This is a genomic window from Streptomyces sp. NPDC000404 (assembly GCF_040300365.1).
GTDB lineage: Bacteria > Actinomycetota > Actinomycetes > Streptomycetales > Streptomycetaceae > Streptomyces > Streptomyces ramulosus.
Genome location: NZ_JBEPDN010000010.1, coordinates 1 through 56,882, shown reverse-complemented (window position 1 = coordinate 56,882; position 56,882 = coordinate 1). Strand labels below are relative to the sequence as shown.

The window sequence follows — 56,882 nt, the reverse complement described above, 5'->3', positions numbered from 1 at the left end:
ATGCGGCTGGCCGAGCGCGACCGGCGCTTCGTCGCGATCAACCTCGTCCAGCCGGAGGACGGGGAGCGGGCGCTGCGCGACTACCGTCTGCAGATGCGCATGCTGAAGTATCTGCGCGGGGTCTACCCCAAGGCCCATGTGACGCTGCACGCCGGTGAGTTGTGGCCCGGGCTGGTGAAGCCGCAGGAGCTGAAGTTCCACATCCAGGAGGCGGTGGACGTCGCCGGCGCCGAGCGGATCGGGCACGGTGTGGACCTCGTCCACGAGGACCGCTGGCAGCGCACCGCCCGCACCATGGCGGACCGGGAGATCCCCGTGGAGGTGCCGCTGACCAGCAACGCCCAGATCCTCGGGGTCCGCGGCGCCGCCCATCCCTTCGCGACCTACCGCGCGTTCGGCGTGCCCGTCGTGCTGTCCACCGACGATCCGGGCATCAGCCGGACCGACATCAGTCACGAGTACGCGTACGCCGCCCGGACCTACGGCCTGTCGTACGCGGAGCTGAAGGACCTCGCCCGCGCGTCCCTGAAGTACGGCTTCCTGCCGGGGGCCGATCTGTGGCGGGGCAACCCCACCCGTGACGGCTACCGCACCGTCGACGCCTGCGGCGGGGTGCGCCCCGGCAGTCCGGCGCCGGGCGCGGAGTGCCGCCGACTGCTCGACGCCAGCCCGAAGGCGGCCGCGGAGTGGCGCCAGGAGGGCGCCTTCCAGCGTTTCGAGCGGAGCTTCCGCCGCTGATCCCCGCACCCGGTACCTGTCGCCACGCTCCCGTCCGCCGCGCGACGACAGGAGTTTGACGACAACCCCGAGGCGGCCGCCGGTTCCGGACCGGCGGCCGCCTTCGCGTTGCCGGCCCGGGGGCGGCGGCGGGGCGTGCTTACGCGGAGGTCCGGGAATCGGGGGTGATGTCCGATGTGCCGGTGAGACGGCCGCGGGGCAGAAGCGGACGTTTCCCCGGATCCCCGGCTCCCCACTTGCGTCTTTAGGTTTGCCTAACCTAATGTCACGACGCGTGTTGACGACCAAACCCCCTGCGACGGGGGCCCGTTCGGGGCCCGCGCGGGCCCTTCCGCCGCTGCTGCGGCGCCTGGCCCTGGTGGCCGCCGGGCTCGCCGCGCTGGCGCTCTGCGCCGCCCTCAGCCTCGCCTGGGGCACCCGTTCCGTGCCGCTGTCCACCGTGCTGGACGCCCTGACCGGCACCGCCCACGGCCGCGACGCGCTGGTGATCACCGGACTGCGGCTGCCACGCACCCTGGTGGGGCTCGCGGTCGGCGCGGCGCTCGGCGTCGCCGGGGCCGTCGTTCAGGGCATCACCCGCAATCCGCTGGCCTCCCCCACCACCCTCGGCATCAACGCCGGTGCGGGCTTCGCCGTCGTCACCGCCATCTACGCGCTCCATCTGACCCGGCCGGGCCAGTACGTCTGGTTCGCGTTCGCGGGCGCCGCGGCCGCCGCGCTCTTCGCCCAGGCGCTGGCGCGGCGGGCCGGGGACCTCGATCCCGTCCGGCTCGCGCTGGGCGGCACGGTGCTCCAACTGGTGCTGCTGTCCTGGACGTCGACGGTGATGCTGGCGAGCCGCCGCACCCTGGACGAGGCGCGGTTCTGGCTGGCCGGATCGCTCGCCGAACGGCCGCTGTCGGTGCTGCTGCCGGTGCTGCCCACGCTGGTGATCGGCCTGGTCGTGGCGCTCGCGATCACCCCGGCGCTCAACGCGCTGGCGCTGGGCGACGATTCCGCTCAGGCGCTGGGCGTGCCGGTGGCGAAGATCCGGCTGGCCGGCGGGCTCGCGGTGGTGCTGCTGGCGGGCTCCGCCGTCGCCGTCGTCGGGCCGATCGCGTTCATCGGGCTGGCCGCGCCGCATCTGGTGCGGCAACTGTTCGGCTCCGACCACCGGATGCTGGTGCCCGCCTGTCTGGTCGCCGGTCCGCTGCTGCTGCTCACCGCGGACATCCTCGGGCGTGTGGTGATCCGCCCCTCCGAACTCCAGGTCGGCATCGTCAGCGCCTTCCTCGGCGCGCCGCTGCTCGCCCTGCTGGCCCGGAAGGCGGCGCGGTGAGCGACGTACGAGAACGTCCCCAGGCGCCGGAGCGTCCGGCGGCCCGGCGGGTGCACGGGCCGCGGCGCACCCTGCTGCTGCTCGTGGTCGCCGCGGTGGCGCTGCTCGCGCTGGCCACCGCGTCCGTGGCGGTCGGTGAGATCCCGCTCGGTCCGGTGGTGGCGCTCAAGGGGCTGCTCGGTCTGGGCGAGCGGGCCGATGTGGTCGTGGTGCAGCAGTTCCGGGCGCCGCGGATGGCCGCGGCGGTCGTCGCCGGGATCGGTCTGGCGGTCGCCGGGGCGCTGCTCCAGCGGCTGTTCCGCAACCCGCTGGCCTCGCCGGATGTGATGGGCGTGACCGGCGGGGCGTCCTTCGGGGCGGTCGCGATGCTGGCCGCCGGGGCGCCGCAGGCCCTGATCCCGCCCGCCGCGCTCGGCGGCGGGCTGCTGGCCGCCGTGCTGCTGGGCGCGTTCGCCTGGCGGTCGGGCGCCGGGGTGACCCGGCTGGTGCTGGTCGGCCTCGCCGTCCAGGCGGGGCTGTCGGCCGCGGTGAACTTCATGGTCGTCCGCTTCCCCACCGAACTGGCCGGCTCCGCCCTCCAGTGGACCACCGGCTCGGTCTACGGCCGGACCTGGGCCGAGGTCGGCGCCGCCGGAGGCGCGGTGGCCCTCGCGCTGGCCGTGGCGTTCGCGCAGCACCGGCGGCTGGCCGTGCTGGACCTCGGCGACGACTCGGCCGGTGCGCTGGGCCTCAAAACCTCCGCCGCCCGCCTGCAGATCCTGGTCACCGCCATCGCGCTGGCGTCGCTGGCGGCGGCGCTGACCGGCCCGGTCGCCTTCGTCGCGCTGGCCGTGCCGCATCTGGTGCGGTTCCTGGCCGGGCCGCCGACCGCGGCCACCCTCGCCCTCACCGGTCTGGCCGGTGCCGTTCTGCTGCTCGCCGCCGATCTGGTGGCGCAGTACCTGCTGCCGGTCAGCGGGCTGCCGGTCGGGGTGGTCACCGCCACCCTGGGGGCGCCCTGGCTGCTGGTGTTGATGATCCGTCAGAGCAGTTCCGTCCACAGGAGTGCCCGATGACCGCCGACCGGCTCGCCACCCACGGCCTCGATCTGCGCTACGGCGACCGGCTGATCGTCGGCGGCCTCGACCTGGAGCTGCCGGGCGGCGCCGTCACCGCCGTCGTCGGGCCCAACGCCTGCGGCAAGTCCACCCTGCTACGGGGTCTTACGCGGCTGCTCGCACCGGCCGCCGGAACCGTCACCCTCGACGGCTCCGACATCCACCGGATGTCCGCGAAGGCGCTGGCGCTGCGCATGGGGCTGCTGCCGCAGCAGCCCGTCACGCCCGAGGCGATCACCGTCGAGGCGCTGGTCCGGCTCGGCCGCTACCCGCACCAGAAGCTGCTCAGCCCCTGGTCGGCGAAGGACCAGGCGGCGGTGGACGCGGCGCTGGCCCGCACCGGCACCGACGTGCTGCGCGACCAGAGCGTCGACCAGCTCTCCGGCGGGCAGCGGCAGCGGGCCTGGATCGCGCTGGCGCTCGCCCAGGACACCGATCTGCTGCTGCTCGACGAGCCGACCACCTTCCTGGACCTGCGCCATCAGCTCGACGTCCTCGATCTCGTCGCCGAACTGCACGCCGAGGCCGGCCGGACCGTCGTGATGGTCCTGCACGACCTCGGCCAGGCCGCCCGCTACGCCGATCACCTCGTCGTCCTCAAGGACGGACGCCTCGCCGCGTCCGGCGCGCCCGCCGACGTGCTGGACGCGGAGCTGGTCCGGTCCGTGTTCGGCGTGGAGTGCCGGGTGATCCCGGACCCGGAGACCGGCACCCCGCTGGTCGTCCCGCTGGGCCGGGCCGCCCGGCGCGGCGCCGTGCACGCCTGACCCGCCCCCCGTATCCCGTACACCGCCGACCGAGGAAGACACACTCATGGTCAACAGATCCCTGCCGCGCGGCCGTCGCCGGTTCGCCGCCGCGCTGCTCGCCACCGTCCTGGGCACCGTCTCGCTCGCCGCATGCGGCGGCTCCGGCGACGCCGGGGCGAAGGACACCGCGGGCGGTGCCTTCCCCCGTACCGTCAAGACCGCGATGGGGGACGTGACCGTCCCGTCGAAGCCGAAGCGGGTCGTGGTGCTGGACACCGGTGAGCTGGACGACGTCACGATGCTCGGCGTCGACCCGGTCGGCGCGGTCTCGCCGCACATGAAGACCGAGGGCGGCTTCCCGAACTACCTGAAGTCGGAGATCGGCGGCGTCACCGACGTCGGGCCGCTGCTCGAACCCAACCTGGAGAAGATCGCGAGCCTGCGGCCCGATCTGATCCTGTCGTCGAAGGTCCGCCACGAGAAGGTCTACGACAAGCTCAAGGCGCTCGCGCCGACCGTCTTCACCGAGACGACCGGCGGCCCCTGGAAGGCCAACCTCAAGGTCCACGCCCGCGCGCTGGGCCTGGAGAAGAAGGCCGACGCGGCGATGGCGAGCTACCAGGAGCGCGCCCGCCACCTGGGCGAGGCCATCCGCAAGAAGAACCACGGCACCATGCCGACCGCCTCGGTGGTCCGCTTCATCGCCGGACCGACCCGCCTCTACCAGCGGTCGTCGTTCAGCGGTGTGGTCCTCGACGACATCGGGCTGAAGCGGCCCGCCTCGCAAGCCTCCACCGACCCGGACAAGACGATGGCCGACGTCGGTCCGGAGGAGATCGACCGCGCCGACGCGGACCTGGTGTTCGTCACCGTCGCGGACGTGCCGGAGAAGACCCAGCGCAAGGAGGTCACCTCCAACCCGGTCTGGAAGAGCCTGTCCGCCGTGAAGAACGACAAGGTCTTCGAGGTCCCGGACGAGACGTGGATGTCCGGCATCGGCATCCAGGCGGCCGAGCACATGCTCGCCGACGTCGCCAAGGCCGCGGGCGTTCCGCTGCCGCCGAAGTGACCTGACGGGGCGGGCGGTTCACGTCCCCGGACCGCCCGCCCCGCTCCCCTCCCCCCCTGCACCGCCCCCGACCCCGAAGGGGTTCCCGCTCATGCGGATGTACCTGCTCGCCCGCAACCCCACCGACTCGGTCACCGACGGCTTCCTCCCCGCCGCCGCCGGGCTCGGTCTGGACGTCACCGTCCTGACCGACCACCCGGACGACACCCGGGCCGCCTGTCCGGACACCGAGGTCCTGGCGTGCGAGGTCACCGATGTCGCCGCCGTCATCGGCCGGATCGCCACCCACCACCCGGCCGACGCCGTCTTCACCAACAGCGACCACCTCCAGACGCAGACCGCGCTGGCCGCCGCCTACTTCGGGCTGCCCGGCAAGGACTGGCGCGTCACGCTGCGCGCCAAGAACAAGGCCGAGCTGCGCCGCCACCTCGCCGCCCGCGGCGCCGACACCGTCCGCGCCGTCGAACTCCCCGCCGGCGCCGACCCGTCCGTCCTCGCCGGCGCCGCGCTGCCCTTCCCCTGCGTCGTCAAGCCGCGCGAGGGCGTGGCCAGCGAGGACGTGCTGCTGGCCCGGGACGCGGCCGAGCTGGTGGCGCACGCCACCGCGATCCGCGGCCGCCGCCCGGACGCCGCGCTGCTCGTCGAGGAGTTCCTGCTCGGGCAGCTGCGCACGCTGGAGACGCTGGGCGACGGCCACCGCCGCCACGTCCTGGGCGGCTTCCGTACCACCGTCTCCGCGCCGCCGACCTTCATCGAGGAGCGGCACGACTTCGTGGCGGCCCATCCGGAGCCGGTCACCGCGCAGGTGCTGGCGCAACTCGACGCGCTGGGCGTCGGGTTCGGCGCCTGCCACACCGAGTTCGTGGTGCACGAGGGCCGGGCGCGGCTCATCGAGGTGAACTACCGCGCCATCGGCGACCAGTGCGACCAGGCGCTCGCCGACGTGCTGGGCATCCCGCTCTTCGCCCGCATCCTCCGCACCCACCTCGGCGAACCGCTCCCCGCCGACCTCGGCGCCCGCACCGGCGGCGCCGCCCGCGTCGCGTACGCCCTCGCCGACCGCGCCGGGACGCTGACCGCCGCGCCCGCCACCACCGACCGCACCACGGGCGGCGTCCGCCTGGCCTACCGCCCGCTGCGCGCCGTCGGCACCACCCGGCCGCACCACCGCACCAACCGCGACTACCTGGGCGTGGTCCGGGCAACCGGCGACGACCGGGACGCCGTCGAACGGGCCGCGGACGCCTTTCTCGCCGACGGACGCTGGGAGATCACCGCGTGAGCACCGCCACCGAGACCACCCCGGAGACCACCGGGGACGACGAGGGCGCGCTGCTGCTGCGGGTGCTGAGCGCGCTGCTGCGCGAGGACGTCGCCGGGCTGCGCACCCGCACCACGCCGCTGGAGCGGCCCGACGGCCGCTGGCTGCGGCTGCCCGCCGACGGCGCGGCCGGGGCGCTGCTGCTGCCGGTGACCGGCGACGGCTACCAGAGCGCGGCCGCCGCCCGGCTGCCGCTGCTGGTCCGGGAGGCCGACGGCGCCCGCCTCGACACCCTCGGCGCGGTGCTCGGCGCGCTGCGCGCCCACGCCGATGAGGCCGACCGCGGCGGCCACGACGCCTTCGCCGAGGAGTGCCGCCAGACCCTGGCCACGATGCGGCTGCACACCCGCACCCGGGACGAGGTGGCGGCGGCGCTCACCGCGCGGTACGGCGCCGGCCCGGCGCAGTGGACGGGCCCCGTCGCGAGCCTGGCGTACGACGCCCTCGCCGCCCGCCTGGACCACCCCGTCTACCCCACCTCCCGTGGCCGCTCCGGCCTCACCGAGGACCAGCTGCGCGCCTTTGCACCGGAGTTCCACCCGTCCTTCGCGCTGCGCTGGCTGGCGCTGCCACTGGAGGCGGTGGACGTCGCGGGCGGCCCGGACGCGCTGCCCGCGCTGCTGCCGACGCCCGGCGCGCTCGGCCTGGACGGTCTGGACGCCACGCATGTCGCGCTGCCCGTCCACCCGCTGAGCACCGGCGCCCCGCTGGCCCAGGCGCTGCGCGAGAGCGGCCTTGCGGAGCGGGCGGTGCTCGCGGACCGGCCGCTGCTGGACGTCGTCCCGACGCTGTCGATGCGGACGGTGGCGGTGGCCGCCGACCCGCTGCTCCATCTGAAGCTCCCGCTGGCCACCGCCACCCTGGGCCTGCGCAACCGGCGCACCATCAAGCCCCGCACCCTCGTCGACGGCGCCGCCGGACAGCGCCTCCTCGACCAGGTCATCGCCCGCGAGCCGCGCTTCGCCGGGCGCGTCCTCCAGGCCGACGAGACGGTGTACGCGCACGCCGGGCACGAGATGCTGGCGGTGCTGTGCCGCCGCTTGCCGGCAGGGCTCGACGACAGCTGTGTGGTGCCGCTGGCCGCGCTGCTCGCCCCGGCGCCCGCCGGCGGGCTCGTCCTCGACCACCTCGCCGACCGCTTCCACGACGGCGACCCGCTCGCCCTCCTCGACGCGCTGTTCGCGCTGCTCCTGGACTGGCAGGCCACCCTCTTCGGGTACGGCATCGCGCTGGAGTCGCACCAGCAGAACGTCTCCGTGGTGCTGGACCGTCCCGGCGGCGGGCCGACCCGGCTGCGGCTGCTGTTCAAGGACAACGACGCGCCGCGGCTGCACCCGGCCCGGATGCGGGAGCGGCTGGGCGCCGACGCGCCGGGCCGCGCGGACTTCGACGACCCGCGGATCTTCACCGACGACGACTCCGCCCTCGCCGCCGTCTTCGCCACCATCACCGTCCATCTCTGCGCCGCCTCCTACGCGTTCGCGCTGGCCCGCGCCGGCCGCGCCCCGCTGCCGCGCCTGCTGGACCTGATACGCGACCGGCTGGCCGAGGCCGCGGCCCGGCAGGGCACCGCGCCCGGCACGCCCGGCGCGGTGCTGCGGGCCCGGGTGCTGGACGCGCCGACGCTGCCGGTGAAGGCGATGGTCAGCGCCGGGACGCTGCTCTCCAAGGAGCGCTCGGGCGCCGCCGACATCAACAAGCACTACACCGACGGGCCCAACTACCTGCTGCCCGGCGGTGGTTCCCGGTGACGCTCTCCGCGCCGGCACCCGCCACCGAGGCGCCCGCGCCCGCCCGGCCGGGCCGCCGCCAGGTGCACGCCGTGGCCGGGTGCTACTTCGTGGCGTCCTTCGCGGCGCTGGGCCTGCCGCCGTACCTCACCGCGATCCTGCCCGAGCTGGGCGAGGGCGCCGCCCGCTGGGCCGGGCTGCTCTACGTCGTGCCCACCGTCTTCGGCGCGCTGGGCGCCCCGCTGTGGGGCCGGCTCGCCGACCGCTACGGCCGCAAACGGCTGCTGCTGCGGGCGCAGTTGGGGCTGGCCGCGGCGTTCTTGCTGGCCGGGTTCGCCGACTCGCTGGAGCTGTTCGCCGCGGCGCTGGTCCTCCAGGGCGTGCTGGGCGGCACCTTCGCCGCGTCCAACGGCTATCTCGGCGCGACGCTCGAGGGCGCGGAGCTGTCCCGGGCGCTGACGCTGATGCAGGGCAGCGCCCGCGCCGCGCTGGTCTGCGCGCCCATCGTCGTCGGCGCGCTCACCCCGTGGCTCTCCCCGCACCGGCAGTACGCGCTGCTGGCCGCGTTGCCGCTGGCCGCCGCCGCGATGCTGGCGGCGCTGCCGGAGCCGCCGCGCCGCACCGCCCCGGCCGAGGCTCCCGACGAGGCCGACGGGCGCGCCACCGGAGAGACCGCCGCCCCCGCGGTCGCCTCCCCCGCCGCCCTCCGCTCCCTCTACGCCCTCGAATTCGTCTTCGTCCTCTCGACGGTGATCTCCTTCCCCTATCTGATCTCGCTCGTCGAGGAGCGGCTGCCGGGCACCGGGCCGGTGACCTCGGGGGTGCTGTTCGCGCTGCCGCACATGGTCTACCTGGCCGGCGCGATGGCCGCGCACCGCTTCTGCCGGCGCCGCCCCCGCCTCGGCCTGATACTCGGCTTCGCCTGCATAGCCGCCGGGTCCGCCGGGCACGCCGCCGCCGACTCGCTCGCCGCCTTCGCCGCCGTACGGCTGGTGCTGGGCGCCGGGCTCACGCTGGGCCTGGTCGGGCTGTCGGTGCTGGCCGCCGACTGCGCCGCGGGCCGGGCGCCCGGCGGGCTCTTCGGCTCCATCGAATTCTTCTCCAAGGCCGGCGCGGTCGCCGCCGGTCTGGCCGCCGCGGCCGGCAACGCCTGGTTCGGGCCGTCCGCGCCGCTGCTGATCGGCACCGCCCTCGCCCTGGCCACGGTGTTCGCCTGCGCCCTCCCCCTCATCCGCCGTCCCCGCCTCCGCAGGAGCCTGTGATGCCCCCGCTCACCAACCCCGCCGGTCCCACGACCGCGCCCGGCGCCACCCCCGGCGCCCTGCCCACCGCGGATCACGCCGCGGCCCACACCCTCCTCAACTGCCTGCTGCGCGAGGTCTCCGGGCCCGAGCACCAGACCGCCGTCGACCGCGGCCATCTGCTGCTGCGCCTGCCGCGCCGCGGGGTGCTGCTGCGGGTCGCGCTGCGCCGCACCTCGCTGCTGGGCGCGCACCGCTTCACCGGCCCGGTCACCGCCCAGGACGGCGACGGCTGGCGCGAGATCGGCCCGCGGCGCCTGGCCGAGTACGTCCACACCGAGCTGGCGCTGCGCACCGGCGTCCACAACGACGAGTTCCTCGACCAGTTCGCCTCCGGCCACCGGGCGCTGGCCGCCGCCCTCACCACCCGGCCGCTGCCGCACCCGCCGGTGCCCGCCGGCGCCCCGGAGTGGACCGACGCCTACCTCGCCTCCGAACAGGCCCTCCTCTTCGGCCACCGCTTCCACCCCACCCCCAAGGCCCGCACCGGCGACCCGGCGGCCTGGCGGATGTACGCACCGGAGACCGGCGGCCGCTTCGGGCTGCTGCACCTCGCCGTCCGCGAGGAGCTGATCGCCCAGGAGACCGCCGCCGACGGCGCCGCCGCCCCGCTGGACGCGCTCGCCACCGACGTCCCCGACGGCTACCGCCTGCTCCCCGCCCACCCCTGGCAGTACGCCCTGCTCCGCGACCATCCGGTGCTGCGCGCCGCCGTCGACCGCGGCGACCTCCGCGTCCTGGGCACCGGCCCCACCCCGTTCACCGCGACCGCCTCGGTGCGCACCCTGCACGCCCCCGACACGTTCTTGAAGTTCAGCCTGAACGTGCGGATCACCAACTGCCTGCGGAAGAACTCCGCGTACGAACTCTCCGGCGCCATCGCCCTCACCCGGCTGCTGGCCCCCGCCCTCGACGATCTGGCGGCCCGCTTCCCCGGCAGCGCCGTGCTGCGCGAGCCGGCCTACCGCAGCGTGGCGCTGCCCGGTCCGGACGGCACACGGGACACCGCGCTCTTCGAGGGGTTCGGCGTGATCGTCCGCGAGGGGCTCTCCCGCCGCCTGCTGCCGGGCACCACCCCGCTGCTGGCCGGCGCCGTCGCCGACGAGTACCCGACCAGCCCCGCGCACATCTCCCAGCTGCCCGCCGGACGCGGCCCCGAGGAGGCGCTGGCCTGGTGGGGCGCCTATCTCGACCTGCTGATCCCGCCGGTCCTCGCCGCCTACTTCGACCACGGGCTCGTCCTCGAACCGCATCTGCAGAACGTGCTGATCTGCGTGGACGGCGACGGCATGCCCGCCCAGGTCGTCTTCCGCGACCTGGAGGGCACCAAGCTCGTCCCCGAACACCACACCGCCACCCTCGCCGCGCTCCCGCCGGACGTCGCGGGCCCCATGACGTACGACGCGCAACGCGGCTGGGACCGCGTCGTGTACTGCCTGCTCGTCAACCACGTCGCCGAACTCCTCGCCGCCCTCGCCGATCTGCACCCCGGCACCGAGGCGGCGCTGTGGGCACGGGTCCGCGCCACGCTGGCGTCGCACGCCGAGCGGCACGGCTGCCCGCCGCGGCTGGCCGCGCTGCTGGCCGGGGTGCCGCTGCCCGCCAAGGCCAATCTGCTCACCCGCTGGGAGCGCAAGGCCGACCGGGACGCCGGATACGTCCGGCTGCCCTCCCCGCTCGCCGAGTCCGTCCTCACCGGCGCCGGCACCACCCCCCGGAGCACCGCATGACCGACCCCACCCCCGCCGTCCGCGCCCGCATCGCCGCGCTGGCGCCGGAGGAACTGCCCGCGTACGTCTACGACCTGACGGCGCTGGCCGCCCACGCCGCCCGGGTACGGGCCGCGCTGCCGCCGCGCGTCGAGCTGTACTACGCGGCGAAGGCCAACCCCGAGCCGCGGCTGCTGGCGGCGCTGCGCCCGCATGTCGACGGCTACGAGGTGTCGTCCGGCGGCGAACTCGCCCATGTGCACGGGGCGGTGCCGCACGCGCCGCTGGCGTTCGGCGGCCCCGGCAAGACGCCCGCGGAGATCGTCCGGGCGCTGGAGCTGGGCGTGGCGCGGTTCCATGTGGAGAGCGGCCACGAGCTGCGGATGCTCGGCGCGCTCGCCGCCCGGCACGCCCCGGGGCGGCGGATCGCGGTGCTGCTGCGGTTCAACCTGCCGGTGGAGGGCGACGCCCTGGACGGGGTGTCGCTGGCGATGGGCGGCCGCCCCACCCCGTTCGGCGCGGACCCCGCCGAGGCCGACGCCCTGGTCCGGGCGCTGACCGGCGGCGAGCTGCCGCAGCTGGAGCTGCGCGGCGTCCACGCCCATCTGGCGAGCGGTCTGCGGGCACCCGAGCAGCTGGCGGTGGCCACCGCGATCGTGACGTGGTCGGCGGCGCTCGCCGCCCGGCACGGCGTCCCGCTCGCCGAGGTCGTCGTCGGCGGCGGCATGGCCGTCGACTACGCCGCGCCCGAGGAGCGCTTCGACTGGGCCGCCTACGGCGCCGGTCTGGCCCGGCTGGCGGCCGACCACCCCGGCCTGACGCTCCGTATCGAACCGGGCCGGGCGCTGACCGCGTACTGCGGCTGGTACGCGACGGAGGTCCTGGACGTGAAGACCAGCCACGGCGAGGAGTTCGCGGTGGTGCGCGGCGGCACCCACCATCTGCGGACCCCCGCGACGAAGGGCCACGACCAGCCCTGCACCGCGCTGCCGTCCGACGCACCGTGGCCGCACCCGTGGCCGCGCCCCGCCGCCACGGGCGAACGGATCACCCTCACCGGCCAGTTGTGCACCCCGAAGGACCTGCTGGCCCGGGGCGTTACGGCGCCGGGGCTGCGGGCCGGTGACCGGGTGGCGTTCGGCCTGGCCGGGGCGTACGCCTGGAACATCTCGCACCACGACTTCCTGATGCATCCGCGCCCCGGCTTCCACTTCGTCGGCGCCGGCGGGGAGGCGTGAGGTGCTGCGCCCCAACGAGGTCAAGCGGAAGCTCGCTGCGGGCGAGGAGGTGCACGGGCTGTTCGGGGTGATCCCCGACCCCGCGGTGACGGAGATGATCGGGCACACCGGATACGACTTCGTCATCCTCGACACCGAGCACACCCTCGTCGGCGCCGAGCGGCTGGAGCATCTGATCCGGGCAGCCGAGACCTGCGGCCTCACGCCGTTCGTCCGGGTGCCCGAGGGCGATCCGGGCGCCGTGCTGCGGGCGCTCGACGCGGGCGCCATGGGCATCGTGGTGCCGCATGTGCGCGGCCGTGCGGACATCGACGCGGCGATCCGCGCCGCCCGCTACGCACCCGAGGGCATGCGCTCCCTGAACGGCGGCCGCGGCCCCGGCTACGGCACCCTCCCGCTGCCCGAGTACCTCACCGCGGCCAACGACGCGGTCATGGTGATCGCGCTGATCGAGGACGCCGAGGGGGTCGACGCCATCGACGCCGTCCTCACCGGCGGCGGCGTCGATCTCGTGCTGCCCGGGCCGGGCGATCTGTCGCAGTCGTACGGCGTGCCCTGGCAGGTGCGCCATCCGCGGGTCCGGGAGGCGGTCGCCGCCCTCCGGGCTGCCTGCGCCCGGCACGGCGTGCCGTTCTGCGCGATGGCCACCACCGAGGAACGCCGCCGCGACTGGCGGGCCGACGGCGTCACCGCCTTCGTCCTGGGCGAGGACCGCGACCTCTTCTCCCGGGCGCTGCGGGCCCACCGGGGGACACCGACCGGATAGCGCGGCCCGGCCGCTGTCCCCGGGAGGCTTCCCGGTGACCACGGCCCGCGGAGGGTCAGGGAGACACCCCCTGGCCCTCGGCGGGCGTCAGCACCACGAACTCCGCCCCCTCCGGATCCGTGCAGACCGCGAGGCGCCCGACGCCCTCGACGTCCTCGGGGCCCATCCGGACGGCGCCGCCCCGCGCGGTGACGGCGGCGACGGTGGCATCGCAGTCGGCGGAGCCGAACACCGGGTGCCAGTACGCCGCGCCGCCGGTCTCCGCCAGCGCCTGGGCCGGGAGCTGCATGATGCCGCCCTGCGTCCGCTCCTGCCCGGCGCCGTGCGGCGTCACCAGCGTGTAGGTGCCCTCCGCGCCGCCGGGCAGCGGAATCTCCTGGGTGTGCCAGCCGAAGACCTTGCCGTAGAACTGCTGCGCGGCCGCCGCGTCGGTGGTGAACAGCTCCGTCCACTCCAGACTGCCGGGTACGTCCGCCACCTCCAGGCCCGGATGCGCACCGGGCTGCCAGACCGCGAACCGGCCGCCCTGCGGGTCCGTGAGCTGGGCGTGCCGGCCGTTGTCGCCGCCGACCGGCGTCGGCGGGACCCGCACCTCGCCGCCGGCCTCCCGCACCGCCCGCACCGTCGCCTCGGCGTCGGGCGTGTGGAAGTAGACGGTCCAGGCCGGGCGGGCGCCCGCCTCCGCCGACGGGCCGATCGCGGCGGCCACCTTCCCGTCCCGGCGGCAGACCGTGTACCCGCCGGTCTTCTGGTCCCCGAACGGCTCGGTGGTCCAGTCGAAGACCTCGCCGTAGAAGGCCGTCGCCTTCCGGAGATCCGGGGTGCCGAGATCGAGCCAGCAGGGCGAGCCGAGCAGAAATTCGGTGGTGATCATGACCGTCCCTTTCGCGAGGCGCTCGATCCAGCGTGACACCCGCCACTGACAGCCGCCGCCCGGCGCCACGCCGCCCCGCGCCCCCACGCCCGCCGCCCGGCGCGGCAACGGCGCACGAAAGGCGCGATCCACCGCCGCGTGCCCTCGCTCGTCCGAGTGATCTCGACGCGGACGCTCCCCACCGCCCCAGGGCGGCGCCCGTACGCCTCACCCGGGAATCGGGCCCGGACCGTCGCCGCGGGACCGGTGAGCGGCTGTTCGGGGCCGGTGAGCGGCTGCTTCCGCGGGGCGGCGCACCACGCCCCGGCCGACAGCCGCATCGGGCGCCGCCGCTGCGGCAGCACGCTCTCGCGACATCCCCGTCCGCCCGGCGGACCCCGGTCTGCCCTCTCCCCTCCTTACGGAGGGCTGACCGGGGGCCCGCACGGCGGTCTCCGCCCGTCGCCGGCGTATGCGGCAACGGGCGGACGGGCGTCCGGTTCGGCGCCACGGCGCGGCGGCCCGTCCGCACGGCTCTGCGGCGGGCCGCGGTGACCGCGGGATCCGGTTCCCCCCGGAACGCCCCTCCTGCACCCGCCCCCCGGCGGGCATCACTGCGGGCGCCCGTCCCCACGGGCACCCGTTCCCCCTACGGGCGCCGCCCCCCGGCGGCAGCCCCTTCCCCCTCGATGACGGCACCCCCCGGCACCGGCACCGGACAGCGGCGCCCCCCGGCGCCGCTGCCCCGTCAGGGCCGACGGCCCTTCAGGTTCGTGCCGCGGACGCACCCGGCGCCCGCGACGGTGTCACCGGCGGCGCCGCTGCGCCGCCAGCGCCGGAGCCGGCATCCGCCGCGGCCGGGCCGCGGCGATCACCGACACCACATCCTTGAACGAGCTGCACATCCGGGTACCGGCGACCGCCGCCAGCTCCCCGAACGTCCCGGCGCCGTAGGTGACGGCGACCGCCTCCATCCGCGCGGTCACCGCCATCCGCATGTCGCCGACGGTGTCCCCGACGTAGGCGCTCTCCCAGGCGGCGACGCCGAGCCGCCCGGCGGCCCGCAGCACCATCTCCGGGTGCGGCTTGCCGCGGCGGACCATGTCCTGGCCGATGACCGGACCGACCAGCTCACGGATGCCCATGACGTCCAGCAGCGCCTCGGCGCCACGGGTCGACTTGGACGTGGCGACGGCCAGCTCCACGCCGTGGGCGCGCAGCGCGGAGAGTCCGGCCGTTACACCCGGGAACAGCAACTGCGGCCCCAGGCACATGACATCGACGGCGAACTGCTCGCGATAGCGGTTGATCGCGGCGAGCACCTGGGCGTCGTCCTCGGGCTTGCCCAGCAGCCGTCCGAACGCCTGGCCCGGGGGCTTGCCGACGGCGGCCGCGGCCTGCCGCGGGGTCACCGTACGGCCCTGCTCCGCGGCGACCTTGACGAGGAGTTTGGCGATGGCCGGGCGCGTATTGGCGAGGGTGCCGTCCAGATCGAAGACGGCAGCCTTGATCGTCTCGCTTCCGGCGCCCCGTACGCCTCTCACAGGACGTTCGCCGACTACCGCTGATACGCGCATGGCTGGAGACCTTTCCGGATTCCGATGGGTGCACTGGCTGGGGAGCGTGGCCGTCCGGCTGGTCCCGGTGGCCCGCGGTCGACGACGGGCGACGGCTGGGGAGGGTCCTCCGTGGCACACCGCTGTCCCGGTGCGGTGCGCCACCGCCGTGGCGGTCACCACGGAAGAGGAGGATCCCGTTTACCGCCTTCGCAGATTTAAAAACCGTCTGCGCTGTTTGTCAATGCACTCCCGTCCCAGAAGCGTTCCGCCCGCGTGATCCCAGGCCTCACAAGGAAATCGTGGGCCGTTCAACCATTTTTCGGCGGCCGGGCGGGCGAACGTTATGCGACGCCACGCACTCCATACCGGCCATTCCGGAAGGCCATACAGAACCGCATGGTTGGTTTTCTCAGTAGACTGTCCTGCCAGCTCGCAGCCGCACTAGAGACGGGACGGACACCGTGCCCACGCAGCATCGCGCCATCCAGAGCCGCCAGGCGCTCATCCGCTCGGCCGCCGAGACCTTCCTGGAGAAAGGGGTGGCCGCGGCCGGGATGGTCGAGATCAGCCGGCGGGCCCGGCTGAGCAAGGGCGCGCTCTACTTCCACTTCACCTCCAAGGACGATCTGACCCTCGCGGTGCACGACACGGCGCTCGGCACCCTGCAGCGGATCGAGGAGGAGCTGATCCGCTCACCGCAGCCGATCGGCACCGCCGTACAGGACTTCGCCGCGGAGCTGTTCCTGCGGGTGGAGAGCGATCCGGTGCTGCGCGCGGGGCTGCGTCTGCGTCCCGAGACCGCGCCCGGGCTGGAGATCACCTCCCTGGAGCGGCGCTGGTACGCGCTCTTCCTCGACAAGGCGATGACCGGCGGGGCCGGCGGCGCTTCGCGATCGGAAACCGAACCGCGCCGCACCGCCCAGCTGTTGACCTCGGTCGTGGTGGGCCTGCTGCACCTCGGCTACGAGGACCCCGCCTGGTGGACGGAGGCGGCGCTGGCCGACGTCTGGACGCTGCTCCCGGACGCCCCCGCGCCCGTCCCGGCCCCCGCCGCCGGCTGAACCGCGCGGCGGCCCGCAACCGCCGGACACGGCCCGCCCCGGGCACCCCGTCCCGTTCGAGGCGTTTCACCCGGTCGAGACCGGCGGCGACGAATTCCCGCCAACCCCAGGAGTGCCGGACAGTTTCACCGTGCGTCAACCGGCTGTACGGTTCGGCGTCCGCCCCACCGACGACCGCGCCCCGCCGCGCACCGCGCGAACGGAGCGCCGACACGGCCGGCCGGAGGCCCACGAGCCGGGCCCGCACCGCCACGACCACGGTCATCTCCCGCGTACCGGCCGGTACTTGCGCAGGTCCCGGGGGCGGCGGCGACCATCTCGGCGAGGCGGGAGCGCGCCGCGCCGAGCGGGCTGGCGAGCCGTGCGGCACGCGGGCTCCGGCGATGATCGGCGGGGCGGTCGGCGGCTGCCCGGTGTGGCGCTCGCGCTCCGTGAGGCACGGGCCGACGCCGATTCCCGGGCCGGACCGAGCAGTTGGATCCTTATGATGCGGAACGAGACCCCGGCCACGTGCGACGGGCGCACTCGGGCACAACAACTCCACGAGAGCATACGGAGGGCGAACGGTGGTCAAGCAGGAACGCGCAGTGCGCACACGACGTGCGGTCCTTGAGGCGGCGGCGCAGGTGATGGGTGTCCGCGGGTACGAGGCCGCGACGATGGCGGAGATCATCCAGCGGGCCGGTGTCACCAAGGGCGCGCTGTACTTCCACTTCTCCTCCAAGCACGAGCTGGCCCGTGCGGTGATCATGGAACAGACGCTGCACTTCGATCAGAAGGTCAGCGCCTCCCGGCTCCAGGACGCGATCGACTTCACGCACCAGCTGGCGGTGGCGCTGCGGGACGACGCGCTGCTCCAGGCCGGTACCCGCATCGCGCTGGAGACGACGTTCAGCGAGGAGCCGCTGGTGCCGTACCAGGCGTGGATCGATCTCCTCGTGAAGATCTTCACCGACGCCCGGGAGATCGGCGAGCTGCTGCCCGGCATCTCACTTGAGGCGGCGGCGGAGTTCTTCGTCGCGTCGTACTTCGGCGTTCAGCTGTTCTCGCTGGCGGCGAGCGATCGCGTCGATCTGCCGGAGCGGGTCACCACACTGTGGAAGCACACCCTGCCGGGGATCGCGACGCCGGGCGCGCTGAGCCATCTGGAGCCGCGCGGCAGCGACGCCCGCACCGCGGTCTGAGCCCCCCGCCCCGGGGCCCGGCGACCGCCCGCGGGGCGGCCCCGGCCCCTACGGGTCAGCTCAGGGGTGCGGGCTCCGAGCGGTGCGCCTCGTCGGCGGGCTGCGCCCCCGCCGCGTCCGGCGCCGTTTCCGGGGCGGTCCGCAGACGGGAGTGGCGGCGTCCGTAGCAGGCGTAGACGATCGCGCCGACGACGAGGAATCCGCCGAACTCCAGCCAGGTCGCGCGGCCGGTGCCGTAGATCAGATAGATGCTGAACGCGATGCCCAGGATCGGGCTGAGCGGGAAGAGCGGGACCCGGAAGCGGCGGGCGAGACCGGGGCGGGTGCGGCGCAGCACCATGACGCTGATGTTCACCACGGCCATGATCGACAGGGTGCCGATGGTGGTCAGGTTCATCACCACGTCCAGCGGGACGACGGCCGCGGGGACGGCGAAGACGATGGCGACGATCCAGGTGTTGGCGACGGGCGTGGCGGTGCGGGGCGAGATCCGGGCGAAGACCCCAGGGATCAAGCCATCACGCGACATCGACATCAGGATGCGGGTCTGGCCGTACATGACCGCCAGGACGACGGAGGCGATGGCGACGACCGCGCCGAAGGCGATCACCCCGCCGCCGACGGCGGAGTGCGTGACGTGGTTGACGATCAGCGAGAGCGCGGCGGGCTTGTCGGCGACGTCCCCGGCGGAGAGCGCGCCGATCGCGCTGAGGGCGACCAGGCAGTACAGCACGGTGACCACGCCGATGCAGATCATGATCGCGAGCGGGATGTTCCGCCGCGGGTTCTTGACCTCTTCACCGGCGGTGGTGATCGCGTCGAAGCCGATGTACGAGAAGAACGCGACGGAGGCGCCCGAGGTGATCCCGGCGACGCCCTCGGACGCGAACGGCGTGAGGTTGCCGTCGCGGAAGGCGGTCAGGGCGATGCCGCAGAACAGCAGCAGCACCACGATCTTCAGGACGGCCATGGCGGCGGTGGCCCGGGCGCTCTCCCGGATGCCGCGCACCAGCAGCGTCGCGGCGAGCAGCATGACGACGACCGCCGGGATGTTGACGATGCCGCCGTCGCCGGGCGGGCTGGCGAGCGCGGCGGGCAGCTGCCAGCCGACGAGGCTGCCGAGCAGTTCGTTGAGGTACTGGCCCCAGCCGACCGCGACCGCCGAGACCGAGACGCCGTACTCCAGCAGCAGACACCAGCCGACGAGGAACGCGGTCCGCTCGCCGAGGGTGGCGTACGCGTAGGAGTACGAGCTGCCGGACACCGGTATCGCGCCGCCCAGCTCGGCGAAGGAGAAGGCGGTGAAGACGCAGGTCAGCGCGGCGAGCACAAAGGAGATGAGGACGGCGGGGCCGGCGTGGGCGACGGTGTCGGAGAGGCCGACGAAGATGCCGGTGCCGACGATGGCGCCGATGCCGAAGCAGACGACCTGGAAGAGCCCCATGCTGCGGGTGAGGCCGTTGCCGTCGAGGTCCGTGCCCGATTCGGCGAGGAGCGCATCGGGGGACTTGATGCGCAGTCCGGGGCGGGCGGCGAGCGGTGCGCGCCGCGCCTGGGACGGGCGGGGGGCTGCGGACGGGCGCATGGGGTGGTTCTCATCTCTGGTGGTGCGGGGCGCGCTGCCGGGGCTGGTCGAGTCCGGCGGGCAGAAACGGGGTGCGGCCGGGTGGGCCGGGAACCCGTGAGCGGTCGATGGTAACCGCTATGACTGCATGATCGCCCATTTGTACGTATGGGTATGCGGTGCGGGGTGCGCCGGGCGCACCCCGCGGGCGGCGGTCGTCAGCCGCCGAGGGTGGCGACGAGGACGGCCTTGATGGTGTGCATGCGGTTCTCCGCCTCGTCGAAGACGACGGAGTGCGGGGACTCGAAGACCTCGTCGGTGACCTCCAGCGAGGTCAGGCCGTGGCGGGCGTGGATCTCCCGGCCGATCGAGGTGCCCAGGTCGTGGAAGGCGGGCAGGCAGTGCAGGAACTTCACGTCCGGCTTGCCGGTGGCCCGCAGCACGTCCATGGTCACGGCGTACGGGGCGAGCAGCGCGATCCGCTCGTCCCAGACCTCCTTGGGCTCACCCATGGAGACCCAGACGTCGGTGGTCACGAAGTCGGCGCCGCGCACGCCCTCGGCGACGTCCTCGGTGAGCGTGATGCGGGCGCCGCTCGCCGCGGCGAGCGCCTCGGCCTGCGCCACGACCTCGTCGGACGGCCAGAGCAGGCGCGGCGCCACGATCCGGATGTCCATACCGAGCAGGGCGCCGGTGACGAGGTAGGAGTTGCCCATGTTGGAGCGGGCGTCGCCGAGGTAGGCGAAGGCAGTGCCGGACAGCGGGCGGCCGCCGCCGTGCTCGACGACGGTGAGGACGTCGGCGAGCATCTGGGTGGGGTGCCAGTCGTCGGTCAGGCCGTTGAACACCGGGACGCCGGCGTACGCGGCCAGCTCCTCGACGTCCGTCTGCGAGCTGCCCCGGAACTCGATGCCGTCGAACATCCGCCCGAGCACGCGCGCGGTGTCGCGGACGGACTCCTTGTGGCCCAGCTGTGAGGCGGACGGGTCGAGGTAAGTGGTCGAGGCGCCCTGATCTGCGGCGGCGACCTCGAAGGCGCAGCGGGTGCGGGTCGAGGTCTTCTCGAAGATGAGGGCGATGTTGCGGCCGCGCAGCCGCTGGGTCTCGGTCCCGGCGCGCTTGGCGGCCTTCAGCTCGGCCGCCAGGTCGACCAGCCCGCGGAATTCCTCGGCGGTGAAGTCCAGCTCCTTGAGGAAGTGGCGGCCGGTGAGATCTATCGCCATGGTGACTCCTGGTTCACGGCATCGGGGCACGAGGGGTGTTTCGGACAACAACTCTGGAAGTGTATACGAGCATTCGCATCACTATTCAGGAGTGGGATACCCGGACCGCCCCGGCGCGCCGTACGGCGGTCTGCCGGGAGCGGTGCGGGCGGCCCCGGAGCGGACCGGGACGCGCCCGGTTCGGACCCGGAACCGGGCGAGGATACGACCGGGTCAGAGCCGGTGCCGACCCGGCCCCTCCTCCCGCCGTGGCCCGGCGGCGGCCGCCGTCCGCCCGCCGTCCGCCTGCCTCAGCCGCCCGGTATGGCGTCGCGCTCCACCGGACAGCTCATACAGCGCGGGCCGCCCCGGCCACGGCCCAGTTCGCTGCCCGGGATGGTGATGACCTCGATGCCGCGCTTGCGCAGGAAGGTGTTGGTCGTGACGTTTCTCTCGTAGGCGACCACCACGCCCGGCTCCACCGCGAGGACGTTGCAGCCGTCGTCCCACTGCTCCCGCTCGGCGGCGTGGACGTCCTGGGTGGCGGTGAGCACCCGGATGTCGCTCAGCCCCAGCGCCGCCGCCATCGCGCGGTGCATGTGCTCCGGCGGGTGGTCGGTGACCTTGAGGTCGCCCTCGCCGCCGCCCGGCTCGATGGTGTACGAGCGGAGCATGCCGAGCCCGGCGTACTGCGTGAAGGTGTCGCCGTCGATCATGGTCATGACCGTGTCGAGGTGCATGAAGGCGCGTCTCTTGGGCATGTCCAGCGCCACGATGGTGCGGGCCGATCCGGCGGCGAAGAGCCCCCGGGCCAGCATCTCGACGGCCTGCGGAGTGGTCCGCTCGCTCATCCCGATGAGCACCGCGCCGTTGCCCAGCACCAGCACGTCACCGCCCTCGATGGTGGACGGGTAGTCGGCCTGGCCCTGCGACCAGATCCGGAAATCCTCGTCCCGGAAGAGCGGATGGTGGGTGTAGATCGCCTCGTAGTGCACCGTCTCGCGCTGCCGGGCCGGCCAGCGCATGGCGTTGACCGACACCCCGTCGTAGACCCAGGCGGAGGTGTCACGGGTGAAGAGGTGGTTGGGCAGCGGGCCCAGCAGGAAGTCGTCCAGCTCCATCACATGGAAGCGGACCGATGTCGGCTCCGGGTACCGCTCCAGGAACTCCCGCTTCGTCATGCCGCCGACCAGCGCCTCGACCAGCTCCGTGACCGGCAGCGCATCGAACGCGGCCCGCAGGTGGTCGGTGGCGAGCGGGCCGTACTCCTTCTCGTCGAAGACGCGGTCCAGGACCAGCTCGCGCGCGACGGGCAGGGCGAGCGTCTCGGCCAGCAGATCGCCGAAGAGATGCACCGCCACCCCGCGGTCGCGCAGCACATCGGCGAACCCGTCGTGCTCCGCCCGCGCCCGGCGCACCCACAGCACATCGTCGAAGAGGAGCGCGTCCTTGTTGGTCGGCGTCAGCCGCTTCAGCTCCAGATCGGGACGGTGCAGGATGACGCGGCGCAGCCGCCCGGCCTCGGAATCGACTTGGAATCCCATCTCTCCATCTTGGCCGCTTCCGCCCCGCGGCGAACGCCGCCCGCGCGATTCGGGGGAGAAGTGGGGGTACGGCTCGGGGACACGTCGGGGTGTTCCCTGATCCGGGAGCGGGGTCGGCGTTCGGCCGGGCGCGTGCCGGGGTGCGCCCCCGGAGGCGTGAGCCGAAGCGCCGAGCCGGGCGGTCCCGGCGGCTTCCGGGTCCGGCCCGCCCCGGCGGCGCCGCGGGCTGTTCCGCGTCGGGGCGCATCGGCGGAACCGCACGCCGGGCAGGCGCGCACCGCTCCGCTGTTCGCGCCGCGCACCGCGTGGGCAGCGGGCAGCGCGCCGCCTCTACGCCCCGGGCCGCCGACCGCTGCGGCCCTCGCGCTCCGGCGCCGGCGCCCGCCCGGTCGGCGCACCGGCGGGACGCCGCGAGCGCCGGGATCTTTTCAGTGGCGACGAAGCGAACGCGCCTCGGACGGCTCCCGGACAGAGCCAGGAAGCCGGCTTGCGCGACGGCCGCACGCGGACGGTGTGCGACGCCCCGAGGTCTGACAGGCCGTCCGGACCGCCCCGTTCGCGAGTCGCCGGCGGACTCCCCCCGTGGCCGATTCCGATCGCCTCGGCCGTCCCGCCCGTCCCTCTCCCGCACGGGATCCGGAACGCCCCCGCCGGGCCCCGCCGTACCGCCCGGCGGGATTCCGCTACGGCGCCCGGGGCCACCGGCGTACCGCTGCCCTCCTCCGAGCCGTCGTCAACATGGCGCCACGCGGCCTCGGACACCGCCCCCGGAGAGGCGTCGAGTTGACGGCAATTACGGCAAAGCCTCATATCGGCGGCCTCGGCAAATCGCCCGCGCGGTCCAGCCGCCCGTCCCGGTCTCCCCCACCGCCTCGGCGGACGGTTACGCCGTCATGTCCGCGCCCGGATCCGCGCCCCGACGACCGGCCGTCTCCGCCGCTGCGTCTGACGGCAGCCCCGGCGCGGGCCCTGAAGTCCGGGGCAACACAAGGGCCGTCGGGCCAGCGGTTCGCCCGCACGGTCCGACGGCCCTCGGCGCCTCGTCTGCGTGCCGCGCGCCGGTTCCGCGCCCGGTGCGGCAATCGCCGGGCTCAGCCGAGCTGCGACTGCACCTGGGCGGAGATCAACTCCAGGTGGTCCAGATCGTCCAGGTCCAGGATCTGGAGGTAGACGCGGGAGGCGCCGATCTCGGCGTACCGCCCGATCTTGTCGACGACCTCGGCGGGCGAGCCGGCCAGGCCGTTGGCCTTCAGCTCGTCCACCTCCCGCCCGATGGCCGCCGCGCGGCGCGCCACCTCGGCGTCGTCCTTGCCGACGCAGGCGACGAGGGCGTTGGAGTACACCAGGTCGTCGCCCTTGCGTCCGGCTGCCTCGGCCGCCGCCCGCACCCGGCCGAACTGACGCTCGGTGTCCTGGAGCGAGGCGAACGGGATGTTGAACTCGTCGGCGTACTGCGCGGCGAGCCGCGGCGTACGCGTCGCCCCGTGGCCGCCGATCAGCACCGGGACCTTGTGCTGGGCGGGCTTGGGCAGCGCGGGCGACTTCGTCAGCTGGTAGTGCGTGCCGTCGTAGGAGAACTCCTCGCCCGGCGCGGTGCCCCACAGGCCGGTGACGATCGCGAGCTGCTCCTCCAGCCTGGCGAACTTCTCCTTGGGGAAGGGGATGCCGTACGCCTTGTGCTCCTCCTCGAACCAGCCCGCGCCCAGGCCCAGTTCGACGCGGCCGCCGGACATCTGGTCGACCTGGGCGACCTGGATCGCCAGCACACCGGGCAGGCGGAAGGTGCCGGCGGTCATCAGGGTGCCGAGGCGGATGCGGCGCGTCTCACGGGCGAGACCGGCCAGGGTGATCCAGGCGTCCGTCGGGCCGGGCAGGCCGTCGGAGTTGCCCATCGCGAGGTAGTGGTCGGAGCGGAAGAAGGCGTCGAAGCCGAGGTCTTCGGTGGCCTTGGCGACGGTGAGAAGGGTGTCGTAGGAAGCCCCCTGCTGAGGCTCCGTGAAAATACGCAGATCCATGCCTCCATCCTGCACGCTCAGCCCCCGTGGAACCGTCGCCGCGGACCGCGCGCCCCGGATCGAAGCATCCGGCGAACGGAAGGAGCCATCGGCAAGGCCATGGGCGCGTTCTCCTGCGGCGTCGGCCTGCCGCGGCGGACGTCACAGCGGGGAATGCGGGTCCGGCGCCGCCGGGAGCGGTCCGATGGGACCGGGCCGACCAAGGGCCGGAGCGAACGGCCGGGCCGGCGGGCCTGCGGAGGGCCGGGAACGAACGGCCGAGGGCATCAGGTCTGCGGAGGGCCAGGAGGAGACGGCCGGTCCGCAGCGCCGCGTCTCAGGCGAGGTCGCGGTCGCGCACCTCCAGCTTTTCGAGTATTCCGGCTATGCGGTCACGCGATTCGTCCGCGGAGTCCATCACCTCGACGCAGGTCCAGTACATGCCTTCCTCGTCCGCCGTGCAGACGATGCCCACCAGCACCTCGCAGACCTCTCTCAGCAGTCCGCTCAGGCCCGTCAACGCGGCTCTGACGTCCTTCACTTCGGTCAGCCGGGCCGCCCGCAGGCCGCCCGCCCCCGCCACCGTGCACAGCAGTCCCCCGCTGAAGCGCCCGCCCGCATCGCCCAAGCCGCGCGCCCGGGACCGCACTTCGTACGGGCCGAATATCGCGAGATGGCTCCCGACCGCCTCGGCCAGGGCTTGCGCCTGCCACGCCTCGACGACCACTTCGCGCACCGTGCTCGCCTCCGCCAGACCGCGCCGACTGGCCGCGATGATCCGCACCGCGTCCATGCGCGTTCCTCCCTTCGTCGTCATCCGTCTCACCCCACACTCTTCCACTACCCAGAGTGAGGGTGAACACCCAAAAACGCCAGGGGAATTCGCAGATCTGTGGACAACCAAGGCGATGTGGAGAGATCCATGACTCCGGAGAGTGACTTATGGCATGCCCGAGTCTCTCTGGTCACTTCCGTCACGGTCTCCCCCTCGCGATCCGACGTGCCGCTGGATCGCGGCCGCCCCTTCGGCCCCGGACGGCACGGCGTCCCGTTCCGTCACGAGAGGCGGCGCATCACTCACCGCGGACGTCGGCCCGGCTCCGGCGGAACGCCCGAAAGCGTCCCGCGCGTCCGTCCGAACCGGCCACCCGGCAGTGAGGACGGCCGGTCCCGAGCGGGGCCGGCCGTCCTCACTCCTCTCGCGCAAGGAGGCGCCACCCGGCCCTCCCCTTGTTTCTGCCCCGCGGACGGGCGCCCTCGGGGAACGGCGGGGAACCGCAGGACGAAGCTCAGGAGGCGGAATCCGCCCCGCCGGGCCCGTCCGAAGTGCCGTCCGAAGTGCCGTCCGCCGTACGGTCGCGGTCCGGCCGGGCGTCGCGTACCGCGGGGAAGCGGGACTCGTTGCGCTCGATCTTCGCCGCCAGGGCCGTCAGGGCGTCGATCCCCAGGGCCTCGCAGAACTGCAGCAGATAGGCGAGGACGTCCGCGACCTCGTCCTCCACGCGGTGCGCGGAGGCCGGTTCGGCCATCACCGCGGCCGACTGCTCAGGGGTCAGCCACTGGAAGATCTCGACCAGTTCGGACGCCTCGACGCTGAGCGCCGCCGCCAGGTTCTTGGGGTTGTGGTACTGCTGCCAGTCCCGTGCGGCGGCGAATGCGGCCAGTCGCCGCTGGAGGGTGTGGAGATCTTCACTCATGCCCCCAGGTGTAGCACCCGCACCCCGGGCAGTCCGTCGGCGGCTGCCGGATCCCGCACCGTCCCCAGGAGCCGCACCCGGCCGCGGTCCGCCATCCGTACGGCCAGCGCCATCAGCTCGGCCGCCTGCCGGGCGTCCATGCAGCGGTCCGCGCCGTCCGCGACCACCGTCAGCTGCTGGCGGGCTTCCGGGATCTCCGCCACCGGGTCCATCGCCAGCGCCCAGGGCCCGGTGAGCAGCACCACGGCGAGCCCCAGGTAGCGCAGTTCGCCGTCGCCGAGCCGGTCCAGGGGCATCGCGTCCGGGCGCCCCCGGTCGAAGACGGCCTGGATGCCCGTCGAACCGGCCGTCCCGCCCCCGGGCGTCACCGGGCCCGGCGCCGGACCGGCGCCGCTCCGCCCGTCGTCCGCCGAACGCCGGTCCGGCTGCCGGGGCACGGTGCGCAGCCCCTCGGCCGCCCCCGCGGAGGCGGCCCGTAGCGCCACCGCCAGACCGGCGTGGCACCGTGCGCGCTCCTCGGCCATCCGCTCCAGGACCGCCGACAGGTTGTCGCAGGAGGGCCGCAACCGCGCCTCGTCCGCCGGGTTGTCCAGGGCGGTGCCGCCCGCGATCCGCCTCGCCGTGCCCGAGCGGACGGCGGCGTGTCGCCCTTGGGCGGCACGGCCGTCCGGTGCGCCCCCGGGCCGGGCGGTTCCGGCGTGCCCGAGGGCGGACCGCTCGCCGCGGATCGCCTCCGGCCGCGGATCGCACCGGAACACCGACCTGAGCGCCACCACGACCTGCTCCGCGGCGGCCAGCACCAGGCGCTGGCCGGCGGTCTTGCCCGCGACGCGGAGCGGCAACAGCGGGGTGCCGAGGCGATCGTCCGGCAGCGGTGCGCGGGTGACGGGCGCGGCGCCCGCCGTGTGCCAGGCGGCCTGCACGGCGCGGCGGTCCGGATCCGTCAGGGCGGTGGTGAGCAAGGTGGCGCCGCCGCCGGTCAGCCGTTCCCCGGCGATCCGCAGATCGGGCTCGGTCTGGACGGCCAGATCGAGGTGGACCGGCCCGGCCGGACCGTCGACGGTGCAGCCGATGCGAAAACCCCGGCGACCTTGTTCGTCGGGGCGCGCGTCGGCCGGTACGCACGCCGGGGCGCCGCCGGGGACCGAGGCCAGCGCGTCCGCGAGCCGTTCCCCTGCGCCGAGCCGGGCGAGGATGCCGTACGCCTGGAGCGCCCCGGTCTTGCCGCTGCCGCTCGGGCCGGTCAGCAGGGTGACGGGGCTCAACGGGAGGCTGACGCCCCGGTGGTTGCGGAAGGCGGAGAGCCGTAACTCGGTGAGCGCGGGACGCGCGCTGTCGCTATGCATAGCTCGACGCTATGCAGGGTCCCACGGGGCACTCGCCGGAGAACCGTTACATCGTCGGCTCTTCCTACGAATGAGGGACGCCACCCGCGACCGGTTCCGCGACCTCCGTTCCCGGGGGCGCGAGCAGGAAGACATTGGTGTCCACGCGGTGCATTCCGCTGGCCAGCCCGAAGACGACGCCGCTGGAGAAATCCAGGATGCGCTTGGCGACATCCGCGTCGGCGCTGCTGAGATCCAGCAGTACGGGGATCTGCGCCATCAGGTACTCGGCGACCTCGCGGGCGTCCGCGAAGGTCTGCACCCGGATCACGACGAAGCGGCGGCTCTCCTCGGTCGGATCGTCATCGGGGAGCGCGCGGTGATCCGGCCAGGAAGGCCATTCACTGCCGCTACGCAGCGGGACGACCTCGGCCAGACCTTCCCACTGCTCATCGGTGGCATCGGGGCCGTTCACCGCTTCACCTCATCCGTGGGGGCACTGCCTGACGCAATATCCACATCGACCAATTCCAGGGATAAACATACAAACACCGCCGGGTGCGGTACACATCGCACCACATCCGCGGCCCATCCTGCACCATCCACCCGAGCCGGAACCGACAGCCCGGGCGGTTTCCCGCGTCGGGATTGTGTGTGCCTGTTCATCCCCGTGCGCAGCGTCTTTCGGGTGCCGCCGCCATGAGAGTGCGGCGCCGCGAAATGGACGCCGGACAGGGAAATCCGGTGTCGATCACGGTCGGCCGGCGGCGGATTTCGCCGGAGGGAGCCGGACCGAAGCTTTACTGCACATTGGTTGCAGGTAAAACCGACCCGCAGGAATGTGGAAGGGTACGTCCTTCGGAAGAAAGCAGTGTCCATGCCCACGTCCCCGTCCGCGGCCGGTACCGCGCTCACCCGTCGTCAGCGCATCGCCCGTTCGATGACCCGCGCCGAGTGGGGCCGGATGGCGGGCATGGCCTCGTTCATCGTCGCCCTGCACGTCATCGGGTGGTTCACGCTGGTCGCCATCGTGGCGCCGGAGCACTACAGCCTGGGCACCAAGACCTTCGGGATCGGCATCGGGGTCACCGCGTACACGCTGGGCATGCGCCACGCCTTCGACGCCGATCACATCGCCGCCATCGACAACACCACCCGCAAGCTCATGGGTGAGGGGAAGCGTCCGCTGTCGGTCGGCTTCTGGTTCTCGCTGGGGCACTCCAGCGTCGTCTTCGGGCTGGCGTTCCTGCTGTCGCTCGGGGTGAAGACGCTCGCCGGGCCGGTGCGGGACGACGGCTCCCGGCTGCACGAGATCACCGGGCTGATCGGCACCACCGTCTCCGGGGTCTTCCTCTACGTCATCGCCGCGGTCAACCTCGTCATCCTCGTCGGCATCTGGCGGGTCTTCCGGCGGATGCGGGCCGGGTCGTTCGACGAGGACGCCCTGGAGGAGCAGCTCAACAACCGCGGGTTCATGAACCGGCTGCTCGGCCGCGTCATGAAGTCGATCACCAAGCCGTGGCAGATGTACCCGCTGGGCCTGCTATTCGGCCTCGGCTTCGACACCGCGACCGAGATCGCGCTGCTGGTGCTGGCCGGGTCCGGCGCCGCCTCCGGGCTGCCCTGGTACGCCATCCTCTGCCTGCCGGTGCTGTTCGCGGCGGGGATGAGCCTGCTGGACACCATCGACGGCTCGTTCATGAACTTCGCCTACGGCTGGGCGTTCTCCAAGCCGGTCCGCAAGGTCTACTACAACCTCACCATCACCGGGCTCTCCGTCGCGGTCGCCCTGCTCATCGGCACCGTCGAACTCCTCGGTCTGCTCGCCGACAAGCTCGGTCTGCACGGCTTCTTCTGGGACTGGATCGCCGGGCTCGACCTCAACCTCGTCGGCTTCGTCATCGTCGGCCTCTTCTTCGCCACCTGGGTGGTCGCGCTCGCCGTCTGGAAGTTCGGCCGCATCGAGGAGAAGTGGACCGCGGGGCTGCGCTCCGGTGCCGTCGAGGAGGGGGCGCTCAGCTCGTCGGAGTAGGTGCCGCGGCGCTCACCGCCGCTTCCGGTGGGACCGCCACCGCTCCCCCGGGGCCGCCCGCCCGCCGGACCACGGGCCTCCGCCCCGCGCGACCGGCGCGGGGCGGGGGCCCACGGGCGTCACTTCTGCCAGCCGACCGTCTCCGGCAGCGGGCTGTGGAAAATCGTCGCGCCGACGTTGGCCAGGCCCTTCTTCACGCCGTAGGTCGAGGGGCCGCTGAAGAGCGGCAGGAAGGCGTACTGCGCCAGCGCCTTCCGCTCGGCCTTGTTGACCGCGGCCGCCTGCTCGGTGAGGTCGGCGATGGCGGACGTGGCGCGGATCTCCTTGTCGAGGGCGGGGGTGCCGGCGCCGGTGAGGTTGGAGTCGCGGCCCGTGCAGTAGAAGTCGCAGAGGTAGCGGGCGCCGAACGGGTCCATCGAGCGGTTGCCGGAGAGGATCAGGTCGAAGCGGCGCTCGTTGAGGATCTTGGCGAAGTCCGCGTCGTCGCCCTTCTTGATCACGAGGTGGATACCGGCGGGCTTCAGCATGGCGGCCAGCGCCCCCGCGGTGGCCTTGCCGAGCGGGTCGTCCCCGAGGAGGGTGTAGCCGATCTCCAGCTTCTTGCCGTCCTTGACGCGGATGCCGTCCGGACCGGGCTTCCAGCCCGCGGCGTCGAGGGTCTTGGGCGCGTCGCCGGGTGCGTACTTCACCGCGGCGGCGACGTTGTCCTCGTACCCCTTCTGGAAGCTGTAGAGCACGGCCGAGCCGGGCAGCGGCTCCTTGTAGTCGAGGCCCTGGAACTGGATGCGGGCGATCTGCGGGCGGTCGACGGACTCGATGACGGCCTTGCGGACGGCCTTGTCGGCGAGGATCGGGGACCTGGTGTTGACGTTCAGCGAGTACTCGAAGGGGCTGCCGCCGCTGCGGATCTCGGTGCCCTTCAGGCCCTTGAGCTGCTTGAGGCTCTCCGCGTCGACGGCCGAGGTGTAGTCGAGCTGACCGTTCTTGAAGGCGTTGACCGCCGCCGTCGACTCCAGATTGACGTAGACGCGCTTGTCGAGCTTGCCCTTCTTCCCCCACCACCCGGGGTTGCGGACGAAGGTGATGTTGCCGGAGTGGGTGTCCCAGCTGCCGACGGTGTACGGTCCGGTGCCCCACTCCGGGTGGGCCTTCTTCACGTACGCCGTGTTGAAGTTCCCGACGGTGGCCGCCTTCGGGTGCAGGAAGGTGCTGAAGAGGGCGGGCCAGGCGGGGTTGACGCCCTTGAAGCGGATGACGGCCTGCTTGGCGTCCTTGCCGCGCTCGACGGCGGTGATCCGGTCGTAGCCGTCCGTGGACGCGGCGGCGTACTCCTTGTCGGAGCCGTTGTTGGCCTTCCAGGTGGCCTCGATCGCCCGCCAGTCGATGGGGGTGCCGTCGTTGAACGTGGCCTTCGGGTTGAGGGTGAGGACGACCTTCTGGTCGCCGCCGTCGACGGTGACCTTCACGTCGCTGTAGTAGTCGGGGTTGTACCGCACCTCGCCCGCGGGCGAGTAGGTGATCGCGTCGGCGTTGTACCAGCTCCAGACGCGGGCGGCGGTCAGCGTGGCGTTGACGTTGAACGGGTTGCCCTGGTCGTCGAAGGTGCCGGCGGTGGTGTAGGTGCCGCCGTCCTTGATCTTGTCGTAGGGCTGCGGGTTGTAGTCGACGGCGGCCGACGCGGTCCTGGGGCCGTCGGTGGTGACCTTCGCGGCGGGCGCCTGGCAGGCGGTGGCGGCGACGGAGACGGCGGCGACGAGGGCGGTGGGCAGGACCAGTCTTGCGCGCATGGCGGCGGGGTTCCTTCTGTGTTTCGGGGCGGGCGAGAGAGGGTTCGGGGTCAGCCGGCGTGGCAGGCGTAGCGGTGGCCGGGGGCGCCGCCGGCCTCGGCCGGGGCCGGGCGTTCGGTGCGGCAGCGGCGGCGCAGGTCCGCACCGGCGAGGCGATACAGCGGGCAGCGGTCCACGAAGACGCAGCCCTCGGGCAGCCGGGTGGCGCTCGGCTGCTCGCCCTCCAGGACCACCCGCTCGCGGGCGCGTTCGCGCTCCGGGTCGGGCACCGGGACGGCGGAGAGCAGCGCCTTGGTGTACGGGTGGCGGGGGTTAGCGAAGAGCGCCTCGGTGGGGCCGGTCTCGACGAGGTGGCCGAGGTACATCACGGCGATGCGGTCCGAGAGGTAGCGGACGACGCCCAGGTCGTGGGCGACGACGAGGGTGGCGAGGGAGAGTTCCCGCCGCAGCCGCGCCAGCAGGTTGATCACTCCGGCCTGTACGGAGACGTCGAGGGCGGAGAGCGGTTCGTCGAGGACGAGGAGTTTCGGCTCGGTGGCCAGCGCCCGGGCGATGCCGACGCGCTGGCGCTGGCCGCCGGAGAGCGCGGCCGGGAAGCGGTCACTCACCGCGCCGTCCAGCCCGACCAGGCGCAGGAGTTCGGGGACGCGGGCATCGATCGTGGCCCGGTCGGCGCCGATGGCCTGGAGGGGTTCGGCGAGCAGATGGTGGACCGGCAGCCGCGGGTCGAGGGCGCCCAGCGGGTCCTGGAGGACGATCTGGACGTCCCGCCGCAGCTCCCGCACGCGCGCCCCGGCGCCCGCGACGTCGGTTCCGGCGATCTCGATGCGGCCGCCCTCGGGCCGCTTGAGCCGCAGGATCTCCAGCAGCGTGGTGGTCTTGCCGCTGCCGGACTCGCCGACCAGGCCCAGGGTCTCCCCGGCGCGCAGCTCGAAGCTGACGCGGTTGACGGCGTGCAGCGTGCCGACCCGGCGCCGCAGGACGGCGCCCTTGGTGACGGGGAAGGTCTTGACGAGGTCCTCGACGCGGAGCACCACCTCTCCGGGCGCGGTCCGCGCGGCGCCGGAGATCTCCTCCGGTGCGCTCCCGGCGGGGTCCAGCGTGCCGTCGGCGACCTCGTCGGCGCGCAGACAGGCGGCCTGTCCGTGGCCGGGGACGTCGCGCAGTGCGGGGTCGGTGGTGCGGCAGGCGTCGACGGCGACGCGGCAGCGGCTCGCGAAGGCGCAGCCGGCCGGCGGATCGACGAGGGCGGGCGGCTCGCCGCCGATGGGGATCAGCGGGCGGCGCTCCCCGCTGTCCACGGTGGGGACGGCGGCGAGCAGCCCGGCGGTGTACGGCATCACCGGCCGGTCGAACAGCTCCCGGACGCCGGCGCGCTCCACGATGCGGCCCGCGTACATCACGGCGATGTCATCGGCGTGACCTGCGACGACGCCGAGGTCGTGGGTGATGAGGACGAGGCCTGCGCCGGTCTCCCGCTGGGCCACCCGCAGCACGTCGAGGATCTGCGCCTGCACGGTGACGTCGAGGGCGGTGGTGGGTTCGTCGGCGATGAGGACGGACGGTTCGTTGGCGATGGCCAGGGCGATGACGACGCGCTGGCGCATGCCGCCGGAGAACTCGTGCGGGAAGGCGCGGGCGCGCTCGTGCGGGTCGGGGATGCCGACGAGGTCGAGGAGTTCGACGGCGCGGTCCCAGGCGGCGCGTTTCGTCAGACGCCGGTGGACGCGCAGGGCGTCGGAGAGCTGCCGGCCGACGGAGAAGATCGGGGTGAGGGCGGACAGCGGGTCCTGGAAGACCATGCCGAGGTCGGCGCCGCGGACCGCGGAGAGCGCCTTGTCGCCGAGTCCGACCAGGTCACGGCCGTTCAGCAGGACCTGTCCGGTGAGGTCGGCGGTGGGCGGCAGCAGGCCCATGACGCCCATCGCGGTGGCCGATTTGCCGGAGCCGGACTCGCCGACGATGCCGAGGGTGCGGCCCGGCAGCAGATCGAAGGAGATGCCGCGCACCGCCTCGACGGTCCCGGCTTCGGAGGGGAAGGAGATCCGCAGGTCCCGTACGGAGAGCACGGGGGTGGTGGTGCCGGGCCGCGGTGCCGGGCGGGGCAGGGTCGTCGTACGGGTCATCGTCGGCCTCCAGCGGCGCCGGTCACGGAGGTGGGGTCGAGGGCGTCGCGCAGTCCGTCGCCGATGAGGGTCATCGAGACGGTGAGCAGGACGACCAGGCCCGCGGGGAAGGCGAAGAGCCAGGGGGCGCTCGTGACGGTGCCCGCGCCGTCGGCGAGCATCGTGCCGAGCGAGACGTCCGGGGTCTGGACGCCGAACCCGAGGAAGGAGAGGGCGGTTTCGCTCAGGACGGTCGTGACCACGCCGAGCGTCAGATTGACGATCAGCAGCGAGCCGAGGTTGGGGATGAGGTGGCGCCGGATGATGCGGAGCGCGCCGACGCCCATGAACTCCGCGGCCGTCACGTAGTCCCGTTCGCGCAGCGAGGTCGAGACGGACCAGATGACGCGGGCGGTGGACATCCAGCCGAAGACCGTCAGCACGACGATCAGCACCCGCCAGTCCCCGGCGAGCCGGTGGGAGACCAGCGCGAGGATGAGGAAGGAGGGGACGACCAGCAGGAAGTGGATGACGGCGAGCGTCAGCCGCTCGATCCGGCCGCCGAAGTACGCGGCGCCGGAGCCGATGACCGCGGCGACGGTGACGGTGAGCACGGAGACGCTGACCGCGATCACCAGCGACCGCTGGAGGCCGTGCACGGCGGAGGCGTAGACGTCGTTGCCGCCCTGGTTGGTGCCGAACCAGTGGGTGGCGCTCGGCGGTTGGGTGAGCGCCGCGAAGTCGGTGTCGGCGTAGGTGTACGGGGTGAGGAGTCCGCCGCACGCGCTGAACAGCACCAGCAGGGCGAAGATCGCGACGCCGGCGACGGCGAGCCGGTTGCGCAGGAAGCGCCGCAGGTAGAGGCGGCCGAGGCGGTGGGCGGGGGCGCCGGTTTTGGTGGCGGTGGCCATCTCAGCTCACCCGGACTCTCGGGTCGAGAAAGACGGTGGCGAGGTCCGCGAGGACCGCGCCGACCGCGGTGAGGGCGGCGGCGAAGGCCGCGGTGGCGACGGTGCCGTGCACATCGTTCTTGGCGATGGTCTGCAGGAAGTAGCGGCCCATGCCGTTCCAGCCGAAGATCGTCTCGGTGATGACGGCGCCGGTGAAGAGCGCCGGGATGCTGAACGCCACGGAGGTCGCGGTCGGGATGAGCGCGGTGCGCAGCGCGTGCCGGCGGATCGCCTGGGCGCGGGTGAGTCCGGTGGCGCGGGCGGTGCGGACGTAGTCGGCGTGGAGCGTGTCGAGCAGCAGGGACCGCTGCGTCAGGTGATAGCCGACGTATCCCATCAGGGTCAGCGTCAGGGTCGGCAGGATCAGATGGAGGAGGCGGTCGCCGATCACGGGCAGCAGCCCCTCGACGTTCGGGGAGTTCTCCCCGGCGACGTAGAGGAAGTGCAGCCCGGCGTGCTGGTTGAGCCAGATGGCGACGAAGACCACGGCGAGGGCGGCGACGGACGTCGGGATGTTCAGCACCACGACGGAGACGGTCTGGGAGACGCGGTCGGCCCAGCCGTACTGCCGCGAGGCGGTGTACACACCGAGCGCGACGCCGAGCAGGACGGACAGGAGGGTGGCGAGGACGACCAGTTCGGCGCTGACGAGGGCGCGGTAGCCGATCTCGCCGTTGACGGCGACACCCGTGGGGGACTTCCCCCAGTCGAAATGGAGGACGACGGAGGTCAGCCAGTCCCACCACCGGTGCACCAGCGGCACCTGCGGGTCCAGGTTGTAGGGCGCGAGGGCCCGGTCGATCTGCTCCTCGGTGCGGACCGGCCGCAGGTCCCGGAAGTTGGCGCGCGGATCGAGAAACCAACTGGCCAGGAAATAGGTGGCGTTGGTGGCCACCACGATCATCGCCAGCCAGCCCGCGGCCTTGCGCGTCACATGGCGCAGCACGCGCGCCACCTCCTGGGGCGGGCCGCGGGGGCGCCGGGTCTGCGGAATTTCTGCATGAGCCGTGGAGCTTTCCGGGAAGGCGGGACAAGAGCGAAGTGCACAAACGTGCGATCGCCAGTCTTATCCGCGCCCTCTCATGGGCACCAGACCTGGCATATGCCCGCCATGAGACCGACATGTCGGCGTAGCAATCGGCGGCATTCCCGGATTGCCTACGCGCGCGTGCGCCCCTGACGGATTCCGCGCCCTCGGAAAGGGAACCGGAAGGGAATCGGGAGGGAATCGGGAGGGAATCAGCGCGCCGGGGAGACCCTTTCCCCGGCGAAGGTTCCCACGCCCTGAAATTCTCAACTCCGCTATATCGCAAGGGATTTGAACGGTAATCCGGGAGCCGCTCCGCCCCTCCCCCGCGACACCGGTGACCGGCGGCGCGTCCCTGTCCCGCACCGCCGGTCACCAGCAGGAACGTCAGCTCTCGGCGAGACCCGCGAGGAGTGCGGCGGCGGGCTCCGGGTGAACGAGCCAGTGCAGATGACCTCCCGGAAGCGTATGGACGTCGAACGGGTTACCGGGGGTGAGGGCATCGCCTTCGCGGATCATCCGGTCCTGCATACCGAGCGGAACGGCGAGGTCCTCGGCCAGCCGCACATACGACTTGGGAATGCGGCCCCAGGTCGCCTCCCGCGCGCAGTCGGCGAGGGATCCGCCGTCGAGATTGTCGTCGGGCTGGAAGGTGTTCAGGAAGGTGCGGAATTCGTCGTCGGTGAGGTCGACGCCGAGGGTCTGCCGCAGTGCACCGAGCGCCTCCGGGTCCGCGGTGCGGAAATTGCAGCGGAGCAGCCCGAGTTCCGCCGGATCGCCGACCAATGCCGTCGCCATGGCGCGCGGATCGACGTCCGCCATCTCCGGTTCGCCGTAATACCCGGCGACATCGAGGTCCACCGGACACCAGGCGGAGACGTAGACGAGGCGGTCGACGAGGTCGGGCCGGGCGTTGCCGACCGCGGTGAGGGTGATGCCGCCGCGGCTGTGGCCGACGAGCACGGTCGGGCCGTTCCGCTTGGCCCGCTCCAGAACGGCGATGACGCGGGCGACGGCGTCGGCGAGGGTGACGTCCTTGATGCCGCCCGGCTCCGACGCGAGCGCGTCGGCGTCCTGCGGCGTCTGGTACGAGGCGGGGAAGGTCGCCTCGAAGCCGTGCCCCGGCAGGTCGACCGCGACGGATCGGTGCCCGAGCAGGCCGAGTTCGGCCTGGAGCGGCGCGAAGGAGAAGGAGTTGGCGAACGCCCCGTGGACGAGGACGAAGGTCGGAAGAGTTTGCATGCCTCAGCGTCCATCGAATGCGATCTCGGCGGCAAGCGAGTTAGGGAGGCGAAGCGGTCACGGTGGCGGGGCGGAGTCGGGGCGGGGCACCGGCGGTTGAAGAAGTCGAGTCGGCTGCCTCCAGCGGGCTTGCCGCCCTTTGCCGATCGGCCGACCGCCGGGAACCGCCCCGCAAGTCGGCGCCTACAACCAGCCCTTCGTATGCTTTCTTAGCTGTATTCTTACGAGAATTCATAGGGGAATTCCTAAGGCACACGCTGAAGTGATGATTCAGCGCGCTGCGTTGTGCCAATCGCTCACCGAATTGCCGTCACCATCCGTGGCAGCATGGCCATATGGCGACGACAAGCCCTTCGGAAACCTCTCCCGTTCCCTCGGGAACGCTGCCCCAGCAGGACACCATCCGCCTTCTTCTGGAGCGCTCGGCGCGCCCCAACCGCGCCGTCCCCATACGCAGGGAATTCCTCCAGCAGGGCCCCAAGGGAGCCCCGGCTCCGGGCCCCCTCCACGATCTCGTCCGGCGGTCCCGGACGCGGGCGCTCGACCTCTATCTGCTGGTCAGCGCCGTGACGAGCAGCCGCGACTTCGATGTCACCGAGTGGGCGGCGACATGGGCCCGCTCGGTGGGCGATCACGGCGAGAAGTCCGGGCAGACCACCGTCTCGCGGGCCTGGAAGGTACTCACCGACCTGAAGCTGATCGAGCGGAGGAGGGGCCGGGAGGGGAAGACCACCGTCATCAAGCTCCGCGAGGACGGTTCGGGCACCCCGTACACGCCGCCCCGCAGCAGCGGCGGGGACCCGTACTTCCCACTGCCCTACGAGTACTGGGACCACGGCCTGAACGAGTCCCTGAGCCTGCCGGGCAAGGCCATGCTGCTGATCACTCTCAGCCAGCGCAAGGAACGGTTCCCGCTCCCCCAGGGCCGGATGCCGAACTGGTACGGCATCTCCGCCGACACCGCCGGCAGAGGACTCACCGAACTCCAGGACAAGGGCGTCCTCGCGCATGTCGACGACGAGCGGTTCGCGACGCTGAGCACGCGGACCGGCTGGGCTTCCCGGCCCGTCTATTCGCTGTTGGCCCCGTTCACACCGCGCGGCCTGTGAAACCGCGGCTCGCCGTTCGGCACCCCGACCGAGGGCTCTCCGATCGTGCGGCCGAAGGCGTCACGAGGACGCCGAGACCCCGTATGCCGCACCGTTCCGCCCCTGGTTGGCGCCGGGAGGAACGGTGCGGCACCACCGCCGGCAAGAAACTGACAGTTGGAGAACACCGGTGAGCAACCTCGGAATGCGACGCCGCCCCAAGCCTTCCCCCGACCATGATGCAACGCGGCCACCGGAGCCGGCGCCGCCCGCGCCCGTCGTCCACGTGGTGATCAACGGCGCCCGGCCCCACGTCAACGTCACCTCCGCCATCGCCACGGGCAACGGCAGGAGCACGGTCGGCGTCGGGGAGACGGCAGCGGATCGGTACGCCCCCTGGACCAGGAGGCAGATCTGGGCCGCCCTCGCCACGTTCCTCACCGTGCTGGGCTCCGTCGCGGGCGTGATCGCGCTGTTCCTCTGACCCTCATGGCGCCGGCGGCACTTCCCTGATGGGTGCCCGCCGACGCCATCGGCGCCACCACCCCGATCCCCTGCCCGTCGCCGCCCGCCCGCCTGTCCTTCCCTGGCCAGGGCGCGGCCCGCCCTGCGAAGGCGAGGCGATCATGCGTCGTCACGGAGTTGCGCCGGGGTCGGGTCGGTGTGCGAGAGTGGACGTCCGGTCGGCCGGGCGCGCACAGGCGCTGCCCCCACCGGATCCCCCAACTTCCAGACCTGGCCCTCTCCGGTCGCGCCCGCGCGCGCCCGGGGACGCGGCCTCCCCACGTACCCGAGAGAGCTATGCAGGCAACGACACCCGCTCCCCGCACCACGGACCCGCTCGGTCAGGGTCTGGAGTCGCAGGCCGGTACCGCTCTGCTGCGCTTCGGCGTCGCGCGGCGCCGCCCGGCCGACCGGATCAGCTGGAGCGGCGCCGGCGCCGCCGCCTGGCTCGACCGCGGACAGGTGATGAGCGTCGGGGACCCGGACGCCGCCGCCGGGCTCGTGCTGCGCGCCGCGCACGGCCTCCCGGACCGGGTGCGGGAGTTCACCGTGCCGCGCGGCTCCGACGTGCTGGTCGGCCGGCACCTCCCGGTGACCGACGCCGTCGAGTGGGTCTTCCGCTGGACGGAACAGGAGCCGCCGCCGCACGACGCGGAGGACCGCGTCCGGGCGCTGGACGCCGGCCACCACGACGAGCTGCGCGCCTTCCTCGCCGAGCACAGCCCCGCCCACTCCACGGGCCCCGGCTCCTGCGACGTCCGCCTCTGGGCCGGCATCCGCGACGACGCCGGGCAGCTGGTGGCGTGCGGGGCGCTGAGCCGGCTGCGGGACAGCGGCGCACCGCTGATGGTCTCCGTCGCCACCGACGCCGCCCGGCGCGGCGAGGGCCTGGGCGCCGCGCTCACCTCCTGGCTGACCCGGCACGCCGTCCGCGGCCACGGCGTGTGCACCCTGTGGCAGCTCGGCGGCAACGCCCCCGCCGAACGCCTCTACGACCGTCTCGGCTACCGCACCGGCGACCCCTGCGTGACCGCGCGGATCGCGCCCGCGCAGCCGCTGGCCGCCTGAGGGCGCCGCCTGCCCGGCGGACGGGACCGCTGGATCCCGCCCGCCGGAGATGACCTAGAATCGCCGAATGATCTTTATTGTTGTGAAGTTTCCGGTGAAGCCCGAATACGCCGAGGAGTGGCCCAAGCACGTGGCCGCGTTCACCGAGGCGACGCGGGCCGAGCCCGGCAACCTCTGGTTCGAGTGGTCCCGCAACATCGAGGACCCGCTGTCCTACACCCTCGTCGAGGCGTTCCAGGACGACGCCGCCGAGGCCCACGTCAACTCCGACCACTTCCGCGCCGGTCTGGAGACCATGCGCCCGCTGCTGCGGCACACCCCCGAGATCGTGAGCACCTCGATCGAGGGCGCCACCGGCTGGAGCGCCATGGGCGAGCTGGTCATCGACTGACACCCTGCCCATACGGCCGCCGTACGGGGGACCCCGCTGGGCGGGCCGCAATCCGTACGGCGTCCGGGTCAGAACGGTTTCAGGGCGCGGGCCAGGACCGGTACGCCGAGCTCCTGGTGCCCGCCGCTGGCCAGCATCCGGACCTCACCGCGGTCGCTGATCTCGGCGCGGACGATGCCGGTCTCGTCCTCGTAGACCGGGAATCCGCCCGCCCCGGCGGCCGCGGTGCGCCGGACGACCACCACGTCGTCGGCGACCGCTGACGACTGGAAGACCAGCTCGAAGGCTTCCGGGTACTCCATTGCTGCCTCTTCGGCGATCCGCGATGCGTCTGGGGACTTCCATGGTCTCGCACCCCGGGCCGCGGCGCCCGACGAGGCGGCTCCGCTCCGCCCGCGGCCCCGGACCGGCGCCCCGGGGCGCGAGGCCGTCTCGGTATCGTGACGCCGCATGGGGGACAACAGCACACTGTGGACCTTGGCCATCGCCGTGGTGACGGGCGGCACCGCGGTGCTCGCGAGCTGGGTGACCGGCCGCGGCAGCGCCCGCGCCGCGACCATCCAGGCGGAGACGGCCGCCCGTACGCAACGCGCCGAGCGGCTGCGCGAGAGCCGCCGCACCGCCTACCTCGACCTCATCGAGCAGGCCCACCGCATGGGCGAGCTGTACTGGGAGACCTCCGCGCTCCTGCGCCGCCCCGACTCCCCCGAACGCCTCGACGCCCTCCGCGAGCTGCACGACCGCGAGATCGCGGAGTACGCCCGCATCCGCCGCTGCGTCCGCGTCGTCGAACTGGAGGGCCCGCCCGAGGCCGCCGCCGCGGCCCTCGCCCTCCAGAAGGCGACCGGCCCCTTCTACACCGGCTTCACCGCCGAACTCGACGGCGACCCCACCGGCCGCGACCATCTGGACGCCGCCTACCACCCCTTCTGGCAGGCCCTGGAACACTTCGTCGAGGCGGCGCGGACCGCGCACCAGCGCGAGTGAAACGGCGGCGCCGGACGGCGTGGATCAGGCCGCTTCGCGCGGGTGCGGCCGGGCGAACTCGCCGGCGAGCAGGCCCATCACGACGAGATCCTGATGGCGTCCGCCGAGGAAGACGTGGTCACGCAGGCGCCCCTCCTCGACGAAACCGAGCCGCCGGTGGAGCGCCAAGGACGCCGCGTTGTCCGCGAAGATCCGTACCTCGCACTTGTGGTAGCGCCGCTCGGCGAAGAAGAAACGCAGCAGCAGCGTCGCCGCCTCGCTCGCATACCCCTTGCGCCGGTGGCCGGCCTCCAGCGTGATGCCGTACTCGAACCGTCCCGCATGCGGATCGGCGTACGACGCCCCGACCGCACCGACCGTCTCCCCCGTGTCCAGGGCCTCGATCACCAACCGGAAGCGGTCGTCCCCGGTGGCGGTGGCCTGCTCCCGCGCCCAGGCGCGGAAGCTCTCGGCGGAGCGCGGGGGACGCAGTACGTCGCCCGCGCGTTCCTCGTCGGTGGCGAAGCGCCGGAACGCGGCCCAGTCGCCGGGCTCGATCCCGCGCAGCCGTACCCGCTGTCCCACCCAGAAGGAAGTCATCCCGTATCCGACCACGGCACGGCGCGCGGGGCCCAGCCCGCCGTCGGCCGGACCGGCCCCGGTGGCGCGCCCCGCTACCCGCCCGGCACCCCCCGCCGCCCCGCCAGCTCCCGGGCCGCGGCGGTGCGCGGGTGCCAGGGGCCGTACGCGTCCTCGCAGGCCGATGCGGCCTGTGCGGCCAGGCGGTCGGCGTCGGCGGGGGTGGGCTTCGGGGGTCTGCTGACGGTGGCGTCGAGGAAGCGGACGACCGGGGCGGGGAACATGCCCACGGCCCGCGTGCGGCCCGGGCCGTCCTCGGCCAGGCCGCGTACCGCCTCATCCGCCAGCTCGGCGTGGGTGAGGCGGATGAGGGCGGCCGCGCGGGGGTGGTCGCGCGCCAGGGCCTCGGCGTCGTGGAAGGTCAGGGCGTCGTGGAGCAGGGACAGCGCCTCGGTCCACAGCCGCTGGCGGCCGCGGGCGCGGGCGCGGTGGAGTTGGGTGAGGATCCGCGCCGGGTGGGCGGCGCCCAGGATCCGCCAGTACAGCCCGGTGGCGGAGTGCAGCAGCCGCTCGCCCTCCGCGTACCGGCGCCGCCCGTGCAGCGCCTCGGCGAGCACGGTCAGCACATCGGCGGCCCGCACCAGGACATCGCCGTCGACGGTGGAGAGCTTGCCGGTGAAGGGCCCCTCGGCGTTCTCGCGGAACAGTTCGCCCAGGGACGGCCCCGTCCGGCCGGCCAGGGTCAGGCCGCGGGCTCTCGCCGCCGCGTCCGCCCGGGCCAGCACCGGCCGCAGCACCGCCTCGGCCTCGGCGTACTCGCCGCAGCGCACCAGGAGGCGGCCGAGGGCCAGGGCATCGGCGAGGCCCTCGCCCGCCGGGCAGGCCGTGATCCGCTCGGCGAACGGCAGCGCCGCCTCGTAGGCACCGCACCGCTCAAAGCCCTCCCTCAGCCGCCGGGCCGCCGCGACCGGTGCGGGCCGTGCGGCCCCGGAGCGCCACAGGAGGGCGCGGACGTGCGGTGCGAACAGCGGGAGTTCGGCGTCGTCGGCGCTCCGCAGCAGGGCGCGGTCCAGGAGCGCGGCGGCCCAGGCGTCGAGCGCGGGCCGCGCCGGGCCGCCGGGCCGGGCGGCGGGCGGACGCAGACAGCGGACCGGGACACCTGCCGTGCCCGCCGGCGCCATCGGTGAGACCGCGGACACCTCTTCGACGGCGAGCGCGGCGACCGCCTCGGCCACGGCCTCGGGTGCGGGGCCGGGATCCGGCAGCTCCACGGCGGCCAGCGCCTGCGGGGCGAGGACGTGCGCGGGCAGCGGCGCGGCGGCGAACCGGGCCGGCAGCTCCCCGGGCGCCGGCGGGGCTCCGGCGTCCTCCGCGCCCTCCGGCTCCTGTGCCGCCCCGGGGACCGGACCGGCGTAGGTGATGTGGATGTCCCTGCCCGCCTGGTGGACGCGCCCGCCCTCCCACGCCTCGGCCCGGAAATCCCCTCCGTCGCCCATCCCGCCCCCCTGACGCTCCGCCGGTCCACCTCCAGGTTAGGAGGCACCGGTGACAATCCACCGTACGAACGCCCCGCCCTGTCCCGGATGTTGGGCGGACGGGACGGGGGCACTGCCGGGTCCCGGTGTCCCGTGGCACGGCCGCACGGGGCGCGGGGCACCGGGCGTCCGGCCCAGGTGTGCGGGTCCGGCCCAGGTGTGCGGCGTCCGGCCCGCCGCCGTCAGCGCTCCCCGGGCTCCGGCGGCCACTCCTCCTCCGGTGCCGCCGTCCCGTCCAGCAACTGCCCGAGCAGGCCCAGGACCAGCTCGCAGACCGCGTCCGGGTCGGCGCTCGCGAGCGGCTCGCGGCCGACGACGACGCGCATGATGCCGATGCCCAGCAGCCACGCCATGGCGAGGTCGGCGCGGAGCGCCGCGTCCTCGGCGCCGGAGAGCGTGGCCAGCACCTCGACGTACTCCTCCCCCAGCGCCTTCACCGTCTCCGTCCCGTCGGCGCCGCCGATGGAGCGCAGATAGACGGCGAGGGAACGGTCATGGGGCTCCTTGTCGCGGTGGGTGAGCATGCCGCGCAGCGCCGTCTCGAACAGCTTCTCCGGGGGCGTGGCGCGCAGCTGCTCCTGGCCGTTGTGCGCCATCACCTCCGTCAGCAGCGCGCTCTTCGAGCCGAAGTACCGGAACAGCAGCGCCTGATTGGCGCCGGCCCGGTCCGCGATGTCCCGCACGGTCGCGGCGTCGTAACCGCGCTCGGCGAACAGGTCGGCGGCGGCCTCCAGCAGTCTGCGGCGGGTGGCCCGGGCGTCTCTTCTCCGGGGTGAACCGGCCGGTACATCGGCGGAGTTCGCCATGGTGCTCCTTTCCGGACGGCCCGTCAGGATAACGGCCGTAACCGGTCGTTGACCGTCCGCGGACCGGCGCCCTAACGTTTGTAAGCAGGTGCTTACACAAGGGAGGTCACCGTGACCACAGCTGACACAGCACCCCTCTCCTATCCCTTCAACACCGCCGACAACCTGTCGCTGTCCGAGGCGTACGACGAGGCCCGCGAGCGCCCCGGCCTGCTGCAGGTCCGCATGGCCTACGGGGAACCCGCCTGGCTGGTGACGCGGTACGCCGAAGCCCGTTTCGTCCTCGGTGACCAGCGCTTCAGCCGCGCCCTGGGACTGGAGCACGACGAGCCGCGGCAGTCCGAGGGCAGTCGCAACAGCGGCATCCTGAGCATGGACCCGCCCGAGCACACCCGGCTGCGCTCCCTGGTGGCGAAGGCGTTCACCGTGCGCCAGGTGGAGAAACTCCGGCCGCAGGTCAAGGAGTTGACCGGCCAGTTGCTGGACGAGCTGGAGGATGCCGGGCCGCCCGCCGATCTGGTGGACCGCTATGCGCTGCCGATTCCGGTCGCGGTCATCTGCCGGATGCTGGGCGTGCCCGTCGAGGACCGGCCGAAGTTCCGCGCCTGGAGCGATGCCGCGCTGTCGACCAGTTCCCTGACGGCGGAGGAGTTCGACGCCAATCGCGAGGAACTGCGCGCCTACATGGGGCAGTTGATCGATGAGCACCGCAGGCATCCGCAGGACGACCTGATGACGGCGCTCATCGACGCACGGGATGCCGGGGACCGCCTCTCCGAGCTGGAGCTGGTCGACCTCTGCGTCGGCATCCTCGTCGCCGGGCACGAGACGACCGCGACGCAGATCCCCAATTTCGTCCTCACCCTGCTCGATCACCCCGAGGAGCTGGCCCGGCTGCGGGAGCATCCGGAGCTGATGGCCGGCGCGGTGGAGGAGCTGCTGCGGTTCGTGCCGCTGGGCAGCGGTGCGGGCCAGCCGCGGTACGCCACCGAGGACATCGAGGTCGGCGGCACACTGGTGCGGGCCGGCACGCCGGTACTGGTCGCGGTCGGCGCCGCCAACCGCGATGCGCTCCGCTTCTCCTCCCCCGGCACCCTGGACTTCACCCGGACGGGGAACCAGCACCTCGGTTTCGGCCACGGCGTCCACCACTGTCTGGGCGCGCCGCTGGCCCGGCTGGAGCTCCAGGAGGCGCTGGGTGCGCTGATCGCCCGCTTCCCGGGGCTGCACGTCGCGGGCGATGTGCAGTGGAAGACCGAGATGCTGGTGCGCGGGCCGCGCGTCCTGCCGGTGGGGTGGTGAGCCGATGAGCCGACAGGTGGAGGTGAACCCGCTGCGCTGCATCGGCTCCGGCATCTGCGCCGGAACCGCGCCCGAATTCTTCGTCCTCGAAGGCGCCCGCTCCCGGCCGGTGCGCGCGGAGGTCGAGGGGGACGACGAGCTGCTCCTGGACGCCGCGGACATGTGCCCGGTGATGGCCATCACCGTGCGGGAGAACGGCCGCGAGATCGCGCCCCGGGACTGACCGGGCCGCCCCGGGGCGCCACGGCCCCCGGGGCGGCAGGCCCCGGCGCACCCCCGGCGGGCGCGCCCCGTCCCGGGGTGGCGCCGCGCCGGGCGTCCGTCAGACGCCCGTCCGGCCGTCGATGCGCTCGCGGATGAGGTCGGCGTGGCCGCAGTGGCGGGCGTACTCCGCGATCAGGTGGGTGCATATCCAGCGGAGGGTGACACGGGCCTCGCCGAGGGCTCCGGTGTCGTCCAGGGAGCGGGTGGCGCAGGCGCGCCGGGCGTGCTCCACCTCGGCCCGCCACAGCTCCATCGCCTCCTCGAACGACGCCTCCTCGGCACCGCCGAAACCGCCGCTCATCCCACCGGCACCGGCGGCCTCCGGGAAGAGATCGGGAACGTCCTCCTCGGCGAGGACGCGACGGAACCAATTCCGCTCGACCTCCGCCAGATGCCGGACGAGGCCGACGAGGGTGAGCGGCGAGGGCGGCGCGGAGGCCGTGCGCAGCTGCTCCTCCGCGAGCCCGGCGCACTTGTCGGCGAGGGTGGCGCGGTAGAAGTCGAGCCAGCTGGTCAGGGACGTGCGCTCATCGGCGTCCATCGGCGGTGTGACGCGTTCGGAAGTGCTCATGTCCGCATCGTGGCACGGGGGTCTGACAACGCGCGGGCCCTGTGGAAAACCGCTGGGGCGGCCGGGCGCCGGGCGGACGTGGGCGGCGGGGCGCCGCGGCGGAGCCCGGTCCCGCACGGCCCGCCGGATCCGGGCCGATCGCCTCCGTCCCCGCCCTCGCCGTCCGGCCGCTCGTAAATCCCGATGCGGTCCGCGTCCGGCTGGGGTACGGTTCCCGGGTCCTGTTGTCTCCGATAGAGGTGGACGTTGCGCATCTGAGGTCTGCGACCATCGCGCGGTACGGCCCTGCCGTACGCCTGTCACGCCGTGCCGGCACTCTGCCGCCCGTGACCTCGCGCGGATGCGACCTCGGTGCACGAACCGTCCTCCCTTGCCAGGACCGCACCCCTTCCTTCCCGGCCGGTCGCCGCGTGGTGCTCGCCTACGACGCCCCCGTTCCTGCGTGCAGACTGCGAGAAAACCATGTCCCGACCCCCCGCTCCGCAAGCCTCGGTGACCTGCTCCGGCGTGACGTTCCGCTGGCCCGACGGCACTGCCGTCCTCGACCGGCTCTCCCTCGTCGTCGGCCGGGGCCGCACCGGCCTCGTCGGTGACAACGGCACCGGAAAATCCACCCTGCTGCGGCTGCTGGCCGGTCAGCTGCGCCCCGCCGAGGGCACGGTGAGCGTCACCGGCACCCTCGGCTACCTCCCGCAGAACCTCACCCTCGACACCGCTCTGCGGGTCGAGGACGCCCTCGGCATCACCGACCGGCGCGCCGCGCTGCGCGCCATCGAGTCCGGCGACACCGACGAGGCGCACTTCACCACGCTCGGCGACGACTGGGACATCGAGGAACGCGCCCTGGCGATGCTGGGCTCCCTGGGGCTCGGCTCCCTCGATCTCGACCGCACCGTCGGCGAGATGTCGGGCGGCGAGACCGTCCTGCTGCGGCTGGCCGCGCTCCTCCTGGACCGCCCCGACGTACTGCTCCTGGACGAGCCGACCAACAACCTCGACGTGTTCGCGCGGCGGCGGCTCCACGAGGCCGTCGCGTCCTGGCGCTCCGGCGCGCTGATCGTGGTCAGCCACGACCGGGAGCTGCTGGAGCGGATGGACAAGATCGCCGAACTCCGCTCCACCGCCGTGACCTGGTACGGCGGCGGCTGGTCCGCCTACCGCGAGGCCGTCGACGCCCAACAGGACACGGCCGCACGGACGTTGCGCACCGCCGAGGCGGACGTACGGCGGCAGCAGCGGGAGCTGGAGGAGAGCCGCGTCAAGGCGGCCCGGCGCCGCCGGCAGAGCGCCAAGCTGGACGCCCAGCGGCGTGCGCCACGCATCGTCGCTGGGGAGCGAAAGCGCTCCGCCCAGGAGTCCGCCGACCGGGTCCGCGGCATCCACGAGGACCGTCTCCAGGAGGCGCGGGAGCGGCGCGAGGAGGCCGCGGAGGCGATCCGGAACGACGCCGAGATCCGGGTGGACCTGCCGCACACGGCGGTGCCCGCGGGCCGCACCGTGCTCCGGCTGACGGCGCTGCGCCCGCGCCACGGCCTGCTGCGGGAGGGCGAGCTGGAGGTGCGCGGCCCGGAGCGCATCGCGCTGATCGGCCGGAACGGCGCCGGGAAGACGACGCTGCTGCGCACCCTGGCCGGGCAGGTGGCACCGCTCTCCGGTGAGGCGCGGACGTTCGTCCCGCTGCGCTTCCTGCCGCAGCGGCTGGACATCCTGGACGACGACCTGAGCGTGGCGCGGAACGCGGCCCGTACGGCGCCCGGCGTCACCGACAACGCGCTGCGCTCGCAGCTGGCGCGGTTCCTGTTCAAGGGGGCCCGTGCGGAGGCGCTGGTGGGCACGTTGTCCGGGGGCGAGCGGTTCCGGGCCGCGCTCGCCGCGACGATGCTCGCCGCGCCCGCCCCGCAGCTGCTGATGCTGGACGAGCCGACCAACAACCTCGACCTGTCCGGGGTGCGGCAGCTCACGGCGGCGCTCGCGTCCTACCAGGGCGCGCTGGTGATCGCCGGGCACGATCTGCCGTTCCTGGAGTCCCTCGGCATCACCCGCTGGCTCTTCGTCGGCGAGACGCTGGAGGAGACCACCGCGGAGGAGGTACGGGCCCTGTTGCAGGCTCCGGAGCCGGTGTAACGGTGCCGGGGCCGGGGCCGGATGGGGCCACCGCCACCGGGGCGGTGCGCACTGCTCCGGTGGCGGTGGCCCTGGGCAGCGAACGGCTCAGCGGAGGGGCGTGATCCGGCGCGCGCACGCCCCCTCTCCTGCCGTCGGCCGCCCGGCGCCCGTGACCGCTCCGCGCGCCCCTCCGCAACCGCCGGCCGCCCGGCGCCCGTCTCCCTTCCGCACGCCCGTCCCGCGCGACCGCCCCCGGCCGCGCCCCGCCCTCCCGGAGGTCCCCTTTGGACGCCGCCCCTCGCACCCGTGTCTCGGCGTACGCCGTCGTCATCGACGACGGAAAACTGCTGCTCACCCGGCTCTCGGCGGCCTCGCCGGTCTTCGCGCCCGGGCTCTGGCATCTGCCGGGCGGCGGCATCGACCCGGGCGAGCAGCCGGCCGACGCCCTGGCGCGGGAGGTGTACGAGGAGACCGGCGGCACCGTGCGCGACGCCCGGCTGATCGGTGCGCGCACCTACACGGCGCACCGGCGGGGCATCGACTGGCACCTCGTGGGCCTCTTCCACGCCGTCACGCTGCTGCCGGGGCCGCTGCGGGTCCAGGAGAGCGGCGGCAGCACCGCGGACCTGGCCTGGCACCCGCCGGCCGGCCTCGACGCGGCGCGGCTGAGCCCCGCGGCCGTCGACGCGCTCACGCTGGCGGAGCTGCGGCCGGCCGGCACCTGACCGCCCCCGAGCGGCCCCGGGACACCGCGCCGCCCCGGGGCCGCCGCCTCACCAGGTGACCGGCAGGGCGTACACCCCGTACACCGACCCGTCGTGCTTGAACGAGAGGGCGTCGCGGTCGGTGGCCAGGCGCAGGGTGGGGATGCGCCGGTGGAGGGTGCGGTGGACGACCTGCAGCTCGATGCGGGCCAGGGTCTGGCCGAGGCACTGGTGCACGCCGAAGCCGAAGGCGAGGTGGCGGCGGGAGTCGCGGGCGAGGTCGAGCCGGTCCGGGTCGGGGAAGACGTCCGGGTCCCGGTTGGCGAGGTCGTTGGCGAGGACGATGCCCTCGCCCGCCCGGAGGGTCTGCCCGGCGATCTCGATGTCCTCCAGGACGGCGCGGCGGCGTCCGCTGTGGGTGATGGTGAGGTACCGCAGCAGCTCCTCCACGGCCGAGGCGACGGTCTTCGGGTCGTCGGTGTCGCGCACCAGGGCGAGCTGGTCGGGGTTCTCCAGCAGCGCGAGGGTGCCCAGCGCGATCATGTTGGCGGTGGTCTCGTGGCCCGCGAGCAGCAGCAGAACGCCCGTCTCGGCGGCCTGTTCCCGGGTCAGCTCCCCCGCGTCGACCCGCTCGACCAGCCCGGACAGCAGGTCGGCGGGACCGGCGGTCTTCCGGGCGAGCAGCCCGTCGAGGTAGCCGGTCAGGTTGGCGTGGGCGGCGGTCCGCCGCTCCGGTTCGACGGTGCGGCTGATGAGTATCCGGCTGTTCTCCTGAAAGAAATCGTGATCGGCGTAGGGCACGCCGAGCAGTTCGCAGATGACCAGCGACGGCACCGGCAGCGCGAACCCGGCGACGAGGTCGGCCGGGTTGGGCCCGGCGAGGAAGTCGTCGAGGAAGCCGTCCACGATCCGCTGGACGGTGGGCCGCATCGCCTCCATCCGGCGGACCGTGAACGGTGCCGTCACCATCCGCCGCAGCCGGTTGTGCTCAGGGTCGTCCATCAGGATGAAGCTCATCCGCGCGCTCCCGGTGACGGGCGCGGAGGCGGGGTAGCCGGGCCGCGTGATGTCCGCGCTGACCCGGGGATCGGCCAGCAGCGCACGCTGGTCGGCATGGCGGGTCACCAGCCAGGGCGTGCTGCCGTCCCACAGCCGGACCCGGGTGAGCGGTCCGCGCCGCTGCGCCTCCCGCAGCTCCGGCGGCGGGTCGAAGGGGCAGCCGGCCGCCCGGTCCATCGGGAAGGCGCGGATGTCGTCCGCGGTCGTGCCGTGGGGGGCTGCGGTACCGGTCATGTGTCGCTCCTCGTCTGCCCGCCCGGCCGGGCCGGCGATCGGTCCGGTGCGGGGCGGTACGTATCGGCGGTGCGTGGCGGGGCGGTCGTCGGGTGTACGGGGAAGCCGGGCGGACCGGGCGGTCCCGGAGGCGTCGTTCAGGTGGACTGACTGCCGCCAGGGGACGGCCAGTTGAGCCGGCTGTCCCGTAGGCGCATCCGGTGCACCGGCCGCTACGGGAGGACGTCAGGCGCACCCGCCGCCCCTGGGAGCCGCACCCGCCGGGCCGCCCCTGGGGAGGTCAGCCGGTCGGCGTCACCGGTGCGGTCCACAGGCCGACGATGGCGTCGATCAGCCCGGTGGCGGTGGCGTGCCAACTGCTGCGCGTGGTGGCGGCGTTGTCGGCGAGGGCGCGTTCCCGTTCGGCGCAGGTGTGCACGATCAGCTGCCGCGCCATCGCGCCCCGTTCAGCATGGACCTCGGGCGGCAGATCGGGCAGGCAGCGGTTCAGCCCCTCCAGGGTCCGCACCAGCGCCAGTGACCCGAGGGACTCCTCGGCGAAGACGTCCTGGAGCGCCGGATCGGTCATCACCTGGGCGCAGCACCGCGCGAACCAGGTGGGGCTGCCCAGGGACGCCAGATGCGCGGTGGTGGGCCGCACCAGGCAGCCGACCCAGGCAGCGATGTCCGCGGTGGCGTCCAGCGCGTCCACCCGGCGCGCGCGGTCCTGCTCGATCCGGCGCATGTGCTCCCGGGCGATGGCCCGCACCAGATCGGTCTTGGTGCCGAAGTGGTAGCCGACCGCGGCGTTGTTGCCCTGCCCGGCGGCCTCGCTGACCTGCCGGTTGGAGACCGCGTAGACCCCCTGCTCGGCGAACAGCCGCTCCGCCGCGCGCAGGATCCGCGCCCGTGTCACCTCCGCCTGACCGGCCCGCGTCGCCCCACGCATCCCGTCCCCTCCCGACCGCCCGCGCCCTGGTTCCGTGCCCGGTCAGGCAACCCGATCGACGTCACTCAAGTCAAGCAACTGACTTAAATTGGCGCTCCGTTGCCCCACCGGGGCGCCCCACCGCGCCGCACGGCGCACGAGGGCCGGAATGCGCCGCCGCCGAAGCCCGCACGCCCCGCCGCAGCCGCCTCACCCCCGCCACCACGGCTCCCGCACGTACAAGCTCTCCACGCGGGTGCAGCCCAGACCGTTGGAGATCTGCTCGGAGTCCAGGTTCCAGCCGACGACGCCGCTGCCCTTGCGGCTCAGCTCGATCAGCCGGTCGCTGCCGGTCACGGTGCCGTTGGTGACCCGGCACCGCACGATCGGCGTCCAAGCCTGCCCGTCGAGCGCGGAGACGAACGCCAGCACCGGCAGCACCAGCACGGTCAGGGCCAGCGCCACCCACTGCTCGACGGCCGCCGCGCGCCGCAGCCAACGAGGCGGCCGGTAATCCGCCGCACCGCCCGGACCGTCGCCGTCGTCGGACGGCTCCGCCCCGCCGCCGCCCCGCCGGTGGCGCCGCCCGGTGCGGTACTCCACCACCACGCCCTTGCGCAGCAGATACGCGACGAAGCCCGTGCCCAGTCCCCACCAGAAGCCGAAGAGACAGGCGACGATCACGCCGACCGCCACCGGGTTGACGACGGTCAGCGCCGCCCGCCGTGCGACGCCCGCCAGACCGCCGCCGACCGGCACCGCACCGCGCGCCGCGAACAGCGCGAACACCACACGGGAGACGACGACGCCGAGCACGGTGGCGAGCAGCGGGTCGGTGAGCAGCATCCCGATCAGCACGTCCGGCCAGTTGGCGGGCTCCATGCCGACGAGCACCTCGCGGACCGCGGCACCGCCGCCGACCGTGTACGCGACCTTGACGACCGGGACGGCGAGGGCCAGCGCCATCAGGACGGTGTGCCCAGGCCCTCCCTTGCGGTCGAGCGCGCCCGCCTGCTCCTCACCGGGGCGCGCGCCGCCCGGGCGTCCCACGGTCCGTGCCTCCGCCATGGCGCTCACTGAAGCACGCGCCACCGGGGGACGGCAGGCACGACACGGGCCCGCCGGGAGCCGGGCGGGACGGTACGCCGGCAGCGGCGTCCCGCCCGCGGGCCACCGGGACGAGCCCGCCCGCGAACGCCCGGCTCACTCCGCCGTGTCGGACTCCGCTACCCACGTGCCGAGGGAGATCTCGGCGGTGATGCCGGGCCCGAACCCGGCCATCAGCCCGCGGTCCCCGTCGAGCGCGGACCCTTCGTCGAACAGCCGGGCCATGGCGTCCAGCACCACGGCGCTGGCGATGTTGCCGTACTCGGTGAGCGTGGCGCGGCTGAAGCGGAACGCCCCCGGCGGCACGTCGAGGAAGTAGCTGAGGTCGTCGAGGATCCGGGGGCCGCCCGCGTGGATGATGTAGAAGTCCATCTTCCCGGCGTTCCAGTCGTGGTCCTCCGCGGCGCTGCACAGCGCCGGGGCGAGGGGCTCCATCGTGCCCGGCACCCGCTTGTCCAGCTGGAAGTGGAACCCGGTGGACTTGACCGCGTACGAGATCCACTCCTCGGTGTTCGGGATGATGTACGAGCTGCTGCGCTCCAGCCGGATGCCGGTACCGCCCTCGCCCCGCAGGACGGCCGCGGCGATGCCGTCGCCGAACAGTCCGTTGGACAGCAGCGATCCGACGCCCAGGTCGGTGGGCTGGTAGCACAGCGAGCAGAACTCGCAGGCGACGATCAGCACGTTGGCGTCCGGGTACGCCGTGCAGAAGTCATGGGCCCGGTTGACGGCCGCGCCGCCCGCGGCACACCCGAGCTGGGCGATCGGCAGCTGCCGCGTCTCCGGCCGGAACCCCATGGCGTTGATCAGCCAGGAGGTGGCCGGCGGCATCATGAAGCCGGTGCAGGAGACGTAGATGATCAAGTCGATCTGCTGTGGCTCCAGTTGGGCGTGGTCGAGCGCGCGCCGCACCACGGCGGGCACCCGCTGCTTGGTCTGCTCCTCGTACACGATGCTGCGGGCGTCCATGCCCGGGTGGCGGAGCGTCTCCTCGATCGGCTGGATGAGATGCCGTTTGCGCACTCCGGTGTGCTCGATCAGCCGGAGGACCAGGCCGAGTTGCGGATGGTCGCCGTGCAACCGTTCCGCGAGTTCGAGTGTTTCCTCATTGGTGATGACATGCTCGGGTACTGCGATGGCCGGTTTGCAGAGAACCGCCATGGATCTCCTCCTAGCGGACGGTGCTCCACACGGCTGAGCCCAGCGGGGGACGCGGGGTGTTCGCCGGCCGATGGCCGGCGCTGCGGCAGCGTATGCGCGAAAGGAGCGCGCGGCGGGCCGCTGGCGTTGCGCGGCGCCGCGTCGTGCGTCCCCGGAAAGGGCGCTGACGGGCCGACCGCCGAAAGACCGCATTCTCGCCGTATGGGCAGTTGGTGGTGCGCCACACCGTGGTTGGCCCTCGGCATTACGTTACGGCAGCCAGGTGACGGCCGCACGTCGGCCGACGGGGCCCGTCCCGCACGGGAAGGCGGCGGTTCCGGTTGCCGCACCCCGGGGCCTGACGCCTCGTCCGGGGCGTTCGGAAGGCGGGTCGGGCGGCTGTTCCGCCGGGTGCGGGAGCGGTGCGGCGGGGCGGCGTTCCGGGGCCCGGTCCCGTTCGGCGGCGCCCGGGGTGCGCACAGCGGTGCGGCCGGGCATCATGCCGCCCGGCCGCACTCCCCGCCCTCCCCGCCGGCTCCCGGCACGGCGGCGGCCCTCGCCGGCGCACCCGCCGGCGCCCGCCGCGGCACGGCGGCGCCCGTGCGGCCCGGAGGAGAGGAGCCGCTGCGGACGCGCCGGGCGAGCGGCGGGGCCCACCGCCCCGGTGGGCCGCCGCTCACACCCCTGTCACCAGGTGACGGGCAGGGCCAGCGGATAGCGCCAGATGGAATTCTTGTTCCACTGCACCTCTTCGGCGGGCACCGCCAGCTTCAGCGCCGGGAAGCGCCGCATGAGCGTGCAGAGCGCCACCTCCAGCTCGGTGGCGGCGAGCGGCGCACCGAGGCAGTGGTGCCCTCCCCAGCCGAAGGTCATGTGGGACGGCCCGTTGCGGTCCAGGTCCAGCTCGTCCGGGTGGTCGAACTTCCGGCCGTCCCGGTTGGCCGTCAGGTACGACACGTGCACGATGTCGCCCTTGCGGATCCGCACCCCGCTCAGCTCCACGTCCTCGGTGGCCACCCGGGGGATGCCGACGCCCTTGCGGAAGGGGATGAAGCGCAGCAGCTCCTCCAGCGCCTGCGGGAACTTCTCCGGGTTGTCCCGGAGCATCGCCATCTCGTCCGGCCGCGTCAGGAGGGCGTAGGAGATGTTCCCGATCTGGTAGGTGGTGGTGTCCTGGCCCGTGATGAGCAGGACCATCGCCATCACGGTCAGTTCCTTGTCGTTGAGCAGCTCGTCCCCGTCGCGGGCGGTGGCCAGCACGCTGATCAGGTCCTCGCCCGGGTCGGCCCGCCGCTGCGCGGTCAGCGACTCGAAATAGGCCCGCATGCGGGCCTTGGAGTCGATGGCCGCGTCCTTGTTCTCGACGGTGGTGTTCATCATCGTCCGGGCGTGCTTGCGCAGCTGCGCGCGGTCCTCCTCGGGGATGTCGAGGACCTCGCAGATGGTGGTCAGCGGCAACGGCGCCGCGAGGTGCTCGAAGAGATCGGCGGGCGCACCGTGCTCCTCCATCCGGTCCAGCAGCTCGTCCACGACATGCTGCGTACGGACCCGCATCCGTTCCATGTGCCGCGGCGCGAACCCCTTCGAGATCAGGCTGCGCAGCCGGCTGCTGCCGGGCGGGTCCATCACATTGATGGCCTCGTCCTGGACGATCGGCTCCGGCGTCATCCGCGGGAAGTCCCGGCCGACCACCTCCCGGCGGCTGAAGCGCCGGTCGGTGGTGACGGTACGCACGTCGTCGTAGCCGGTGACCAGCCACGCCTCCCCCTCCCCGTAGGGCAGCCGGATACGGGAGACGGGCCCCTCGTTCTGCAGCGCTCTGAGCTGCGGGTCGAATTCGAGGGCCTCGGCATAGTCGAAGGGGCAGTTCCGCGTGGGGGGCACGGGGTCCATACGAAGCTCCAGGTACGGGATCGGACGGATGAGACGGGCACCGAAGGGGACGGACGCACCCCTGCGGAGGCCGTCTGCGTGGCGTCGTTCACCCGTCGGGCGGCTCCACGGGTGCCGGTCTGCGACCACGAGGCGCGGCAGGGTGTACGACGCGGCGCGCCGACGACCGACGACAGCGCCGCGCACGGGCGTGCCACACCTCGTCTGCCGAACCCCGTGGACCGGTCCCGGCGTGGACGACACGACCTAGGTACCCGATCACCTGTCGGCACACGCGCCGCATCCGGGCGATTGATCCGTTTGCTCCATGTATCGCGGACCGCCCGCCCCACGGCACGCCCGCCGCCCGAGCCCGGGGCCCCGGCGGCCACGCGCCGCAGAACCCCGCACAGGGACACCCCCCTCAACCTGCCGGGACCTCCCCCTCAGGGGCCTCCACCCGGGCGGCGTCCACCGCACGGCGCAGGGTCCGGGCCAGCGCGACGGCGTCCCCCACGGCCCAGAAGTGCGTGAAGAACAGCCGGGGCGACTCGTCCAGGTGATGGTTGTGCAGCTCGACGAGCCGGATCCCGCCACGCCGCAGCACCTCCAGCACGCTCTGGACCTCGTCCGCCGTCATGGCGAAGTCACCGGCGAGCGCCGCCCGGCCGCCACCCACCGGCTGGAAGATGAACGCGCAGGTCGACCCGAGGCCGGCGGGCAGCACCAACGGACCGCTGCACACCGTCTCCCGGCGGACGAAAAGGCATTTGAACACCCCGTCCTCCACGGTCCCCCGGGTACCCAGCGCCGCTTCGATCCCCGCGGTGTCCAGCTCCAACGGCAGCGACGGCCCCGGTGGCGCCGGGGGCGGCGTCCCGGTCCGGTCGAATCCGGCACGCAGACCGCGGGCGAGCGCCTCCACGTCCCCGCCGTGCCCGTGCACATGAGCCCACCAGATGTCCGGGTACTGCGCGAGCAGATGCTTGTGGAGCGCGGTCAGCGCGATCCCGTGCGCCTGCCAACCGTCGATCGCCCCCTGCATCTCCTCCTCGGTGATCACCACATCGCCCATCGCCATCGCGCTGCCGTCGGCGTATCGGACGAACGACACATGCGCCCCGAGCGCGAGCCCCGGCCGCACGAGAACACCGTCGGAGACCACGCTCAGATCCCGCCGCGCATACCCCGTGTGATAGATCGTCCCCCGCAGCATGTTCCCGCCCCGCCCCAACGCCCGCGCCACACCACCCCAGTCCGACTCCACGGTCGGCACCGGCTCGATCCCCCGACGCCCCGCCCCGTCCCCCATCCCGACACCTCGCGCGGACGCACCACCCGCCCCCACCCCGACAAGCACCGGCACCACGCCCACCGCGGCCAACAACCGCCGCCGAGAGGGCAACGCCTGCGAACAGACGCCATACGCACGGTCTCCAACCCTCACTCCATCGCCTTTCATGACGGGATGAAATCATGACGTAGCACAGGAAAGCGGGCATTGCGGGGCGGGTGTCCTGGGTGCACGCCGCGAAGAGACCGGCGCTGCAAGGCGTGCGTCGGGGAAGGCGGAATGTACCCCCCTGCGCACTTGCGCAGGTTCCCCGACCATTCCGTGAGCATCGTCCCCGCGGATACGGTGTTGCGGGCCGGCTGGGCCCTCTCCAGCAGGGAGAAGGGACACAAGGTCGGGTACGGCTACCGTCCGCAGTTCTTCGCAGAGGTCTGGCGACCTGGCGAGCCGTCTCTCGTCGTCCCTATTGCCACCAAGGGCAACCACGGCAACGCGTCAGCCTCGGCCGTGCAGCTGGCATCCGCCTCCGTCCACGCCGAGGCCGTGCACATCGGTGAGTGAAACGAAACACCAAGCCTGCTGTTCAGCACGGAGCTGCCCGCGGACGGCACGGTGACCGTACACGCACTGCAGGCCCCGGGCCGCGGCGGTTGGCGGCCGGCCCATCAGGCACGACCGAAGCCGACCTGGACACGGAACCGGCGGAGGAGAACCCCTTCCCCGGCATCCAGCCGCCGCTCGAAGGAGACGTCGTTCCCGAACCCGTACCCGGCTGCCATGTGACGCCCGCGTACTACCGGTGGTTTCAGGAGAGCCTCGGACACACCGCAGCGGCCGGACTCATGGCCTTCACCGGCTCCGGCCAGGGGACCGCCCGCTATCTGACCGTCCGGCAAGGCCACGACCGGTTCAGCGGCTTCGAGCATGCCGCCGCCGGCAGCGTCCAGGACATCACCCACGAGCTCTTTGGAAGGGCCTACGCCGGCACCGACCCGCCTGCTGCCGGGCCGGAATCAGGCGCAGAGCTGACCGGCAGTTCCAAGGAGTGAGTCCGCGGCCTGTCATCGCAAAGACCACCCTTGGAACGCAAAAAAGCTCCGGTCCCCGCAACCTGATATCGGTTGCGGAGACCGGAGCTGAATAATTGTTCGGCGGCGTCCTACTCTCCCACAGAGTCCCCTCTGCAGTACCATCGGCGCTGAAAGGCTTAGCTTCCGGGTTCG

Annotated in this window: 51 protein-coding genes and 1 rRNA gene (1 of these 52 running past the window's edge); 25 read left to right on the top strand and 27 right to left on the bottom strand. The window is 73.4% G+C overall.

Annotated elements, in window-relative coordinates:
- The 11 genes from ABT345_RS20345 to ABT345_RS20295 all read left to right on the top strand — a co-directional run.
- On the top strand, positions 1-738 hold the final stretch of the coding sequence (locus ABT345_RS20345; protein ID WP_345085399.1) for an adenosine deaminase family protein. Its footprint begins 882 nt before the window's first position; only the last 738 of its 1,620 coding nucleotides appear in the window; its start codon lies off the left edge, out of view; the stop codon is at positions 736-738.
- A 337-nt stretch (positions 739-1,075) separates the two neighbouring features.
- Entirely contained in the window at positions 1,076-2,056 is a 981-nt protein-coding gene (locus ABT345_RS20340) for a FecCD family ABC transporter permease (protein ID WP_386461559.1), read from the top strand.
- Positions 2,053-3,111, top strand: a complete 1,059-nt coding sequence (locus ABT345_RS20335) for a FecCD family ABC transporter permease (RefSeq protein WP_386461546.1) — start codon at positions 2,053-2,055, stop codon at positions 3,109-3,111. The genes ABT345_RS20340 and ABT345_RS20335 overlap by 4 nt, the downstream gene beginning before the upstream one ends.
- Positions 3,108-3,920 carry an ABC transporter ATP-binding protein gene (locus ABT345_RS20330; RefSeq protein WP_345085396.1) on the top strand — a complete coding sequence of 271 codons (813 nt, stop codon included), beginning with the start codon at positions 3,108-3,110 and terminating at the stop codon, positions 3,918-3,920. The genes ABT345_RS20335 and ABT345_RS20330 overlap by 4 nt, the downstream gene beginning before the upstream one ends.
- Positions 3,921-3,966: 46 nt before the next feature.
- On the top strand, positions 3,967-4,971 hold the full coding sequence (locus ABT345_RS20325; RefSeq protein WP_345085393.1) for an ABC transporter substrate-binding protein: 1,005 nt from the start codon (positions 3,967-3,969) through the stop codon (positions 4,969-4,971).
- A 91-nt stretch (positions 4,972-5,062) separates the two neighbouring features.
- Entirely contained in the window at positions 5,063-6,253 is a 1,191-nt protein-coding gene (locus ABT345_RS20320) for an ATP-grasp domain-containing protein (RefSeq protein WP_345085390.1), read from the top strand.
- Positions 6,250-8,043, top strand: coding sequence for an IucA/IucC family protein (locus ABT345_RS20315; protein ID WP_345085386.1), 1,794 nt, complete (start codon positions 6,250-6,252; stop codon positions 8,041-8,043). The genes ABT345_RS20320 and ABT345_RS20315 overlap by 4 nt, the downstream gene beginning before the upstream one ends.
- Positions 8,040-9,284 carry an MFS transporter gene (locus ABT345_RS20310; RefSeq protein WP_345085383.1) on the top strand — a complete coding sequence of 415 codons (1,245 nt, stop codon included), beginning with the start codon at positions 8,040-8,042 and terminating at the stop codon, positions 9,282-9,284. Before ABT345_RS20315 ends, ABT345_RS20310 begins: the two co-directional genes overlap by 4 nt.
- Positions 9,284-11,053 carry an IucA/IucC family protein gene (locus tag ABT345_RS20305; protein ID WP_345085380.1) on the top strand — a complete coding sequence of 590 codons (1,770 nt, stop codon included), beginning with the start codon at positions 9,284-9,286 and terminating at the stop codon, positions 11,051-11,053. The genes ABT345_RS20310 and ABT345_RS20305 overlap by 1 nt, the downstream gene beginning before the upstream one ends.
- Positions 11,050-12,270 carry a type III PLP-dependent enzyme gene (locus ABT345_RS20300; protein WP_345085376.1) on the top strand — a complete coding sequence of 407 codons (1,221 nt, stop codon included), beginning with the start codon at positions 11,050-11,052 and terminating at the stop codon, positions 12,268-12,270. The genes ABT345_RS20305 and ABT345_RS20300 overlap by 4 nt, the downstream gene beginning before the upstream one ends.
- Position 12,271: 1 nt before the next feature.
- The gene (locus tag ABT345_RS20295; RefSeq protein ID WP_345085373.1) at positions 12,272-13,036 is read left to right on the top strand and encodes an HpcH/HpaI aldolase family protein; all 765 of its coding nucleotides are present in this window, start codon (positions 12,272-12,274) and stop codon (positions 13,034-13,036) included.
- A 55-nt stretch (positions 13,037-13,091) separates the two neighbouring features.
- On the opposite strand, the gene ABT345_RS20290 is transcribed toward ABT345_RS20295, so the two are convergent.
- Together ABT345_RS20290 and ABT345_RS20285 are read right to left on the bottom strand one after the other, a co-directional pair.
- Positions 13,092-13,910, bottom strand: coding sequence for a VOC family protein (locus ABT345_RS20290; RefSeq protein WP_345085370.1), 819 nt, complete (start codon positions 13,908-13,910; stop codon positions 13,092-13,094).
- Between the two features lie 785 nt (positions 13,911-14,695).
- Positions 14,696-15,433 (bottom strand): HAD family hydrolase, encoded by a 738-nt coding sequence (locus ABT345_RS20285; protein WP_245654883.1) that lies wholly within the window; start codon positions 15,431-15,433, stop codon positions 14,696-14,698.
- 476 nt (positions 15,434-15,909) lie between these two features.
- On the opposite strand from ABT345_RS20285, the gene ABT345_RS20280 reads away from it, so the two are divergent.
- Together ABT345_RS20280 and ABT345_RS20275 are read left to right on the top strand one after the other, a co-directional pair.
- Positions 15,910-16,509: a TetR family transcriptional regulator gene (locus tag ABT345_RS20280; RefSeq protein WP_345085362.1), complete on the top strand. Its 600-nt coding sequence runs from the start codon at positions 15,910-15,912 to the stop codon at positions 16,507-16,509.
- A gap of 587 nt (positions 16,510-17,096) precedes the next feature.
- Positions 17,097-17,693 carry a ScbR family autoregulator-binding transcription factor gene (locus ABT345_RS20275; protein ID WP_345085359.1) on the top strand — a complete coding sequence of 199 codons (597 nt, stop codon included), beginning with the start codon at positions 17,097-17,099 and terminating at the stop codon, positions 17,691-17,693.
- A 55-nt stretch (positions 17,694-17,748) separates the two neighbouring features.
- On the opposite strand, the gene ABT345_RS20270 is transcribed toward ABT345_RS20275, so the two are convergent.
- From ABT345_RS20270 to ABT345_RS20235, 8 genes are all read right to left on the bottom strand, one after another.
- On the bottom strand, positions 17,749-19,278 hold the full coding sequence (locus ABT345_RS20270; RefSeq protein WP_345085355.1) for an amino acid permease: 1,530 nt from the start codon (positions 19,276-19,278) through the stop codon (positions 17,749-17,751).
- A 197-nt stretch (positions 19,279-19,475) separates the two neighbouring features.
- Positions 19,476-20,480: an ornithine carbamoyltransferase gene (gene argF / locus ABT345_RS20265; protein WP_345085352.1), complete on the bottom strand. Its 1,005-nt coding sequence runs from the start codon at positions 20,478-20,480 to the stop codon at positions 19,476-19,478.
- A 290-nt stretch (positions 20,481-20,770) separates the two neighbouring features.
- Entirely contained in the window at positions 20,771-22,003 is a 1,233-nt protein-coding gene (locus tag ABT345_RS20260; protein ID WP_345085349.1) for an arginine deiminase, read from the bottom strand.
- A gap of 1,091 nt (positions 22,004-23,094) precedes the next feature.
- Positions 23,095-24,018 carry an LLM class F420-dependent oxidoreductase gene (locus ABT345_RS20255; RefSeq protein WP_345085346.1) on the bottom strand — a complete coding sequence of 308 codons (924 nt, stop codon included), beginning with the start codon at positions 24,016-24,018 and terminating at the stop codon, positions 23,095-23,097.
- 316 nt (positions 24,019-24,334) lie between these two features.
- Positions 24,335-24,790 (bottom strand): DUF6099 family protein, encoded by a 456-nt coding sequence (locus tag ABT345_RS20250; protein ID WP_345085863.1) that lies wholly within the window; start codon positions 24,788-24,790, stop codon positions 24,335-24,337.
- 496 nt (positions 24,791-25,286) lie between these two features.
- Positions 25,287-25,694, bottom strand: a complete 408-nt coding sequence (locus ABT345_RS20245; RefSeq protein WP_345085342.1) for a nucleotide pyrophosphohydrolase — start codon at positions 25,692-25,694, stop codon at positions 25,287-25,289.
- Positions 25,691-27,040 (bottom strand): AAA family ATPase, encoded by a 1,350-nt coding sequence (locus tag ABT345_RS20240; RefSeq protein WP_345085338.1) that lies wholly within the window; start codon positions 27,038-27,040, stop codon positions 25,691-25,693. Before ABT345_RS20240 ends, ABT345_RS20245 begins: the two co-directional genes overlap by 4 nt.
- Before the next feature lie 64 nt (positions 27,041-27,104).
- Positions 27,105-27,494, bottom strand: coding sequence for a cell division protein SepF (locus ABT345_RS20235; RefSeq protein ID WP_345085335.1), 390 nt, complete (start codon positions 27,492-27,494; stop codon positions 27,105-27,107).
- Between the two features lie 402 nt (positions 27,495-27,896).
- Here ABT345_RS20235 and nicT point away from each other — a divergent pair, with 402 nt between their 5' ends.
- The gene (gene nicT / locus ABT345_RS20230) at positions 27,897-29,051 is read left to right on the top strand and encodes a Nickel transporter NicT (RefSeq protein WP_345085332.1); all 1,155 of its coding nucleotides are present in this window, start codon (positions 27,897-27,899) and stop codon (positions 29,049-29,051) included.
- 119 nt (positions 29,052-29,170) lie between these two features.
- Here the strand turns inward: nicT and ABT345_RS20225 are convergent, their stop codons facing one another.
- The 5 genes from ABT345_RS20225 to ABT345_RS20205 form a co-directional block, all read right to left on the bottom strand.
- A complete protein-coding gene (locus ABT345_RS20225) occupies positions 29,171-30,838 on the bottom strand; it encodes an ABC transporter family substrate-binding protein (protein ID WP_345085329.1) in 1,668 nt (555 codons plus the stop codon).
- A gap of 50 nt (positions 30,839-30,888) precedes the next feature.
- On the bottom strand, positions 30,889-32,964 hold the full coding sequence (locus ABT345_RS20220) for a dipeptide ABC transporter ATP-binding protein (RefSeq protein WP_345085326.1): 2,076 nt from the start codon (positions 32,962-32,964) through the stop codon (positions 30,889-30,891).
- Positions 32,961-33,854, bottom strand: coding sequence for an ABC transporter permease (locus ABT345_RS20215; RefSeq protein WP_345085323.1), 894 nt, complete (start codon positions 33,852-33,854; stop codon positions 32,961-32,963). The genes ABT345_RS20220 and ABT345_RS20215 overlap by 4 nt, the downstream gene beginning before the upstream one ends.
- Position 33,855: 1 nt before the next feature.
- Positions 33,856-34,839, bottom strand: a complete 984-nt coding sequence (locus ABT345_RS20210) for an ABC transporter permease (protein ID WP_345085320.1) — start codon at positions 34,837-34,839, stop codon at positions 33,856-33,858.
- Positions 34,840-35,307: 468 nt separating this feature from the next.
- On the bottom strand, positions 35,308-36,162 hold the full coding sequence (locus tag ABT345_RS20205; protein ID WP_345085317.1) for an alpha/beta fold hydrolase: 855 nt from the start codon (positions 36,160-36,162) through the stop codon (positions 35,308-35,310).
- Between the two features lie 335 nt (positions 36,163-36,497).
- On the opposite strand from ABT345_RS20205, the gene ABT345_RS20200 reads away from it, so the two are divergent.
- From ABT345_RS20200 to ABT345_RS20185, 4 genes are all read left to right on the top strand, one after another.
- Positions 36,498-37,271, top strand: coding sequence for a hypothetical protein (locus ABT345_RS20200; protein ID WP_345085316.1), 774 nt, complete (start codon positions 36,498-36,500; stop codon positions 37,269-37,271).
- Between the two features lie 169 nt (positions 37,272-37,440).
- A complete protein-coding gene (locus ABT345_RS20195) occupies positions 37,441-37,734 on the top strand; it encodes a hypothetical protein (RefSeq protein ID WP_345085314.1) in 294 nt (97 codons plus the stop codon).
- 317 nt (positions 37,735-38,051) lie between these two features.
- On the top strand, positions 38,052-38,822 hold the full coding sequence (locus tag ABT345_RS20190) for a GNAT family N-acetyltransferase (RefSeq protein ID WP_345085312.1): 771 nt from the start codon (positions 38,052-38,054) through the stop codon (positions 38,820-38,822).
- A 67-nt stretch (positions 38,823-38,889) separates the two neighbouring features.
- Positions 38,890-39,213, top strand: coding sequence for a putative quinol monooxygenase (locus tag ABT345_RS20185; RefSeq protein WP_345085310.1), 324 nt, complete (start codon positions 38,890-38,892; stop codon positions 39,211-39,213).
- A gap of 68 nt (positions 39,214-39,281) precedes the next feature.
- On the opposite strand, the gene ABT345_RS20180 is transcribed toward ABT345_RS20185, so the two are convergent.
- A complete protein-coding gene (locus tag ABT345_RS20180) occupies positions 39,282-39,515 on the bottom strand; it encodes a DUF6296 family protein (RefSeq protein ID WP_345085308.1) in 234 nt (77 codons plus the stop codon).
- Between the two features lie 148 nt (positions 39,516-39,663).
- On the opposite strand from ABT345_RS20180, the gene ABT345_RS20175 reads away from it, so the two are divergent.
- Positions 39,664-40,200, top strand: coding sequence for a hypothetical protein (locus tag ABT345_RS20175; RefSeq protein WP_345085305.1), 537 nt, complete (start codon positions 39,664-39,666; stop codon positions 40,198-40,200).
- Between the two features lie 24 nt (positions 40,201-40,224).
- Here the strand turns inward: ABT345_RS20175 and ABT345_RS20170 are convergent, their stop codons facing one another.
- The 3 genes from ABT345_RS20170 to ABT345_RS20160 all read right to left on the bottom strand — a co-directional run bounded on the left by ABT345_RS20170 (position 40,225) and on the right by ABT345_RS20160 (position 43,099).
- Positions 40,225-40,779, bottom strand: a complete 555-nt coding sequence (locus ABT345_RS20170; protein ID WP_345085303.1) for a GNAT family N-acetyltransferase — start codon at positions 40,777-40,779, stop codon at positions 40,225-40,227.
- A 74-nt stretch (positions 40,780-40,853) separates the two neighbouring features.
- The gene (locus tag ABT345_RS20165) at positions 40,854-42,254 is read right to left on the bottom strand and encodes a hypothetical protein (protein ID WP_345085299.1); all 1,401 of its coding nucleotides are present in this window, start codon (positions 42,252-42,254) and stop codon (positions 40,854-40,856) included.
- Positions 42,255-42,475: 221 nt separating this feature from the next.
- On the bottom strand, positions 42,476-43,099 hold the full coding sequence (locus ABT345_RS20160) for a TetR/AcrR family transcriptional regulator (RefSeq protein WP_345085296.1): 624 nt from the start codon (positions 43,097-43,099) through the stop codon (positions 42,476-42,478).
- 111 nt (positions 43,100-43,210) lie between these two features.
- Between ABT345_RS20160 and ABT345_RS20155 the strand changes: the two genes are divergently transcribed.
- Both ABT345_RS20155 and ABT345_RS20150 read left to right on the top strand, forming a co-directional pair.
- On the top strand, positions 43,211-44,401 hold the full coding sequence (locus ABT345_RS20155) for a cytochrome P450 (protein WP_345085292.1): 1,191 nt from the start codon (positions 43,211-43,213) through the stop codon (positions 44,399-44,401).
- A gap of 4 nt (positions 44,402-44,405) precedes the next feature.
- Entirely contained in the window at positions 44,406-44,624 is a 219-nt protein-coding gene (locus tag ABT345_RS20150) for a ferredoxin (protein WP_345085288.1), read from the top strand.
- Between the two features lie 99 nt (positions 44,625-44,723).
- Here ABT345_RS20150 and ABT345_RS20145 read toward each other — a convergent pair whose 3' ends face one another.
- Positions 44,724-45,236, bottom strand: a complete 513-nt coding sequence (locus ABT345_RS20145; RefSeq protein WP_345085285.1) for a DinB family protein — start codon at positions 45,234-45,236, stop codon at positions 44,724-44,726.
- A 462-nt stretch (positions 45,237-45,698) separates the two neighbouring features.
- On the opposite strand from ABT345_RS20145, the gene ABT345_RS20140 reads away from it, so the two are divergent.
- Together ABT345_RS20140 and ABT345_RS20135 are read left to right on the top strand one after the other, a co-directional pair.
- Complete coding sequence (locus ABT345_RS20140) at positions 45,699-47,360, top strand: ABC-F family ATP-binding cassette domain-containing protein (RefSeq protein ID WP_345085282.1); 1,662 nt, start codon at positions 45,699-45,701, stop codon at positions 47,358-47,360.
- A gap of 266 nt (positions 47,361-47,626) precedes the next feature.
- Entirely contained in the window at positions 47,627-48,067 is a 441-nt protein-coding gene (locus ABT345_RS20135; RefSeq protein WP_345085279.1) for an NUDIX hydrolase, read from the top strand.
- Between the two features lie 48 nt (positions 48,068-48,115).
- On the opposite strand, the gene ABT345_RS20130 is transcribed toward ABT345_RS20135, so the two are convergent.
- The 6 genes from ABT345_RS20130 to ABT345_RS20105 all read right to left on the bottom strand — a co-directional run bounded on the left by ABT345_RS20130 (position 48,116) and on the right by ABT345_RS20105 (position 55,641).
- Positions 48,116-49,339 (bottom strand): cytochrome P450, encoded by a 1,224-nt coding sequence (locus ABT345_RS20130; protein WP_345085276.1) that lies wholly within the window; start codon positions 49,337-49,339, stop codon positions 48,116-48,118.
- 280 nt (positions 49,340-49,619) lie between these two features.
- Positions 49,620-50,267, bottom strand: coding sequence for a TetR/AcrR family transcriptional regulator (locus tag ABT345_RS20125; protein ID WP_345085273.1), 648 nt, complete (start codon positions 50,265-50,267; stop codon positions 49,620-49,622).
- Positions 50,268-50,456: 189 nt separating this feature from the next.
- A complete protein-coding gene (locus tag ABT345_RS20120) occupies positions 50,457-51,314 on the bottom strand; it encodes a hypothetical protein (protein ID WP_345085270.1) in 858 nt (285 codons plus the stop codon).
- A gap of 135 nt (positions 51,315-51,449) precedes the next feature.
- A complete protein-coding gene (locus ABT345_RS20115; RefSeq protein ID WP_345085267.1) occupies positions 51,450-52,514 on the bottom strand; it encodes a type III polyketide synthase in 1,065 nt (354 codons plus the stop codon).
- 666 nt (positions 52,515-53,180) lie between these two features.
- Positions 53,181-54,386 carry a cytochrome P450 gene (locus tag ABT345_RS20110; RefSeq protein WP_345085264.1) on the bottom strand — a complete coding sequence of 402 codons (1,206 nt, stop codon included), beginning with the start codon at positions 54,384-54,386 and terminating at the stop codon, positions 53,181-53,183.
- A gap of 403 nt (positions 54,387-54,789) precedes the next feature.
- Positions 54,790-55,641: a DUF1259 domain-containing protein gene (locus ABT345_RS20105; protein ID WP_345085260.1), complete on the bottom strand. Its 852-nt coding sequence runs from the start codon at positions 55,639-55,641 to the stop codon at positions 54,790-54,792.
- 339 nt (positions 55,642-55,980) lie between these two features.
- On the opposite strand from ABT345_RS20105, the gene ABT345_RS20100 reads away from it, so the two are divergent.
- Together ABT345_RS20100 and ABT345_RS20095 are read left to right on the top strand one after the other, a co-directional pair.
- Complete coding sequence (locus tag ABT345_RS20100; protein ID WP_345085257.1) at positions 55,981-56,220, top strand: hypothetical protein; 240 nt, start codon at positions 55,981-55,983, stop codon at positions 56,218-56,220.
- 89 nt (positions 56,221-56,309) lie between these two features.
- Positions 56,310-56,708, top strand: coding sequence for a hypothetical protein (locus ABT345_RS20095; RefSeq protein WP_345085254.1), 399 nt, complete (start codon positions 56,310-56,312; stop codon positions 56,706-56,708).
- Positions 56,709-56,805: 97 nt separating this feature from the next.
- Here ABT345_RS20095 and rrf read toward each other — a convergent pair.
- A 5S ribosomal RNA gene (gene rrf / locus ABT345_RS20090) occupies positions 56,806-56,882 on the bottom strand; the annotation flags it as partial.

Excerpts from the sequence above, each read along its gene's own strand:
- ABT345_RS20330 (WP_345085396.1), top strand. The coding sequence starts at position 3,108 with ATGACCGCCGACCGGCTCGCCACCCACGGCCTCGATCTGCGCTACGGC.
- ABT345_RS20325 (WP_345085393.1), top strand. The coding sequence starts at position 3,967 with ATGGTCAACAGATCCCTGCCGCGCGGCCGTCGCCGGTTCGCCGCCGCG.
- ABT345_RS20320 (WP_345085390.1), top strand. The coding sequence starts at position 5,063 with ATGCGGATGTACCTGCTCGCCCGCAACCCCACCGACTCGGTCACCGAC.
- ABT345_RS20305 (WP_345085380.1), top strand. The coding sequence starts at position 9,284 with ATGCCCCCGCTCACCAACCCCGCCGGTCCCACGACCGCGCCCGGCGCC.
- ABT345_RS20300 (WP_345085376.1), top strand. The coding sequence starts at position 11,050 with ATGACCGACCCCACCCCCGCCGTCCGCGCCCGCATCGCCGCGCTGGCG.
- ABT345_RS20290 (WP_345085370.1), bottom strand. The coding sequence starts at position 13,910 with ATGATCACCACCGAATTTCTGCTCGGCTCGCCCTGCTGGCTCGATCTC.
- ABT345_RS20270 (WP_345085355.1), bottom strand. The coding sequence starts at position 19,278 with ATGCGCCCGTCCGCAGCCCCCCGCCCGTCCCAGGCGCGGCGCGCACCG.
- argF (WP_345085352.1), bottom strand. The coding sequence starts at position 20,480 with ATGGCGATAGATCTCACCGGCCGCCACTTCCTCAAGGAGCTGGACTTC.
- ABT345_RS20260 (WP_345085349.1), bottom strand. The coding sequence starts at position 22,003 with ATGGGATTCCAAGTCGATTCCGAGGCCGGGCGGCTGCGCCGCGTCATC.
- ABT345_RS20255 (WP_345085346.1), bottom strand. The coding sequence starts at position 24,018 with ATGGATCTGCGTATTTTCACGGAGCCTCAGCAGGGGGCTTCCTACGAC.
- ABT345_RS20250 (WP_345085863.1), bottom strand. The coding sequence starts at position 24,790 with ATGGACGCGGTGCGGATCATCGCGGCCAGTCGGCGCGGTCTGGCGGAG.
- ABT345_RS20245 (WP_345085342.1), bottom strand. The coding sequence starts at position 25,694 with ATGAGTGAAGATCTCCACACCCTCCAGCGGCGACTGGCCGCATTCGCC.
- ABT345_RS20240 (WP_345085338.1), bottom strand. The coding sequence starts at position 27,040 with ATGCATAGCGACAGCGCGCGTCCCGCGCTCACCGAGTTACGGCTCTCC.
- nicT (WP_345085332.1), top strand. The coding sequence starts at position 27,897 with ATGCCCACGTCCCCGTCCGCGGCCGGTACCGCGCTCACCCGTCGTCAG.
- ABT345_RS20225 (WP_345085329.1), bottom strand. The coding sequence starts at position 30,838 with ATGCGCGCAAGACTGGTCCTGCCCACCGCCCTCGTCGCCGCCGTCTCC.
- ABT345_RS20220 (WP_345085326.1), bottom strand. The coding sequence starts at position 32,964 with ATGACCCGTACGACGACCCTGCCCCGCCCGGCACCGCGGCCCGGCACC.
- ABT345_RS20215 (WP_345085323.1), bottom strand. The coding sequence starts at position 33,854 with ATGGCCACCGCCACCAAAACCGGCGCCCCCGCCCACCGCCTCGGCCGC.
- ABT345_RS20205 (WP_345085317.1), bottom strand. The coding sequence starts at position 36,162 with ATGCAAACTCTTCCGACCTTCGTCCTCGTCCACGGGGCGTTCGCCAAC.
- ABT345_RS20200 (WP_345085316.1), top strand. The coding sequence starts at position 36,498 with ATGGCGACGACAAGCCCTTCGGAAACCTCTCCCGTTCCCTCGGGAACG.
- ABT345_RS20190 (WP_345085312.1), top strand. The coding sequence starts at position 38,052 with ATGCAGGCAACGACACCCGCTCCCCGCACCACGGACCCGCTCGGTCAG.
- ABT345_RS20185 (WP_345085310.1), top strand. The coding sequence starts at position 38,890 with ATGATCTTTATTGTTGTGAAGTTTCCGGTGAAGCCCGAATACGCCGAG.
- ABT345_RS20180 (WP_345085308.1), bottom strand. The coding sequence starts at position 39,515 with ATGGAGTACCCGGAAGCCTTCGAGCTGGTCTTCCAGTCGTCAGCGGTC.
- ABT345_RS20175 (WP_345085305.1), top strand. The coding sequence starts at position 39,664 with ATGGGGGACAACAGCACACTGTGGACCTTGGCCATCGCCGTGGTGACG.
- ABT345_RS20170 (WP_345085303.1), bottom strand. The coding sequence starts at position 40,779 with ATGACTTCCTTCTGGGTGGGACAGCGGGTACGGCTGCGCGGGATCGAG.
- ABT345_RS20165 (WP_345085299.1), bottom strand. The coding sequence starts at position 42,254 with ATGGGCGACGGAGGGGATTTCCGGGCCGAGGCGTGGGAGGGCGGGCGC.
- ABT345_RS20160 (WP_345085296.1), bottom strand. The coding sequence starts at position 43,099 with ATGGCGAACTCCGCCGATGTACCGGCCGGTTCACCCCGGAGAAGAGAC.
- ABT345_RS20150 (WP_345085288.1), top strand. The coding sequence starts at position 44,406 with ATGAGCCGACAGGTGGAGGTGAACCCGCTGCGCTGCATCGGCTCCGGC.
- ABT345_RS20145 (WP_345085285.1), bottom strand. The coding sequence starts at position 45,236 with ATGAGCACTTCCGAACGCGTCACACCGCCGATGGACGCCGATGAGCGC.
- ABT345_RS20140 (WP_345085282.1), top strand. The coding sequence starts at position 45,699 with ATGTCCCGACCCCCCGCTCCGCAAGCCTCGGTGACCTGCTCCGGCGTG.
- ABT345_RS20130 (WP_345085276.1), bottom strand. The coding sequence starts at position 49,339 with ATGACCGGTACCGCAGCCCCCCACGGCACGACCGCGGACGACATCCGC.
- ABT345_RS20125 (WP_345085273.1), bottom strand. The coding sequence starts at position 50,267 with ATGCGTGGGGCGACGCGGGCCGGTCAGGCGGAGGTGACACGGGCGCGG.
- ABT345_RS20120 (WP_345085270.1), bottom strand. The coding sequence starts at position 51,314 with ATGGCGGAGGCACGGACCGTGGGACGCCCGGGCGGCGCGCGCCCCGGT.
- ABT345_RS20115 (WP_345085267.1), bottom strand. The coding sequence starts at position 52,514 with ATGGCGGTTCTCTGCAAACCGGCCATCGCAGTACCCGAGCATGTCATC.
- ABT345_RS20110 (WP_345085264.1), bottom strand. The coding sequence starts at position 54,386 with ATGGACCCCGTGCCCCCCACGCGGAACTGCCCCTTCGACTATGCCGAG.